General features: G+C 30.4%; 59 protein-coding genes and 1 pseudogene (2 of these 60 running past the window's edge). 10 read left to right on the top strand and 50 right to left on the bottom strand.

Features of this window, described 5'->3' with window-relative positions; genetic code table 11:
* The 24 genes and pseudogenes from QMG30_RS15440 to wecB form a co-directional block, all read right to left on the bottom strand.
* Window positions 1-745 carry the 5' portion of an aldehyde dehydrogenase family protein gene (locus tag QMG30_RS15440; protein ID WP_330680756.1) on the bottom strand. It extends 677 nt beyond the left edge of the window, so the window shows 745 of its 1422 coding nt (coding positions 1-745); the start codon lies at window positions 743-745; its stop codon lies beyond the left edge, outside the window.
* Window positions 746-808: 63 nt separating this feature from the next.
* On the bottom strand, window positions 809-1642 hold the full coding sequence (locus QMG30_RS15445) for a carbohydrate ABC transporter permease (protein ID WP_281816903.1): 834 nt from the start codon (window positions 1640-1642) through the stop codon (window positions 809-811).
* The gene (locus QMG30_RS15450) at window positions 1632-2543 is read right to left on the bottom strand and encodes a carbohydrate ABC transporter permease (RefSeq protein ID WP_330680757.1); all 912 of its coding nucleotides are present in this window, start codon (window positions 2541-2543) and stop codon (window positions 1632-1634) included. Before QMG30_RS15450 ends, QMG30_RS15445 begins: the two co-directional genes overlap by 11 nt.
* A gap of 49 nt (window positions 2544-2592) precedes the next feature.
* Window positions 2593-3909 carry an ABC transporter substrate-binding protein gene (locus QMG30_RS15455; protein ID WP_281816905.1) on the bottom strand — a complete coding sequence of 439 codons (1317 nt, stop codon included), beginning with the start codon at window positions 3907-3909 and terminating at the stop codon, window positions 2593-2595.
* Between the two features lie 71 nt (window positions 3910-3980).
* Entirely contained in the window at window positions 3981-5138 is a 1158-nt protein-coding gene (dgoD, locus tag QMG30_RS15460; protein WP_281816906.1) for a galactonate dehydratase, read from the bottom strand.
* Between the two features lie 135 nt (window positions 5139-5273).
* A complete protein-coding gene (locus QMG30_RS15465; protein WP_281816907.1) occupies window positions 5274-6038 on the bottom strand; it encodes an HpcH/HpaI aldolase family protein in 765 nt (254 codons plus the stop codon).
* 28 nt (window positions 6039-6066) lie between these two features.
* Complete coding sequence (locus tag QMG30_RS15470) at window positions 6067-7197, bottom strand: mandelate racemase/muconate lactonizing enzyme family protein (protein ID WP_281816908.1); 1131 nt, start codon at window positions 7195-7197, stop codon at window positions 6067-6069.
* 303 nt (window positions 7198-7500) lie between these two features.
* A complete protein-coding gene (locus tag QMG30_RS15475; RefSeq protein ID WP_281816909.1) occupies window positions 7501-8181 on the bottom strand; it encodes a FadR/GntR family transcriptional regulator in 681 nt (226 codons plus the stop codon).
* A 245-nt stretch (window positions 8182-8426) separates the two neighbouring features.
* A complete protein-coding gene (locus QMG30_RS15480; RefSeq protein ID WP_281816910.1) occupies window positions 8427-9386 on the bottom strand; it encodes a copper amine oxidase N-terminal domain-containing protein in 960 nt (319 codons plus the stop codon).
* 65 nt (window positions 9387-9451) lie between these two features.
* Complete coding sequence (locus QMG30_RS15485) at window positions 9452-10396, bottom strand: copper amine oxidase N-terminal domain-containing protein (RefSeq protein WP_281816911.1); 945 nt, start codon at window positions 10394-10396, stop codon at window positions 9452-9454.
* 377 nt (window positions 10397-10773) lie between these two features.
* On the bottom strand, window positions 10774-11955 hold the full coding sequence (locus QMG30_RS15490; RefSeq protein ID WP_281816912.1) for a stalk domain-containing protein: 1182 nt from the start codon (window positions 11953-11955) through the stop codon (window positions 10774-10776).
* 252 nt (window positions 11956-12207) lie between these two features.
* Window positions 12208-12630, bottom strand: coding sequence for an ATP synthase F1 subunit epsilon (gene atpC, locus QMG30_RS15495; RefSeq protein WP_281816914.1), 423 nt, complete (start codon window positions 12628-12630; stop codon window positions 12208-12210).
* 11 nt (window positions 12631-12641) lie between these two features.
* Complete coding sequence (gene atpD / locus QMG30_RS15500) at window positions 12642-14024, bottom strand: F0F1 ATP synthase subunit beta (protein WP_281816915.1); 1383 nt, start codon at window positions 14022-14024, stop codon at window positions 12642-12644.
* 16 nt (window positions 14025-14040) lie between these two features.
* Window positions 14041-14895, bottom strand: coding sequence for an ATP synthase F1 subunit gamma (gene atpG, locus QMG30_RS15505; RefSeq protein WP_281816916.1), 855 nt, complete (start codon window positions 14893-14895; stop codon window positions 14041-14043).
* Between the two features lie 4 nt (window positions 14896-14899).
* Window positions 14900-16423: a F0F1 ATP synthase subunit alpha gene (gene atpA / locus QMG30_RS15510; protein WP_281816917.1), complete on the bottom strand. Its 1524-nt coding sequence runs from the start codon at window positions 16421-16423 to the stop codon at window positions 14900-14902.
* A gap of 43 nt (window positions 16424-16466) precedes the next feature.
* Window positions 16467-17012: an ATP synthase F1 subunit delta gene (gene atpH / locus QMG30_RS15515; RefSeq protein WP_281816918.1), complete on the bottom strand. Its 546-nt coding sequence runs from the start codon at window positions 17010-17012 to the stop codon at window positions 16467-16469.
* Window positions 17000-17539, bottom strand: a complete 540-nt coding sequence (atpF, locus tag QMG30_RS15520) for a F0F1 ATP synthase subunit B (RefSeq protein WP_281816919.1) — start codon at window positions 17537-17539, stop codon at window positions 17000-17002. The genes atpH and atpF overlap by 13 nt, the downstream gene beginning before the upstream one ends.
* A 61-nt stretch (window positions 17540-17600) precedes the next feature.
* Window positions 17601-17882, bottom strand: coding sequence for an ATP synthase F0 subunit C (atpE, locus tag QMG30_RS15525; RefSeq protein ID WP_113673125.1), 282 nt, complete (start codon window positions 17880-17882; stop codon window positions 17601-17603).
* Between the two features lie 50 nt (window positions 17883-17932).
* Window positions 17933-18208 carry an ATP synthase F0 subunit C gene (gene atpE / locus QMG30_RS25160; protein ID WP_281817025.1) on the bottom strand — a complete coding sequence of 92 codons (276 nt, stop codon included), beginning with the start codon at window positions 18206-18208 and terminating at the stop codon, window positions 17933-17935.
* Window positions 18185-18439: pseudogene (locus QMG30_RS25165) on the bottom strand (ATP synthase Fo subunit C); the annotation flags it as partial. The gene atpE (QMG30_RS25160) and the pseudogene QMG30_RS25165, both read right to left, overlap by 24 nt.
* Window positions 18440-18521: 82 nt before the next feature.
* The gene (atpB, locus tag QMG30_RS15540) at window positions 18522-19238 is read right to left on the bottom strand and encodes a F0F1 ATP synthase subunit A (RefSeq protein WP_281816920.1); all 717 of its coding nucleotides are present in this window, start codon (window positions 19236-19238) and stop codon (window positions 18522-18524) included.
* A gap of 30 nt (window positions 19239-19268) precedes the next feature.
* A complete protein-coding gene (locus tag QMG30_RS15545; RefSeq protein ID WP_281816923.1) occupies window positions 19269-19700 on the bottom strand; it encodes an ATP synthase subunit I in 432 nt (143 codons plus the stop codon).
* A 1-nt stretch (window position 19701) separates the two neighbouring features.
* Entirely contained in the window at window positions 19702-19932 is a 231-nt protein-coding gene (locus QMG30_RS15550; protein ID WP_281816925.1) for an AtpZ/AtpI family protein, read from the bottom strand.
* Window positions 19933-20067: 135 nt separating this feature from the next.
* Complete coding sequence (wecB, locus tag QMG30_RS15555) at window positions 20068-21186, bottom strand: non-hydrolyzing UDP-N-acetylglucosamine 2-epimerase (RefSeq protein ID WP_281816926.1); 1119 nt, start codon at window positions 21184-21186, stop codon at window positions 20068-20070.
* Window positions 21187-21514: 328 nt separating this feature from the next.
* Here wecB and QMG30_RS15560 point away from each other — a divergent pair, with 328 nt between their 5' ends.
* Window positions 21515-21979 carry an ACT domain-containing protein gene (locus QMG30_RS15560; RefSeq protein ID WP_281816928.1) on the top strand — a complete coding sequence of 155 codons (465 nt, stop codon included), beginning with the start codon at window positions 21515-21517 and terminating at the stop codon, window positions 21977-21979.
* Between the two features lie 136 nt (window positions 21980-22115).
* On the opposite strand, the gene QMG30_RS15565 is transcribed toward QMG30_RS15560, so the two are convergent.
* From QMG30_RS15565 to QMG30_RS15670, 23 genes are all read right to left on the bottom strand, one after another.
* Window positions 22116-23180: a glycosyltransferase family 4 protein gene (locus tag QMG30_RS15565; protein WP_281816930.1), complete on the bottom strand. Its 1065-nt coding sequence runs from the start codon at window positions 23178-23180 to the stop codon at window positions 22116-22118.
* 26 nt (window positions 23181-23206) lie between these two features.
* Entirely contained in the window at window positions 23207-23647 is a 441-nt protein-coding gene (locus tag QMG30_RS15570; protein WP_281816932.1) for a deoxycytidylate deaminase, read from the bottom strand.
* A 17-nt stretch (window positions 23648-23664) separates the two neighbouring features.
* On the bottom strand, window positions 23665-24096 hold the full coding sequence (gene rpiB / locus QMG30_RS15575) for a ribose 5-phosphate isomerase B (RefSeq protein ID WP_281816935.1): 432 nt from the start codon (window positions 24094-24096) through the stop codon (window positions 23665-23667).
* Window positions 24093-24554, bottom strand: a complete 462-nt coding sequence (locus QMG30_RS15580; RefSeq protein ID WP_281816938.1) for a low molecular weight protein arginine phosphatase — start codon at window positions 24552-24554, stop codon at window positions 24093-24095. Before QMG30_RS15580 ends, rpiB begins: the two co-directional genes overlap by 4 nt.
* A 26-nt stretch (window positions 24555-24580) precedes the next feature.
* Window positions 24581-25633 carry an L-threonylcarbamoyladenylate synthase gene (locus QMG30_RS15585; protein ID WP_281816940.1) on the bottom strand — a complete coding sequence of 351 codons (1053 nt, stop codon included), beginning with the start codon at window positions 25631-25633 and terminating at the stop codon, window positions 24581-24583.
* 105 nt (window positions 25634-25738) lie between these two features.
* Complete coding sequence (locus QMG30_RS15590) at window positions 25739-26566, bottom strand: CPBP family intramembrane glutamic endopeptidase (RefSeq protein ID WP_281816942.1); 828 nt, start codon at window positions 26564-26566, stop codon at window positions 25739-25741.
* Between the two features lie 96 nt (window positions 26567-26662).
* A complete protein-coding gene (gene cwlD, locus QMG30_RS15595; RefSeq protein ID WP_281816943.1) occupies window positions 26663-27367 on the bottom strand; it encodes an N-acetylmuramoyl-L-alanine amidase CwlD in 705 nt (234 codons plus the stop codon).
* A gap of 73 nt (window positions 27368-27440) precedes the next feature.
* Window positions 27441-29150, bottom strand: a complete 1710-nt coding sequence (locus QMG30_RS15600) for a glycosyl hydrolase family 18 protein (protein WP_281816945.1) — start codon at window positions 29148-29150, stop codon at window positions 27441-27443.
* A 338-nt stretch (window positions 29151-29488) separates the two neighbouring features.
* Window positions 29489-30001: a DUF5317 domain-containing protein gene (locus tag QMG30_RS15605; protein ID WP_281816947.1), complete on the bottom strand. Its 513-nt coding sequence runs from the start codon at window positions 29999-30001 to the stop codon at window positions 29489-29491.
* Window positions 30002-30166: 165 nt separating this feature from the next.
* The gene (locus QMG30_RS15610) at window positions 30167-31420 is read right to left on the bottom strand and encodes an HD-GYP domain-containing protein (protein WP_281816949.1); all 1254 of its coding nucleotides are present in this window, start codon (window positions 31418-31420) and stop codon (window positions 30167-30169) included.
* A gap of 250 nt (window positions 31421-31670) precedes the next feature.
* Window positions 31671-32297: a hypothetical protein gene (locus QMG30_RS15615; RefSeq protein WP_281816952.1), complete on the bottom strand. Its 627-nt coding sequence runs from the start codon at window positions 32295-32297 to the stop codon at window positions 31671-31673.
* Between the two features lie 127 nt (window positions 32298-32424).
* A complete protein-coding gene (locus tag QMG30_RS15620) occupies window positions 32425-33288 on the bottom strand; it encodes a hypothetical protein (protein ID WP_281816955.1) in 864 nt (287 codons plus the stop codon).
* Window positions 33289-33341: 53 nt separating this feature from the next.
* Complete coding sequence (locus QMG30_RS15625) at window positions 33342-34982, bottom strand: DUF6382 and FHA domain-containing protein (protein ID WP_281816958.1); 1641 nt, start codon at window positions 34980-34982, stop codon at window positions 33342-33344.
* Between the two features lie 40 nt (window positions 34983-35022).
* Window positions 35023-35199 (bottom strand): Flp1 family type IVb pilin, encoded by a 177-nt coding sequence (locus QMG30_RS15630; protein WP_281816960.1) that lies wholly within the window; start codon window positions 35197-35199, stop codon window positions 35023-35025.
* A 46-nt stretch (window positions 35200-35245) separates the two neighbouring features.
* Window positions 35246-36742 carry a type II secretion system F family protein gene (locus QMG30_RS15635; protein ID WP_281816963.1) on the bottom strand — a complete coding sequence of 499 codons (1497 nt, stop codon included), beginning with the start codon at window positions 36740-36742 and terminating at the stop codon, window positions 35246-35248.
* Between the two features lie 3 nt (window positions 36743-36745).
* A complete protein-coding gene (locus QMG30_RS15640) occupies window positions 36746-37513 on the bottom strand; it encodes a type II secretion system F family protein (RefSeq protein WP_281816965.1) in 768 nt (255 codons plus the stop codon).
* The gene (locus QMG30_RS15645) at window positions 37510-38739 is read right to left on the bottom strand and encodes a TadA family conjugal transfer-associated ATPase (protein WP_281816967.1); all 1230 of its coding nucleotides are present in this window, start codon (window positions 38737-38739) and stop codon (window positions 37510-37512) included. The genes QMG30_RS15640 and QMG30_RS15645 overlap by 4 nt, the downstream gene beginning before the upstream one ends.
* Window positions 38740-39852 (bottom strand): AAA family ATPase, encoded by a 1113-nt coding sequence (locus QMG30_RS15650; protein ID WP_281816970.1) that lies wholly within the window; start codon window positions 39850-39852, stop codon window positions 38740-38742.
* 27 nt (window positions 39853-39879) lie between these two features.
* Window positions 39880-40413, bottom strand: coding sequence for an A24 family peptidase (locus tag QMG30_RS15655; protein WP_281816972.1), 534 nt, complete (start codon window positions 40411-40413; stop codon window positions 39880-39882).
* A gap of 504 nt (window positions 40414-40917) precedes the next feature.
* Window positions 40918-41169, bottom strand: a complete 252-nt coding sequence (locus tag QMG30_RS25250; protein ID WP_353511680.1) for a pro-sigmaK processing inhibitor BofA family protein — start codon at window positions 41167-41169, stop codon at window positions 40918-40920.
* Window positions 41170-41318: 149 nt separating this feature from the next.
* The gene (locus QMG30_RS15660; protein WP_281816975.1) at window positions 41319-41570 is read right to left on the bottom strand and encodes a YaaL family protein; all 252 of its coding nucleotides are present in this window, start codon (window positions 41568-41570) and stop codon (window positions 41319-41321) included.
* A 165-nt stretch (window positions 41571-41735) separates the two neighbouring features.
* Window positions 41736-42419, bottom strand: a complete 684-nt coding sequence (locus QMG30_RS15665; protein ID WP_281816977.1) for a response regulator transcription factor — start codon at window positions 42417-42419, stop codon at window positions 41736-41738.
* A 106-nt stretch (window positions 42420-42525) separates the two neighbouring features.
* Window positions 42526-43932 (bottom strand): sensor histidine kinase, encoded by a 1407-nt coding sequence (locus QMG30_RS15670; RefSeq protein ID WP_281816979.1) that lies wholly within the window; start codon window positions 43930-43932, stop codon window positions 42526-42528.
* A 338-nt stretch (window positions 43933-44270) separates the two neighbouring features.
* Here QMG30_RS15670 and QMG30_RS15675 point away from each other — a divergent pair, with 338 nt between their 5' ends.
* The 9 genes from QMG30_RS15675 (at window position 44271) to QMG30_RS15715 (ending at window position 55109) form a co-directional block, all read left to right on the top strand.
* Window positions 44271-45722 carry an ABC transporter substrate-binding protein gene (locus QMG30_RS15675; protein WP_281816982.1) on the top strand — a complete coding sequence of 484 codons (1452 nt, stop codon included), beginning with the start codon at window positions 44271-44273 and terminating at the stop codon, window positions 45720-45722.
* Between the two features lie 67 nt (window positions 45723-45789).
* Window positions 45790-46734 (top strand): carbohydrate ABC transporter permease, encoded by a 945-nt coding sequence (locus tag QMG30_RS15680; protein ID WP_281816985.1) that lies wholly within the window; start codon window positions 45790-45792, stop codon window positions 46732-46734.
* Window positions 46735-46746: 12 nt separating this feature from the next.
* The gene (locus QMG30_RS15685; protein ID WP_353511678.1) at window positions 46747-47595 is read left to right on the top strand and encodes a carbohydrate ABC transporter permease; all 849 of its coding nucleotides are present in this window, start codon (window positions 46747-46749) and stop codon (window positions 47593-47595) included.
* A gap of 345 nt (window positions 47596-47940) precedes the next feature.
* Window positions 47941-48651, top strand: coding sequence for a Crp/Fnr family transcriptional regulator (locus QMG30_RS15690; RefSeq protein ID WP_281816991.1), 711 nt, complete (start codon window positions 47941-47943; stop codon window positions 48649-48651).
* 129 nt (window positions 48652-48780) lie between these two features.
* A complete protein-coding gene (locus QMG30_RS15695) occupies window positions 48781-49779 on the top strand; it encodes a BMP family lipoprotein (RefSeq protein ID WP_281816994.1) in 999 nt (332 codons plus the stop codon).
* Window positions 49780-50011: 232 nt separating this feature from the next.
* Window positions 50012-51550, top strand: a complete 1539-nt coding sequence (locus QMG30_RS15700) for an ABC transporter ATP-binding protein (protein WP_281816996.1) — start codon at window positions 50012-50014, stop codon at window positions 51548-51550.
* Complete coding sequence (locus QMG30_RS15705; protein ID WP_281816997.1) at window positions 51543-52616, top strand: ABC transporter permease; 1074 nt, start codon at window positions 51543-51545, stop codon at window positions 52614-52616. Before QMG30_RS15700 ends, QMG30_RS15705 begins: the two co-directional genes overlap by 8 nt.
* Window positions 52610-53524, top strand: coding sequence for an ABC transporter permease (locus QMG30_RS15710; RefSeq protein ID WP_281816998.1), 915 nt, complete (start codon window positions 52610-52612; stop codon window positions 53522-53524). The genes QMG30_RS15705 and QMG30_RS15710 overlap by 7 nt, the downstream gene beginning before the upstream one ends.
* The gene (locus QMG30_RS15715; RefSeq protein WP_281816999.1) at window positions 53517-55109 is read left to right on the top strand and encodes a sulfatase family protein; all 1593 of its coding nucleotides are present in this window, start codon (window positions 53517-53519) and stop codon (window positions 55107-55109) included. The genes QMG30_RS15710 and QMG30_RS15715 overlap by 8 nt, the downstream gene beginning before the upstream one ends.
* Window positions 55110-55356: 247 nt before the next feature.
* On the opposite strand, the gene dnaB is transcribed toward QMG30_RS15715, so the two are convergent.
* The 3 genes from dnaB to QMG30_RS15730 form a co-directional block, all read right to left on the bottom strand.
* Complete coding sequence (gene dnaB / locus QMG30_RS15720) at window positions 55357-56694, bottom strand: replicative DNA helicase (protein WP_281817000.1); 1338 nt, start codon at window positions 56692-56694, stop codon at window positions 55357-55359.
* A gap of 191 nt (window positions 56695-56885) precedes the next feature.
* The gene (rplI, locus tag QMG30_RS15725; RefSeq protein WP_281817003.1) at window positions 56886-57332 is read right to left on the bottom strand and encodes a 50S ribosomal protein L9; all 447 of its coding nucleotides are present in this window, start codon (window positions 57330-57332) and stop codon (window positions 56886-56888) included.
* Window positions 57332-57671, bottom strand: partial view of a DHH family phosphoesterase gene (locus tag QMG30_RS15730; protein ID WP_281817006.1) — the final stretch only. The gene runs 1703 nt beyond the window's last position; only the last 340 of its 2043 coding nucleotides appear in the window; the start codon falls outside the window, past its right edge; its stop codon occupies window positions 57332-57334. The genes rplI and QMG30_RS15730 overlap by 1 nt, the downstream gene beginning before the upstream one ends.

Genomic DNA, 57671 nt, shown 5'->3' on the forward strand with positions numbered 1-57671 from the left:
TTCCACCTAATTCCAATGAAAAATGTTTAATTGAAGTTGATGACTGTTCTACTATCTTAAGTCCTGTTTCAGTAGAACCTATCAAAGTAATTAGACTTGGAATCTTACTTCCATTTATTGTAGCAGCAACTTCAGAAGATAAACCAGATATAATGTTAATGACACCTTCTGGAAAATCTATTGACTCTGCAACTTTACCTATATATAAAGTCGTTAGTGGAGTCTCCTTAGACGGTTTTAATATACAAGTACATCCAGAGGCTAATGAAGGTCCTAATTTATAACCAACATTAAGAAGTGGAAAATTCCATGCTAAATGTGCAGCTATAACACCTCTCGGTTTTTTAACAATTATATTTTTAAAATTATCATCATAATCTGGTATTGTCTCTCCATATACTCTTTTTGCTTCTTCTTGATAATATGATAGACAAAGTATAAGCATCCCGAAATCATATTCTGCATCTTCAGTTGTTTTTCCAGTCTCGCTTATCAAAATATTTACCATATTATTTTTTTCTTCTAATAGTTTGATTCTCAACTTTTCTATCCAAGTATTTCTTTCATTTATTGAAAGTTTCGACCAAGTTTTAAATGCTTTATAAGCAGCTGTCAAAGCTGTTTCTGTCTGAACTGATGATGCACCTTTAAACTCAGTAACAATTTCCTCAGTTGCTGGATTGACAACTTTAATTATTGATCCATCACCTTCAATACATGAACCATTAATATATTGTTTATACAAAATTATCACCTATCTTTCCCTATTTTTATAAATGTATTCTATCATACCATTAATTTCATCAAACTAATTTTTAACCGCTCCAGCAGTCATTCCACTTATGAAGTACTTTTGTAAGAAAACAAATAATACAACTAGAGGTACACTTGCAACCAAAGATGCTGCCATCATATCATTCCATAGTATCTTATATTGCCCACTTAATTCTGCAATTCCAACTGTTATTGTCTTCATTTCTTCTGTTGTCACAAAAGTTGATGCAAACATGTATTCATTCCATCCATTTATAAAACAATAAATACATATTGAAACTAATCCAGGAATAGTTAACGGTAATACTATCTTCCAGAAAACTTGGAACCTTGTACAACCATCAATTATAGCAGCTTCATCAAGTGAAATTGGTATTGATTTAAAGAAACTGGTTATCATCCATGTTGCAAAAGCTATTGACATAGATACATATACAACAATTAGTCCCCAATACGTATTAATCAAATTCAACTTATTCAATATTGTATAGAATGGTACCAAAACCATGATTGATGGAAACATTTGTGTTACCAATAAAAAGGACATGAATTGTTTTCTACCTTTGAATTTGAATCTAGTTACTCCATATCCTGAAAAACATGCAAAAATAACTGTAATTATTGTTGAACCGACCACAACTATGAAACTATTCTTCAATTGAGTAAAGAAAGGGTATGCAGTTCTTATATTTCTAAATGAATCTAATGTCGGATTTTCTGGAATCCATCTAGGTGGAATAGTAAATGTCTCAACTTCTGGTTTGAAAGCTGTAGAAACCATCCATAAAACCGGTATCAAAACCATTAAAGAAAATAGAGCTAAAATTATATAATATCCAATATTTCTAGTAACTTTTTTAGTCTTCATTAGCTTTAAACACCCTTTCATATATTTTCCCTATAGCAAAACAGATAAAGAATACAAGTATTGCAGTAGCAGAACCTTTACCGAATTTAAAATACTCAAAATTGGTTTTATATATGTCGATACTTATCAATGATGTAGCACTTCCAGGTCCTCCCTGGGTTAATACCCAAACAATAGTGTAATGCTTAAACCACCATACAGTATCTAATATCAATGCTGTAGCAAGTATGTGTTTTATACTTGGAATTGTTATATAGATAAATTTCTGCCAATTGGAAGCTCCATCTATCTGACCAGCTTCATATAGTGTTTTAGGAATACTTTGTAAACCAGCTAGAATCATCATCATAATCATAGGGAAACCCTTCCAAATACAAACCATTACTGCAATAAAGAATGCATATTTTCCATCTCCCAGCCATGATAAAGGTTCTGAAATGATTGATAATTTCATTAATAAATGATTGACTAAACCATATACAGGATTGAATAGCCATTTAAAAACCATTGCCAGTACAGATTCAGGAATAAGCCATGGCATTATAAGTATAGCTCTAAATAATGTGATTCCTTTTATGTTTTTATTTAATATATGTGAAAGTATAAACCCAATGATGAAATGTCCTAATACAACAAAGAATGTAAACTTCAATGTTATCCAAACAGATGAATAAAACTCACTATTGAATAAGACATCGGTATAATTGTTAAACCCAACAAACTTCCACTTATTAATTAGATTTGTGTTAAACAGACTTATATACAAACCTCTAAATACAGGATATGTAATCAGAATAAGCATTACTATTAAATTAGGTAAAATAAAAGAATATCCCATCCTATTAACGTTTGTTGTTCTGTATTTAAATAATCGCATTGATTCACCCTTTTCTATGTCCATGTATTGATATACGCCTTGATATATTACCAAGGCGTATATCTGCAGTCATTTATTGATTATTAACTTCGTCAAGAACTTCTGTCATTTTTTCTTCAATGTTTTTCATTACATCATCCATATCAACCTTGTTAGCCATAATAACTGTATACGCTTCTCCAATGATATCTAGAACTTCTGTGTATCTTGGGAACTGAGCTTGGCTATATGGTTTGTCAAGAGCTTGAATAAATCCTCTGAATGTTGCCTGTTGAAAGAATTCATCAGATGATGATTCTGTTCTGATTGGTAATCTTCCAGTAGCTTTAGAGAAAGTCAATGAATTTTTCTTGTCTACCATGAATTTTAGATAATCAACAACAACATCTTTGTTCTCTGAGGTATCTGTAATACTATATCCTTCTGAAATTATATAATTTACTTGTCTCTCTCCAGCTGGTACCATAAAACTACCAATCTTATCTGCTAACTCTGGATTTTGAGATGTAATAAGTCCTATGGCATTGGAACCAGTCAACATCATTCCAGTTTTTCCTGTTGCAAAATAGTTAGCCGCTTCAGGATATCCTGTTTCTGTTGGTCCTGGAGGTACAACTCCATATTCATTATGTAAATCTGTAAAATATTTTAGAGCATTCTTCAAATTATCTGTTGTCAATCCTGTTTCCCATTTATCACCATTAAGGTAAACATCATCTACACCGAAATTTCTAGCGATAGTCATGAACCTAGCTTCTCCAGAACCATTTCTGGTTCCAACCATACTGAAGCCCCATCTATCTATGTTTCCATCACCATCACTGTCTTTTGTCATTGCTTTGGCTACATCCAAAAATTCTTCCCAATTAGTTGGTTCTTCTTTACCTGTTTCCTCTAACCAATCAGTTCTATAAACAATAGCTGAAGGAATCGAATACCAAGGGAATACAGCAAGATCTCCATTAATAGTATTATCTTTTACGGAACTTTCAGTAAATCCATTCATATATTCTTCGTCCACCAATTCATTGATAGGAGCTAAGATATCCATTTCATATGAAACAGGAATAAATTGTGGTGGATTGAAGAAAGCATCTGGTAAACTGTTGTTAGTTGCTAAAGTAGTTATTTTCTTAGGAATTTCATTAACAGGTACCCCTTCATACTTGATAGTAACATTAGGATGAAGTTTCATATATTCATCAGCTATATCTTGTTCAATATCACCTTCAGGTGATTCTGTAATTGTTGATGACATAATCCTAATAGTCACTTTTTTATCCCCACCATCAGCTTGTTGATCTTTATTTTCATCTTTCTTAGATGCACACCCCGTAAATACTGATGTTAATAACAATACCACTAATGCAATTGCAGTTAATTTTTTCATTTTGTAGCCTCCTTAAGTTTTTTATAAGTATAGTTTTGTTACAAAATAAGATTTTTGAACTACATATGAATCTACCAATCAGCTAAAGAGTTGTCGTCTGGATCAAAGAACAATGGAGAGTCCCATTCTCCATCATAACTCATCTCTTTTAAGCTCTCTTCATTCACTTCAATACCAAGACCATAGCCTGTTGGTACATCAATATATCCATTCTTAACTTCAAAAGGTTTATTAAGATATTCTTTTCCTATATCCCATCCATTATAGTATCCTGGATATTCTTGAATAACGAAGTTTGGTATACAAGCATCGATTTGTAGACATGCCGCTAGAGAAATAGGTCCGAGTGGATTATGTGGCGCTACCCCGCAATAATAAGCTTCTGCCATAGCCGCTATCTTCTTGATCTCTAGAATTCCCCCAGCGTGACAACAATCTGGTTGAATAATTGCTGCTGCCTGTTTTTCTATGACTTCTCTGAATCCCCATTTAGTGAAGACTCTTTCACCTGTTGCAATAGGTATAGTTGTAGACTCTTTTACTTTAACTAGAGCATCAACATTCTCTGGTAAAACTGGCTCTTCTATAAATGCTGGATGAACTGACTCAAGTTCCTTGCAGAATCTGATGGCCAAGGCAGGTGAAACCCGTCCATGGAAATCAAGTGCTAAGTCCATATCATCTCCTACTGCTTCTCTTAATTTACGTATTTTTCCAACATATTCATTAATTGATTCTGTACTTTCCAGATATTTCATTGGACCACCCATAGGTATCTTAATGAAATTGAATCCTTCTTTCTTTCTATTCAAAGCATATTTGACCCATGCCTCTATACTATCATCACCAGGGTCTGGATAATTACCGTTCAAGTGAGGATAAACTCTGATCTTATTCCTAACTTTGCCCCCAAGCATCTCATATACAGGCATTTTATAGTATTTACCTTTTATATCCCATAAAGCTTGTTCTATACCACTGATGGCACTGACTATTACTGCGCCCCCTCTATAGAAAGAACCTCTATACATGAGTTGCCATAGATATTCAATATCACATGGATTCTTACCAATTAACATTTTGCCGAATGAATGAACTAAAGTTTCTACCGTCTTGCTTTTCCCTTCTACAACTGGTTCTCCATAACCACAAATTCCTTCGTCTGTAGATATCTTTAGAAAAAGCCATCTTGGTTTTACATGAAATGTTTCTAATTTAGTTATCTTCATTTCTTCATCTCCCTAGAAATTATGTATAAAAATTATGTTTGAAATATATATTATTTATGCTAATTCAATAGTAATAATATGTTTTATTTTACAAGAATTTTACTGCTTTATAAAGCTTTTTTATATGGAAATAACTTATCTAAAGTCATTTACAATATTTTTACATTGCTCATAAAACATTCCCACATCAACAGAATATGAAATATATTGAATTCCCTGTTCTCTCCACATTTTAGCTGCTTTTAAATCATCTACGAAAATACCTACCGCAATATTTTTTGATTTTGCTTTATTAACTATGAATTTCATTTTATTAATAACTTCAGGATGATCAACTTGTCCTGGATATCCCAATGATTGTGATAAATCATAAGGACCTATGAATATAATATCAATCCCTTCAACTTCTAAAATATCATCTATATTATTAATTGCATCATTTCCTTCAAGCTGTAAAATAACTATATTATCATTTGCATTTTTAAAATATTCATATCTATCAGTCGCAGTATATTTAGCTGCTCTAACATATCTACAGACTCCTCTATCTCCTTGTGGTGCAAATTTAGCAACCCTAATAGCTTCTTTCGCTGTATCACTATTAGTTACCTGTGGTACTTGAATCCCTAATGCTCCTACATCTAATGCTTTGCCGATTGAGCTTTCTGAATAATCAGGTACTCTTACTATTGGCATTATATTGGAACACTGAGCAGCTCTAATCAGATTCTGTAATTGGAGTACATTCATTGGTCCATGTTCCATATCTAAAATGGCAAAATCAAAACCTCCGAAACCAGCACATTCAACAAATGCAGGATCTCCAGTTTTCATGAACGGACCTATAAGACCTTCTCCATTACTAAGTTTTTTTCTGAAATTATTTAATATTTTGTCCATATGTCTAACCTCCTAATCATCCATACTCTTATTTGATTTTATATTTCTCCAAAACTTTTCTATTAACTTCTATACCTAATCCTGCACCTGTTGGAACTTTAACATATCCGTTAGTATGAAATATGGTATTGTCTATTAATTTCAATCTGTAAGGATGCTCTGTTTGATCAAATTCCAACATAGGTGATACTGGATTCATTGATAGTGGATTATATGGTAAATTAGCTAGTAGATGTAAGTTTGCTGCTAATCCGATACCTGTACCCCAGCTGTGAGGATTATATCTCACGCCAAAAGCATTAGCCATTACCGCAATTTTTTTACATTCGGATAAACCTCCAGCAGAACATGTATCTGGTTGAATTATATCAATCACCCTATTTGCTAGAATATCTTTGAATCCGAACCTAGTAAATTCACATTCACCACCAGCAATTGGTATATTTAGTGCATTTTTACACTCTTCATATCCTCTCAGATCTTCAGGAGGTACTGGTTCTTCAAACCAACCAATATTCATATCCTCCAGTTTTCTTCCTAATTTAATCGCTTCCACTGAATCATAAGCATGATTGGCGTCAATCATAAGCTCGATATCCATTCCTATTACTTGTCGAATGGCTTTAACTAATTCATAATCTTTATTAACACCAAATCCGACTTTCATTTTCATAGCTTTAAAACCAGCATTCATATAGTCTTCTGCTTCTTTTTGTAATATTTTTATAGGATCCTCTGCTTTTTCAGGATAAAAACCAGTTGCATAAGCTTGTATTTCTTTTCTGTTAGCTCCACCAAGTAATTTATAAACTGGTAATCCAACGCTCTTTCCGAATATATCCCATAGAGCAATATCAATACCACTTATAGCTTCTACGATTAGTCCTTTCTGTCCATAGTCACGATATCTGTTATATAGATATTCCCAATGTCTATCTATTTCCCTTGGGTCTTCTCCAATTAAATATTCTTTATAAACATTAATAATTTCTTGTATTACAGTTGATGGACCATAACATTCACCCCATCCAGTAATACCATCCTCAGTAATTATTTCAACTATACATGTTGTTCTTGTATCGTACCACCATTGAGAAAAACAGAATGGTTGTTTAAGTTTTGCATGTAAAACATGTGTTTTGATGTCTTTTATCTTCATAGCATTATCTCCAAAATTTAGTTTTAATCATTATTGTTGTCAGTTGTTATGTTCTGTACATAATTTATAAAGTTTTGTAACAATCGTTTATATATCATATTTTCATTATATATGCTTATATGTTATAACTTATGATACAAGTTAATTTATGATTTTATACAAACATATATAGCTTACATATATTTTTCTTGGCTATTTATTATAATTATCTTTGTTTCATGTAACTTATGATACAAGTTATATTATACTTGGTTTTTATTTTTTCCTTATCATTTTATCAAGTAAATATTTTATCTTTTACAACTATTTATTTTTGTTTTTAACCTGTTCAAAATTATAATCCATATGCATTGTCATAGCTTTTTTTGCTTCTTCTGGATCTTTGTTTTTAATTGCTTCAAATATTTTTTCATGGAAGTACATGGTATCTTTGTCTTCAGCCATTTTGTTCAATTTACTAACATTATTAATAAGGGTTTTCTTTAATAGTGTCATTACCTCAACAATTAAGTCATTCTTTGTAGCTCTAGCTATTTCAATGTGAAATTCTAAGTCTAGTATTGAAAATTCTTTACTATTTATATCCAGTTTACCCATATTAGCTAATCGTTGCTCTAGATTAGCAATATTTTCTGAAGTAGCATTCTTAGCAGCAATTGCAGCAGATTCTACTTCAATTATTTTTCTGAACTCCACGACCTTAATCATTTCATTATCATCTAATAATATTGTAGGTAAATCAGTATTAATTATATCTTTTAATGTTTTCTCTTTTACATAAGTTCTTTTACCTTGTTGTGTTTCCAACCAGCCTAATGAAACTAATCGTTGAATTGCATTCCTAACTGATATACGGCTGACATTATACATTTCTGTCAAATCACCTTCTGAAGGAATGTTCTCTCCCTGTTTCCAAACACCGCTTTCAATGTTTTTTTTGAATTCATTAAAAACTTGATCAGAAATATTTTGTTTAATAATCATAAATTTTTCCTCTCATCAAACACTTTCTTGTAACATATGATATAAGTATGATATCAAAAGTTTTATTGTGTGTCAAGAAGTTTTATGTTATTTATATATTTTTTACTTATTTTTGAATTATTAGTATAATAATATTATTATATAAATAGACTTGGTTAATACGATATAATTTAGAAATCATAAAAAGAGTGGAAAAAAATTCAATCCACTCTTTATAGTATGACTTTATCAGCTTTTTAGATTATTTAATATAATTTAAAATAGGCAAGATCGTCATAGTCTTCTCCATTTTTTATGCTTAAAAGATTTTTTGAATTCTTATACACACCAACTATCACATTACCTTCAGCACTATAACTTTTACTTTCATTTTCATGCACCACCATCATCTTATTTTCTGATGATCTTGTTGCTTTATCAATTGCATTACTTAAACAACCATTAAACCCAAAATCCATATCACTAACCATACCATTTCCTTCGGTAGTTTTAATATTGAAAATCCTAGGCTCGTACATACTCAAAAAGTAATAGTCTTCATCTCCTTGATATGTTGCATTAGTAACATCTACTTTTATAGTAATCATAGCATAGTCTATTATAGCATTTTCATCTGGTCTTACAAAACCTAAATCTTGTATATCATCTCTAGTTATAGGTTCAACATTTTTAATAGTTACTGTATAATCTGCATTTGCAATATTATTTCCATATCCTGTATTATAATTATATGAATATGCAGTTCCTAGATTAATTGGATCTTCAAATGTTCCTGTATTACTAGTTGCTGTAAATTGATTAGATGATGAAGTATTATTTTGTGATTTACTTGTTTCTTGTTTATTTGCATTGGAACTGCTACTATTACCAGTTGAAGGTAAATCAGTAGGTACAGCACCGTCTACATCTTTTTTAGCTCCATTTCCTGTAATATAAATTGTTTTCGTATTTCCTTCCCATGTAATATCTGCACCTAACATATCTGCTATTGCTCTAACTGGAAGATATGTGGAACCATTGATGATTACTGGATATACTGGGTTCCCATTACCGTCTTTTAAATTTTGAACTTGATTATTGTACTTTACGGTTATTCCTTTATTTTCTTTTCCTGTTATATCTCTAATTAATGAACTTGCTGATAGAGATGTTGACAATGCGAAAATAAGAACTAATGATACTATTGCTTTTATACTTTTTCTCATCTTATTCACTCCTATTTTGTCTTTTCTTTGTACATATTATATTTTATTTAAATACTTATAATATCTTAATATAATTTGAAATAAGCAAGATCACGTGAATTATCTCCATCTTCTATGGATAAAAGATTTTTTGAATTTTTAATTACTGTAACTATAACATTACCTTCAGCACTGTAACTTTTGCTTTCATTTGGATGAACCTTCATCATGTCATACTTACCTGAAGTTGTTACATTTTCAACTGCATCTTTTAAACATCCTTTGAAACCAAAATGCCAATGACCTACAACCCAATTTCCTTCGTTAGTCTCGACATTATTAATCTGTGGTAAATAATTACTTAGATAGTAAGAATTTTCTCCTTCATATGTTGCATTATTAACGTCTACCTTTATAGTAACCATAACATACTCATATAAAGCATTTTCTTCAGGTTTTTGAAACCCTAGATCTTCTATATCATCTCTAGTAAGAGGATCAACATCTGTAATAGTCACTGTATAATCTGCATTTGTAACATTATTTTCCCATCCATCAGTGTAATTGTATGTATATGATGTTCTCATTTCAATTGGATCATCTTTTGTTCCTGCATTACTTGTTGCTGGATATTGACTAGATGAAGTATTTTCTTGTGGTTTGCTTGTTTCTTTCTTACTTGAATTAGAACTATTATTATTAGTAGTAGATGGTAAATCAGTAGGTACAGCACTATCTACATCTTTGTTTCCTGTAATATAGATTGTTTTTGTTTCTCCTTCCCAAGTAATATCTGCACCTAACATATCTGCTATCGCTCTAACTGGAAGATATGTAGAACCATTAATAATTACTGGATATACTGGACTTCCGTTACCGTCTTTCAGATTTTGAACTTGATTATTGTACTTTACTGTTATCCCTTTGTTTTCTTTTCCAGTTATATCTCTAATTAATGAACTTGCTGATAACGTTGTTGATAGTGTAAAAATAAGAACTAATGATAATACTACTTTAATACTCTTCCTCATAAATTTGCTCCTTTACTTGTTTTTTTATTTTTAGCTTCAAAAAATGTAAGTTAGTGTTGAAAAATGATTATTTGAAGCATATATGGCTAATTTTACCATATTATATTTACTACATCAACTATTTTTATCAATAAGCATCCTATATTTAGCAGTATCAATAACATAATATAATATATAATTAAGCAAATGAAATAACTATATAACAAATATATGATTGGTGTTTTATCTGTAGTTATAAACTCATAGAAAAATATTTAGTTTTCTTTTGATTCCTTAATTTGATATGAACGATAATAAAGTGCTGCATACTTCCATCGTCATGTGGCAGTGAGCAACACTCTTTTTTAAAAAAATATCTATATGTATTATTTGAGTACCTATAATGATTTTTTTTCTATTATCAATTCAATGCTTTTATCCCCTTTAAAGAATTTAGCCCATGCTTTGCCATTTTTAAAACCTTCTAACATCATTGTTCGTGAAATGTCTCTTATATTTGCCTTCTCGGTTTCCAAAGTTTGAGTACCGCTACCATCCTTTGCTTTTAGAATTATCCAAATTTTATCTACATCTTCGTCAGTTGTTGCTGTACAGCTACATTGGTTTTCATCGAATTCAGCTTCAAGATAACAATTTATGATTTCTCCATTAACTATCATTGAACCTTTTTTGCATTTATCTAAATCTTTTTTAATACCATTTTCTGTAATAAAAATAGTTTTTGATTCAGTATCCCATGTAATATCTGCACCTGACATCTCTGATATCGCTTTAACTGGAAAATATGTAGAGTCATTGATAACTACTGGATATACAGGATTTCCATTAGCATCTTTTAAATCTTGTACTTTGTTATTGTAATTTACTGTTATCTCTTTGTTTTCTTTTCCTGTTATATCTCTTATCAACTCATTTGCTGATAACGTTGTTGATAATAATGGATATTTATCTATAGATAATTCAATGCTCTTATCCCCTTTAGTGAATTTCGCCCATGCTTTGGCATTATCATAATCTTCAAATGTTAATGTATTTGATCCGCTTCTAGTATCGGCATAATCACTTTCATTTGAGAGCATAGTATCACCTGATTCATCCCTAGTTGCTTTTACAATTACGCAAATATCTACATCTTTGTCGGTTGTAGCCGTACAGCTACATTTGTTATCTTCAAATTTAGCCTCAAGGTAACAATTTATTGTTTCTCCATTAAATGTTAACATACCTTTTTTTGTTTTAGATAGATTGCATTTGTCTAGATCTTTTTTATTACTGTTTTCTGTAATAAAAATAGTTTTTGTTTTTCCGTCCCATGTAATATTTGCATTTAATATCTCTGATATCGCTCTAACTGGAAGATACGGAGAGTCATTGATGACTACTGGATATACGAAATTTCCATTATCGTCTTTCAAATCTTGAAATTGATTATTATACTTTACTATAATCCCTTTGTCTTCTTTCCCTGCTATTTCTCTTATTAATGAACTTGCAGATACCGTTGCAGATAGTGTCATAATAAGAACTAATGATAACAATACTTTAATACTCTTCCTCATAAAAATACTTCCTTTACATTTTTTTATAGCTTCAGATTGTCATTTCTTATATAATAACAATTTTTAAGCATATATGGTTTATTATGCCATATTAAATTTATTACATCAACCATTTTTGCTAATATATACATTCTATATTCAGCAATATCAACAACATAATACAATTTATAATTATTTAAATTAAATAACTATAGAACAAACACGCAACAAGTGTTTTATCTATAGTTATAAATTCTAAATTATGAAAAACATTTACTTTTCTTCTGGTTCTTCATATTTACTAACTTCAAGTCTAGCAGTGGATCTTGCAAGGGCCGCTTTAGTCCTCAATTCATTAATTTCAGCTTTATCAGCTTTCAATCTTCTCTCTGCTCTTAATTTAGATTCTTCAGCTCTTTTTACGTCAATTTCATGTGGCCATTCTGCCGCATCTGTTAGAATTGTTACTTTTTCTGGAGTAACTTCTGCAAATCCTTTATGGATTGCTGCTTTTTCTTCTTTCGAATCATTCTTTATTACCATCATACCACTTACCACTGGTGTAGTTAACGGTATATGGTTAGCATATACTCCAATATCTCCTTCACTGGTCTTGAATTCTACACGATCAACATTATCTTCGTAGAATACTCTTTCTGGTGTAACAACTTGTAATAAAAATTTATTATCAGCCATTTTATCACCTACTATACTCTGGCAAGAACATCATCAATATTCCCTGCCATCAAGAATGCATTTTCTGGTATATCATCATGTTTACCTTCTAGGATTTCTCTAAATCCTTGAATGGTATCTTTTAATGGTACATATTTTCCTTCTTTACCAGTAAAGTTTTCTGCTACAAAAAATGGTTGTGATAGGAAATATTGTATTTTCCTAGCTCTTGCAACAATAAGTTTATCATTCTCTGATAACTCATCCATACCAAGAATCGCTATAATATCTTGTAATTCTTTGTATCTTTGAAGTATCTGCTGTACACGTCTCGCAACACTATAATGTTCTTCCCCTACAACCATAGGTGAAAGGATTCTTGATGAAGAATCAAGAGGATCTACAGCTGGATAAATACCACGTTCAACAATGGCACGTGATAATACTGTTTTTGCGTCAAGATGGGCAAATGTTGTCGCTGGAGCTGGGTCAGTCAAGTCATCAGCAGGCACATATACCGCTTGAACTGATGTGATTGAACCACTTTTGGTTGATGTAATACGCTCTTGCAACGCACCCATTTCTGTAGCAAGTGTTGGTTGATAACCAACAGCACTAGGCACACGTCCTAGCAAAGCCGATACCTCAGAACCTGCTTGTGTGAAACGGAAAATATTATCAATGAATAATAATACGTCACGTCCACCTTCATCACGGAAGTATTCAGCCATTGTAAGTCCAGTTAAACCTACACGCATTCTTGCTCCTGGTGGCTCATTCATTTGTCCGAATACCATGGTAGTTTTATCAAGAACACCAGATTCAGCCATTTCATTATATAGGTCATTTCCTTCTCTTGTTCTTTCACCAACACCAGTAAATACTGAGTATCCACCATGCTCTGTTGCTATATTACGAATTAGTTCTTGAATAAGAACTGTTTTTCCTACACCTGCACCACCAAAAAGACCAACTTTACCACCTTTTTGATATGGACATAATAAGTCAACAACTTTTATCCCTGTTTCTAATATCTCTGTTTCTGTAACTTGTTCTTCAAATTTTGGCGCTTCTCTATGAATAGGCCAACTGTGTTTTGTTTTTGGAGCTGGCTTATTATCAATAGCCTGTCCAGTAACATTAAAAATACGACCTAATGTTTTTTCACCAACTGGTACAGTTATTGGTTTTCCTGTATCAATTGCTTCCATACCTCTTGATAAACCATCAGTTGCACCCATGGCTATACATTTTACTATATCATCTCCAAGATGCTGTGCAACTTCTACTATTACATCTGTTCCATCATCTTTTTTGATTACAATAGCGTTATAAAGAGCTGGAAGATGTCCTGTAAATTTTATATCCAAAACGGCACCAATAATTTGGGATATTTTTCCTGCCTTGTCTGCCATTTATTATTTCACTCCTTTACTTAATCGCTTCTGCACCACCAACGATTTCTGAAAGCTCTTGAGTAATAGAAGCTTGTCTAGCTCTATTATACTCAAGGGATAAATCTTCAATCATTTCGTCTGCATTATTTGTAGCTGAATCCATAGCAGTCATTCTTGCACCATGTTCACTTGCTACTGATTCTCTAAGAGCCCCAAATATAATACTATTAATATACTTTGGAATAACTTGTTCAAGTACCTCTTCAGGTGAAGGTTCATATGTCATCATATCACTACTTTTCTCCCCTGTCTTTTCAAATTCTTCTGTATTGACAGGAAGAATTTTCAGAAGCTTAGGTTCCTGTGTAAGTGCTGAAATAAAAGAAGTATATGCTACATAGACTTCATCAATTATACCTTCTTTGTACATTGTTAATAGTTTCTCTCCAAGAAGTACTGCATCTTTATAAATAGGTTGCTCTATAACATCATTGTACTGTTTAATGATTTCATAACCGTTCCTTTTGAAGTTTTCGGCACCTTTTCTACCTACTGCTACAATTTTAGCATTCTCTTTGTTGCAATCTTTCATTACAAGTTTTGCTATATTAGAATTATATCCACCTGCAAGACCCTTATTGGATGTAATAACAATATATCCTTTATTTTTAACCTCTCTTTTAGTTAAAAACGGATGATTAACACTATTACTTCGTTCTAGAATGGAACCTATAGTCTCTTGCATCTTTTCAAAAAAAGGTCTTGATTCAGAAGCTCTTACTTTAGCTTTTTGAAGTTTGGAAGTAGCAACTAATTTCATGGCTTTTGTAATTTTTTGAGTACTTTGTATACTATTTCTTCTTAGCTTAATATCTCTCATTGAAGCCATAAAGCTACACCTCTTTACTTAGGTTTTTATATCCACTCTTAAATTCTTCAATAACTGAAGCAACTTTTTTGTCTAGTTTTTCATCCATTCCAGCTTTACCTTTTATTTCTTTTTCAAGTTCAGGATATTTAGTATCAACAAATTCAATAAGTTTTGCTTCGAAATTCAAGATTTCAGATACAGGTATATCCATTAAATATTTTTTAGTAGCAGCGTATAATATAAGTACTTGATGCGCTACTGACATAGGTTTATATTGAGGTTGCTTAAGAACTTCAATAATTCTTTCACCTTGGTCAAGTCTTTCTTTTGTTTCTTTATCTAAATCAGAACCGAATTGTGCGAATGCAGCCAGTTCTCTATATTGAGCTAACTCAACACGAATTGGTCCTGCAATTTTTTTCATAGCTTTTATCTGTGCAGCACCACCAACTCTTGATACAGATAACCCTGGGTTGATAGCAGGACGAACACCTGCATTAAATAATTCTGTTTCAAGGAAAATCTGACCATCTGTAATTGAAATAACATTTGTTGGTATATATGCAGAGATATCTCCTGCTTGTGTCTCAATTATAGGTAAGGCTGTAATTGAACCGCCACCATACTCTTCTGAAAGTTTTGCCGCTCTTTCTAGGAGTCTTGAATGAAGGTAGAATACATCACCTGGATATGCTTCACGTCCTGGTGGTCTTCTAAGTAGTAATGACAGTGCACGATATGCAACTGCATGTTTGGATAAGTCGTCATATATGATAAGTACATCCTTACCGTTTTCCATCCATTCTTCACCTATTGCTACACCTGCATATGGAGCAATATATTGTAATGGAGCAAGTTCAGATGCTGTTGCTGCAACAACAGTTGAATAATCCATAGCACCATTTTCTTCCAATGTCTTAACTAGTCCTGCTACAGTTGATGCTTTTTGTCCGATTGCTACATATATACATAATACGTCTTGTCCTTTTTGATTGATTATAGTATCAAGAGCTATAGCAGTCTTACCTGTTTGTCTATCTCCTATAATCAACTCACGTTGTCCTCTTCCAATTGGAACCATTGAGTCTACTGCTTTGATACCTGTTTGTAAAGGTGTATCAACTGATTTTCTTGTTATAACACCAGGTGCAACCCTTTCTATTTTACGGTATGTATCCGTATTGATTGGACCTTTTCCGTCGATTGGTTGTCCTAATGCATTAACAACACGTCCGATAAGTGCGTCCCCTACAGGAACTTCTGCCACTCTACCTGTTGCTTTAACAATATCGCCTTCACTAATATTTTTATCAGAACCCATCAAAACTGCACCAACATTGTCTTGTTCTAAGTTAAGTACCATTCCATATACTTCACCTGGAAATTCTAGAAGCTCTCCGGACATTGCTCTTTCAAGGCCATGAATACGTGCAATACCGTCAGCAACTTGAATAACAGTTCCAACGTCACTTACTTCCAAATCTGTTTTATATCTTTTAATTTGTTCTTTAATTACTGAACTAATTTCCTCAGGTCTTAAATTCATGGTAAGGTTCCACCGCCTTTCTGTAAATAAAGTATATTCACTTTTAACCTAATTGAATAGCATATAATTCTTTTGAAATAGCTTCAATTTTACCCTTTATACTATTATCAATAATCCTATCACCAATTCTGATTACTAATCCACCTATTAAACTCTCATCTACATTTGAATGAAGTAATATTTTCTTCTTAGTTGTTTCTTCTAGTTTACTTTTAATACTTTCTAACTGTTCATCAGTTAGTTCTGATGCAGATGTTACATAGGCTTTTGCGTTTCCATTTAGCTTGTCAATTTCATCAAGGCAATATTGAATAATATCTAATAGGTCATCAGCTCTTCCTTTTCTTATAGCTATAACCAAAAGACCTAATATATCTTTTATGATTTTCCCATCAAAAATATTTTCTACCATAGCGATCTTGTTTTCAACAACTACTTTTGGATGATTCAAAATTCTAATAAACTCTTTTTCCGTTAGTAGAATTTCTTTCAGGGATTTCAATTGATCTTCTACAACATCAATTTTATTTGTTTCTACGGCAAGCTCAAACAAAGCTGTTCCATATCGTTTAGCTACTAATTCAGCCATGTTTCTTCACCTATTGAATCTAAAGTCTCTTGAAGTAACTTATCACTTGCTTTTTTATCAATAGACGATGCCACAAATTTGCTTGCCAAAATCTTAGCAACTTCTATCATTTCACCTTTAATTTCATCTTTAACTTTATCTTTTTCTCGTTCTATTTCTTTATTAGCTCGTGCCATAAGTCTAGCTGCTTCATCATCTGCATTTTTAATAATTTCACGTTCTTTTAATTGAGCTTTTTTTCTAGCTTCTTCTAAGATCATATCAGCTTCTTTATTGATATTAGCTAATTTTGCTTTATATTCTTTCTCAAGCTCAGTAGCTTTTTGCTTTTCGTCTTTTATGAAATTATATTCTTTAGCTATACCGTCTTTTCTTTTCTTTAAAGCTTCTCTTACTGGATTAATCAGTAATTTGCTTAGTATAAAAAATAATATAAGTATACTAATAGCATGTAGAAGAATAGAAGCTACCATTTGAGCATCAAAGTTTATTATAAAACTTTCTATAATACCTTCTGCTAAGTACATAAGCTTATCTTTCCTCCTTTCATTAAGGAGTGAAAGGGACTATAACTCCCTTTCACATATATTAGCCAATTAAACTCATATATTTTGAAATTAGTGGGTTAGCAAATAATAATATAATCGCCACAATTAATCCGTAAATACCTGTTGTTTCGGCTACTGCTGCACCTAATAACATAGTTCTTAAAATATCTGATTGAGCTCCTGGTTGTCTTCCTACAGCTTCTGCACCTTTACCAGCTGCAAAACCTTGTCCTATTCCAGGACCTATACCTGCTATCATCGCTAAACCTGCTCCAATTGCTGAACATGCTAATATCAACGCTTTTCCATCAATTTGTTCCATTTTAACATCCTCCTGTTATATAAATTTTATATTTTGTTTAACATTTATTTTTATTTTAAAACATTAACAAATAATAATACTAACGCAATTATTAGTGCATAGATACCAGTTGTTTGGGCTACCGCCTGACCTAATAACATTGTTCTTACGATAGGACTCTGCAACTTAGGTCTTTTACCAACTGCTTCAGCACTCTTACCAGCAGCAAATCCCTGTCCTATTCCAGGACCTATTCCTGCTACCATAGCAAGCCCTGCACCTAATGCACTAGCTGCTAATACGATTCCAATACCTTCACGTGTTACTAAAGGATTGGCAAACAACATAATAATTGCTATAACCAAGGAAAATATCCCTGATGTTTCGGCTACTGCTGAACCTAATAACATAACGATTGTCGCTGGTCTTCCACCTTCTGGATTATTTCCAACCGCTTCAGCAGCTTTACCAGCAGCAAATCCTTGTCCTATTCCAGGACCTATTCCTGCTATCATAGCTATACCAGCACCAATTGCTGAAAAGGCTAGAATCAATGCTCTTTTGTCAACATGTGCCATCCAACCTATTAGCAAATCAAGTATGCCGTTCATGACCTCACCTCGCTTATTTTTTAGACTTAATATTAATAATTTGTATTGTTTATTCCATAGCACTAGATACAAAAGTCATACTTAGCATAACAAATATGAATGCCTGCAATACACCCGCAAACAAATCAAAATATCCATGTAATGCTGCTGGTATACCAACTAATGCAAACCAAGGTAAATTATAATATAAAGTCATGATTATGGTACCACCTAATATATTACCGAACAAACGGAAACTAAGTGATACAGGATTAGCAAGTTCTCCAATAACATTAAGTGGTGTCATTGGCCATAATGGTTCTGTTAATCCTTTTGCCCATTTTCCAACACCTTTAACTTTAATTCCGAATCCTTGTACCATAAAAAATGTAATCAAGGACAATGCAAATGTGACTGATGCATCAGCAGTAGGAGGTCTTAGAAAATTAATATCGAATCTTCCATTATTGAAAGTAGGTCCTATTAATAATCCAGATAAATTACATACCAAAATGAATATGAACATACATCCATAAAAAGATGAAAATTTCTTTCCTTTTTCACCCATTGTAGATATTGTAAATTTATCTAATAGTTCAACAATCCATTCAATAACATTTTGCACACCTGCTGGAATTTTTTTAGGCTTTAAAATTTTTCTTCTTATGATTAATGCTGCAATTATAAGAACTAGTCCTATTAACCATACATTTACCATTGATTCAGTTATCCATAAATCAAAACCAAATATTTTTACGGTTTTAACAACATGAATACCAATATCCATCATTTAACCCTCCTTTCCTTATAGGAAACGTTAAAAATCCGACTCTTCTTCATCATCTTCCCATTCAACGAATTCTACAGAGCCATCTTTTGGTGTAGGTTTTTCTATGTATCCTTGCCAATATGCGGCTAATTTCACAGATACAAGTGAAATAATAACACCTACTAAATTAATTGTTGGTTCTAACGCTCCAACAACCAATACTAGAATAGTCAATAAATACCTTAAAAAGTAATGAAAATTTGCATATCTTTGGGCTGCCCTCGGAGGTTTGCTTAAAGCTTTTTTGAATGTTACTTCCATTAGTTTTAACTTAAGAATGGAAAATATTCCTCCAAGTAAAAGACCTTTACCATAAGCCATGATATTATCAACAAAAAATAAGCCTATAATAAATGAAAGGACTACTATGATAGTGATTTTAATTGTAAGTGGAATAATTATTGATTTTTCTGAATTCATATCAAGAGTCCTTCTTTCTCTTTTTACTACTATTCATAGCTATGACGTATAAATTTCGAAAGGCAGTCAACGCACCTAAAATTGTGAATATAATAAGAAATATTATACCTGTATCAAATCTTTCGTCAAGATAACTTCCTAGAAGAATACAGCCAATGATAGGTATCGCCATCAAAAAACCTATTTGTGTTAATAAAGATAAGCTTTTCATTATATTTGGATTAAACTTCATGAGTTTCTCCCTCTTAATAAAGTATTATACGCATGATTTCGTCGTATGTCTACAGCAATATCTATTTTTTTACAATTTACCTACAAATTATAATATGAAATAGAAAAAGCAAAAAACATAAACATATATGTGCATCTATTTTAATCTATTTATGATAATATCAACAATTCGATCAGACGCATTTCCATCACCATAAGGATTGACAGCATTTGCCATCTTCTTATACTCGTCAGCATCTTCGATTAATGATTTAGCTAAGTCATAAATAGTATCTTCTTCTGTTCCTGCAAGTTTTAATGTACCTGCCTCAACCCCTTCAGGTCTTTCTGTAACATTTCTTAGTACTAAAACAGGTTTACCCATAGAAGGAACTTCTTCCTGTAATCCACCTGAATCAGTCAAAACCAAATAGGAATTGTTCAATAGATTATGCATATCCTGCATTTCTAGAGGGTCTAATAAATGTATTCTTTCATTATTACCCAATATCCTATTAGCCACATCTCTAACCGCTGGATTGAGATGTACTGCATATACAACCTCTACATCTTCATAATCTTCAACTATCCTTAAGACAGCCTTGCAAATATTTTCTAGAGGCTCTCCTAGATTTTCTCTTCGATGAGCAGTCATAGCAATAATTTTTTTATTCTTATAATCCAAATGATTAAGTACATCATTTTTGAATTTATAATTATCTTTAATAGTGGTTTTCAAAGCATCTATAACTGTATTACCTGTTACATGAATTATATCTTCTGCAACTCCCTCTTTCAATAAATGCTCTCTTGCTGTGTTGGTAGGAGCGAAATGGAAATCAGTCAAACATCCTGTTAATTTCCTGTTCATTTCTTCTGGAAATGGTTCGTATTTGTTATATGTCCTAAGTCCTGCTTCTACATGTCCTACATTGACTTTATTATAAAATGCGGCTAAAGAACCGACAAAAGTAGTTGTTGTATCTCCATGAACAAGTACTATGTCAGGTTTAACTTCACTAATTATATTATTAAGTCCTTCTAATGCTCTAGTAGTAATCTGAGCAAGTGTTTGTCTTTCTTTCATGATGTTAAGATCATAATCTGGTGTTAAATTAAAAACTTCAAGTACTTGATCCAACATTTCTCTATGTTGAGCTGTTACACATACGATGCTCTCAGTATCTTCACATTTTTCTAGAGCTTTTACAACAGGACACATTTTAATAGCTTCAGGTCTTGTTCCAAAAATACTCATAACTTTTATTTTTGACATTAATACTTCCTCCTATATATCTAAGTTTTCCTATAATACTGTAACAATATTCCATTCCTTTTAACAATTCATTTTATATTATACAACCAATTTACATTGTATGCAAAATATTTTAGATAAATATTACAGTTATATTAAGAATATTGTTTACATTCTACAATTTTTTAAGTATATACTACATAATATTTTATTTATATTAATAGTTCACTGTTTATGTAGGTATTAAAAACTGATTTTTATAAAAAATACTATTTGTTACCCTGTTGAGTATGTGTTATAATCATTCTTATATTTAAAATTGTTAATTTCAATTGATAGGAGTGATTATATGGATAAAATTATTAGTAAACTTAACATTACACAAAATGTTACACTTATTACATTAGCTAATATACCTATTAATGATAAAAGTATTGCAGAAATATTCACTTCTTTAGCAAATGCTAATATTAATGTAGATATGATTAGCCAAACATCTCCATTAAAAGGAAAAATCAGTATATCTTTCACTCTACAAGACGATGTATTATTCAACGCTATACAAACGCTTAAATTTTACAAAAAAGATATTCCAAGTCTGCGTATTGATGTTAATTCCAACAATACTAAAATATCTTTATACGATGAAGAAATGAAATACCAACCTGGAATAGCCGCAAAAACTATGTCCATCCTATATGATGCTGATATAGACATCAAGATGATTACAACATCTGAAGTTGATATTTCCTACCTAATATATGCATCTGATCAAGAAAAAGCAATATCCCTCATTAATGACATAGTTAAATAACAAACATATTATAATAATTTTGAAGCTATCTCCTTAGTTTTTTTGAGATAGCTTTTTTAGATTTATCAATATTCAATTTCCCATGAACCATATAAATAATGGCGTTTATTTATGATATATTACAAACATAGCATTTTTATTTTTCTTTTGCTTTGATTTTTCTAACTATAGTATCAAGTAACCACACTGCAATTATTATAGCTATAATTATAATAGCAAAAGCAATATCATTCATAGCAATAAGGATTCCTGCTATACCAAATCCTCCACTAATACCATACAATGTAAGTACCGCTCTCTTATGGCTGTAACCTCTATCCACAAGTCTATGATGGAGATGACCCCGATCCGCCTGCATAACAGGTTTTCCATTAGCTAATCTTCTAAGTATAGCGAAAAATGTATCAAAAATAGGTAATCCTAATATTAAAACAGCTATGATGATTGTTATTGCAGTATAACTTTTAATAAGTCCTTGAATAGAAATCACTGACAAAGTAAATCCTAAAAAGGTTGAACCAGTATCACCCATATATATAGTTGCAGGACTAAAGTTATGAGGTAAGAAGCCTAAACATGAACCTGCAAGGGCAGCTGTTAAAAGTATAGCAGTTGTTTCACCATGTAATATAGATATAAACATCAAACATAACGCTGCAATAGAAGATATTCCTGTAGCTAGACCATCTAGCCCATCTATCAGATTAACTGCATTAGTTACACCTATAATCCAAATAATTGTTATAACATTACTAAAAGAACCAAGTAAAATAACACCATGAGGTGCCCATGGCCAGCTTACTGCTTGGATCGTAGTTCCTGTAAATATTACAATCAAAGCAGCTAATATTTGGAAAAACAATTTCAACTTAGCTGGTAAATCATAAATATCATCCAACAATCCAACGATTGTAATTACAGCTCCACCTAATATCAATCCAATTAAATGTTTTAATTCTAAATCATCAATTGAAGGAGCAATGATAGCTACTGTTATTATAAATCCAAGTACAATAGAAATTCCTCCTGCTAAAGGCATTGGTTTTGTATGCATACCTCTAGCTTTTGGCATATCGATTGCACCAACTTTATAAGCAAATTTTTTGCTAAGTGGTGTAGTTAAACACGCTATGGCAAAGGCAATTACAAAAGCGATGATATAAATTAAGTTGCTATCTATGCCTTTTAGAGAATCAAACATTTTCTTCCATCTCCCCTTTAAAAAGCTTATTCATATTTATCTACAATAATGCCTGCTTCTTTTAAAAGCTCCATGGAGAGTTCGTCTGGATACGATCCTTTAAAAACTACTCTTTTCAAACCAGCATTAATAATTAACTTGGAACATATTACACATGGTTGGTCTGTAACATATATAGTACCACCATCAATTGAAACTCCATGCATAGCAGCTTGTACTATTGCATTCTGTTCAGCATGAGAAGCTCTACAGAGTTCATGTCTCTGACCAGAAGGAATACCTAATTCTTCTCGTAAACATCCCACTTCTTCACAATGCTTACAACCAGATGGTGCACCATTATAACCTGTTGTAAGAATTCGTCTGTCTTTTACTATGACAGCTCCTACTTTTCTTCTTAGACAAGTTGATCTCCCTTTAATAATTTCAACAATATCCATAAAATATTCATCCCAAGATGGTCTCATATGTTTTCCCCCATAAATTAATTTGATTCAATTTTATTTATTCTTCTAATATGTCTTTCATCATTAGAAAACTCTGTATTCAAAAATATATCAACAATCATTTTTGCTAATTCACTACCAACAATTCTTCCACCAAGAGCTAATATATTAGCATTATTATGCTCTCTAGTTGCTTTTGCAGAAAAGCAATCATGGCACAATGCTGCTCTGATGCCTTTTATTTTGTTAGCTGTTATTGAAATACCGATACCTGTTCCACATATTAGTATTCCCTTTTCGCATTCTTTATTTACAATAGCATTACAAACTTTTTTTGCAAAATCAGGATAATCACATGATTTTTCATCATAACATCCATAATCTTTATATTCAACCTTATTAGCTTCTAAATATTCAATAATTTCTTGTTTTAATTGAAATCCACCGTGGTCACTACCAATTGCTATCATGATAATTCCTCCATATCTTTAATTTTAAAAACTAATTTGCTAATTAATAAGTTAATATCTTCTGCACATTTAACATAAACATCTTTTGAATTGCCATATGGATCCGTTATATCACCTATATCACCTAAGTATTCTTTTAACGTTATCACATGTTTCTTGATTCTTGGATATTTCATATGCAGATAATCTTTATGTCTGTCTGTCATAGTAAGAACTAATGTTCCATCATCAACTTCATCTTCTGTAAAAATAGTAGCCGTATGCTTAACGATTTCTGGATAATCCTTTTCTACTACTTCAACAACATATTCACTGGCTGGTGAAGGAAAGGTTACAAGTATTCCTCTTGACATAACTTTTATATCAATATTATTATCAATAAAGCTCTTATAGGCTAATGCTTCAGCCATTGGGCTTCTACAAGTATTACCTGTACACACAAAAATAATTTTTTTCATAGTATCACCTTATATGATTGAAGATTCTAATCAATATCTATAACTTTATTACCAGCTGCTTTCATTAACCTGTTCATAGTAGCTGTACCGATGTCTTTTATTGAAAAAGCTTCACAATAGATTACATCTACATTCATATCATCAAAGTCTCTAAGCACTTTAAATAAATTAGCTGCTATCTCTTTAGGATTTTTTTTATCTCCTATATTTATTATATTAACACATTCAAAATCATTTTGGGTTTGTTTAGTAGCTATAATACCTACTTTAGTTCCTTTCTCTTCTTCCATACTAACCAAATTATTTATATGAGAAATCACATTATGAGTTTCCCCTTTAAATATAGTTAAATCTGCATTGGGCGCATAATGCCTGTATTTCATACCAGGTGCTTTTGGAACTATATCCTTATTGTTTGATTTAATAGCCGGATCCACTTTAACTAAACCTATAACATCTTCTAACATTTCTTTTGTTACTCCACCTGGTCTTAGGATTGTTGGAACACTTTCAGACACATCAACTACCGTAGATTCAAGACCAATCTTACAAAAGCCACCATCAACAATCATATCCACTTTTCCAGATAGATCATTTATTACATGTTCAGCCTTTGTGGGACTTGGTTTTCCAGATACATTAGCACTTGGAGCGGCTATAGGTAGCCCTGAAGATCGTATTATATTTCTTGCAATTACATGAGAAGGCATTCTAATAGCTACCGTTGAAAGCCCTCCTGTTATTTTATCAGGAATGATATCTTTTTTTTCAAAAATTAGAGTTAAAGGTCCTGGCCAAAATTCGTCCATTAATTTTTGGGCTGTAGAATTAATATTCAATACATATCTTTTAACATCTTCCTTATCAGCAACATGTACAATTAACGGATTATCAGAAGGTCTTCCTTTTGCTTTATATATTTTTTCTACTGCGTTAATATCCAAAGCATTAGCCCCTATTCCATATACTGTTTCAGTGGGGAATGCAACTAGTTGTCCTTTTTTTAATATTTCTGCTGCCTCTACAATTATATTATTATCAATATTATTAACGTCTACTCTGCGAATTATTGTCTCCATAGTAATGTCTCCATAAATGATTTTATATTTTCTTAACCATTATACCATATATTTATTAAATTAAAAGTGCAACCTAATTAATAATATTCTTTTCACTTTATACCATTAATCCATGAACTCCGTAACTTTATTCTCTTCATTTTGTCTCATGGCATATATTATTCTTAACCCTATTATTGTCAATAATACTCCAGTAACTATAATTGTTATAAGGTAGTTAAAATCCATATTCTGAATCTGTACATTAGTGATAACCGCACTAAGAACATTAATTGTTATATGAAGAATGATTGAGCTATATAAACTTCCAGTCCATATGACCACATAACCAAATATGATACCAATCAGAAATGCATATGTACCTTGAACTAAATTCATATGACCTATACCAAAAAATATAGCTTGTATCATTACGGCTCCAAAAACACTGAATCCCGTTCTTAATTTGTTTAATATAATTCCCCTATATAATAATTCTTCAAAAATAGGAGAAAGTATTCCTACACATATTATAGTCGCATAAAACTCATTATTGGATATACTAGTCATCAGTTGTTCATATTTTGGTACTAAGTCGTAGATATTTATTAATGTTAGTATACCATCAATTGATATATTAATACCTATTCCACAGATTATGCATATGATTACCATTTTAATCGAAAGTCCTTTATCTAATTTGGTTTCATATGCCATATTCTTCTTACTGACTAGATAGATTATTAGAAAAACACTAAATGTGACTACCCATGCAATTAAGGTAATCAATAAAGAATTCGATTCAAAAAAACTGTTCAGATCTTGTTTATTATCTCTAACCATAGGAAATCTTACTGTAAAATAAATACCCGCAATAAAAACAGCTAGTATTTGTATCAGCTTAGAAATGATGACAAATACTATGCTATTGAAAAAAGCTCTAAATCTGTTCATCCAACGCACCTCCTTAATTTAAATTAAGACTGTCTTAAAATACATATTTCTAGCATTCAACCTACCATTTAAATGTGTTTTAAGACAGCCTTAAATTTAATTTTCATCTAAAAATTTTATGATACCAATGTAAATAGCCCATGCAATTTTATCCTGATAAACATCTGTATTCAATAATTCAGCTTCTTGATAATTAGATAAAAATCCACATTCTACTATAACACCTGGAATGTTTGTTTGCTTCAATATAAAATATGAATCACTGTCTTTTACTTGACGATTATTTTTGTTATCCACAAAAGTCTTGATTTCTTGTTGTATACATTGTGCCAATGTTTTCCCTTCATCTGAAGAATTGAAATAAAAAACTTGTGCACCTTTATATTTCTGTTGAGAAAAACTATTTTGATGTATGCTAACTAATATATCTCCTCCACTTGAATTAATTATTTCTTTTCTTTTATTCATATCTTCTCTTTTTTTATTGCTACTCGATTCATTATATAACCCATTATCATCTTCACGCGTCATAATAACATGTGCACCACTATATTCTAAGTAATCTTTCAGTTTTATAGCAATAGATAGGTTAATATCTTTTTCCAATTCTCCATTAACACCAACTTTTCCAGGATCGAAACCTCCATGCCCTGCATCCACCACAATAATATTTTTATCCTCAACACTAGAAAATACATTAATTACTTTGTTGGCATACAATATAGTTGCTATTAAAAATATCAACACTATTAATGAAACTACCCACATCAATACGTGAGTTTTTTTAATGATTATTATCATATATCCACCAAGAGTTTTTTATAAATATATTAATTAAGACATACCATTTATGCATATATCCTATATTTTACCTTCATTTCTTTAGATAATCCACTAGGACATCCCATACTTTATCTTTCGCTAAACCAATTGTCCAACCAGAAACTCCTGCAATCTCATTATCTATCGCAAGCTTGACCTTCTCTTCAATTGAACGTTCATCTTCTAACCACATTTTATATACGATATTATCTTCTTTATAATCTCCATAATATTGTTTGACATCATCATTCCATACTAGCTCCACATCGTTGTCGTCCATTTTTTTTCTAGCTCTATCCATGCTATAAGCCTTTGAAGTCACATTTACTATACCATCTGTTTCTTCTTCTCTCCAGAGACGTGTATAATAAGGCAATCCTAAAATGACTTTTTCTTTCTGTACTTCCTTTAAGGTATCTAATAAACCATTCTCAACAAATCCTATAGACGCCACAGAACCACTTTCCTCCGATGTAGACCAATGTTCATCATATGCCATAATTATTACATAGTCAACCACTTTACCAATTTCCGTTCTATTATAATGGGCAGTCCAAGCAGATGGTACATATGTGTCTACAGAAACAACTAACCCTTGTTCTTTCAAGTAAGGAGTTATCTCTCTAATAAATTGCACAAAATATACTCCATCTTCTTTGGCTACATTCTCAAAATCTATGTTAATACCATCTAGATTATAGATTGAGGCCAATGCTAATATTTGTTTTATGACTTTTTCACGTTTTTCAGTACTGCTTAGCACATCATGCGTAATCTTCTTATTGAATTCGTTTTTAAAAAGTGCCCACACCTGATATCCTTGAGATTTTACATATTTTACATATTCATTACTACCAATGTTACTTATGTCCCCTTCAGAATTCTTTATAGAAAACCAAGTCGGAGATATAACATCTAATCCTTTTACACCTTCTAATCTATCTTTTATATAATTGTTAGCGTCAATATGTCCTATGTTATCCCATGCAATATTAATTAAACCTTCAACATTCTTATTATTATTGTATTCTGGTTCTTCTTGAAGTTTTTCTAAATTAGGATAAATATCTTTTATTGCACCTAGATCATTTCTTTTCATATAACCTATCAACCCACTTTTACTTCTTACTTTTACCCAACCGTCTGGTATTTGTTCATAAACTCTTAATTGATCATTTGTAGATAATTTTTCTACAACCTTGCTTTTTTCACTTGTATCTATTCTTATATATGCTTTTTCTTTAGCAACATTGGATGTTTGATATTTGTTATCAACATAATCAATTGTAAGAATATTCAAGTCCTTATTATATTCAGATTGTATATGAGAAAACTGCATTATAAAATCTACCGGCACATAAGCCATATCCGTTTTGAATGTCTTGATAGGCATGTCCAACTGTAAAGGTTCATTATTTACAAAATATGTGAGATCATCATTTTTCATTCTTATAACTTTGTTTTTTGTAGTGTAAGTCAACGTAACTTCTTTTTCGTCCCAATAGTAATATGGATCTATATATTCATTTATTAAATTCACAGGTAAATATAGTACTTCATCAACAAATTCTGGCGAATAGTCTGTTTCAATATTCCTATCTTCTACAATAACTGATATACGTCCTTTTTGATATTTGGGTAGAATTTCTTCTATGTTAGCTTGTTCAAAATTTGGTAACATATCAATTATGTAATGATAAGCGAAAAATCCTATTAATGCTATAAGCATGAGTACCATTACAACTTTGACTGATTTTCTCATCAATTATCACTCCTTGAAGGTATTATACCACAAACTTCTTGTAGGTTTAACAGTAGTCGACAAATTAAATTGTTAACAAATTGTAACTTAATTGTATAAAAAGGTGATAATTTGTCGTTAAATCTATTTAAAGATTTTAATTTTATGATTAACGGTAGGCTACGTTCGTATTATATAACCCTTTATTTACCTGCATTAATTTAAAGTTGGGAAAGTTTAATTATTGACTTTATCTTAAGAAAATAAGATAAAAGAATGAAGGATCGGTCTGCATAAAACGTAATTATATACATATGAGTGGATTAAACTAATTATATACTAAAATTGATTACTTAACATTAATCTTTTTTAAACATTGCATATTGGATAATTAAGAATATGCCTACTAATAGAAATATATCTCCAATGCTGATAATCTTTGGTAATGGATACGGTTTGAGGATAGGGATTATATCAGATAGTATGTATGCTTTGGTAGTGGTAGTAGCTAATACATGTCCCTTGTCAAATGTAGCGTTTAGACCTTGAGGCAAGGCAACAGGCATTTGTCCATTATTTAATGCTATTGGTATTAAATTAAGGATGGTGCCTATAGTTAATAATCTCATTGATATTAATTTGTGGTTGATTATCAGTGGAATAAGTAATATTATATACGAAGATATATGTAAGAGATAAAAAATTGTATTATTTGTTTTTAGATAGTTTGTATACCTGACTGCTAGTGTTTGAAGTAATAAACTTATAATAATTAAATACCAAGCTTTGATTTGTATGTTTTCTAGATTTTTAAGTCTTCCTTTTCTTATATATCCAATTATAATTGATAGTATTATACCTTCTATTATCATGTTATCACCTTTTTAATATTCACTAAAATTTTTATTTCATTATATACTGATAGCTAATCAAAAGCTTTGTAGATAAAAGAGAGAAATGTTTTATTTTTTCTTTCTTAGTTACTCTACAAAGCCTTTAAAACAAAATTCTTTAATTGTTACATTTACATTATTAAATTATTCGTACATTACTTTTATAAATTTATCTACCAACCCTGGATTGAATTGAGTACCTTTATTAATCTTTAATTCCTCCAGGGCTTCAAATGAAGGCATAGCATTCTTGTATGGTCTATCTGTTGTCATTGCATCAAAGCTATCTGCTATTGCTAGAATAGCTGATTCTATAGGAATATCAACACCTTTTAATGAATCGGGATATCCCGTTCCATCATATTTTTCATGGTGATGCCTAATGATATCTGATATATCTTTTAGTGAATCAACATTGTTAAGTATTCTTGCTCCCATAACAGGGTGTTCTTTTATGATATCATATTCTTCTTTAGTCAATTTACCTTTTTTATTAAGTATGGTATCAGGTATTCCGATTTTCCCTATATCATGTAATAGTGCAGCTGTCCTTATCATCTCTACGTCTTTTCTTTTCATTCCACTTGCTTTTGCAAGTTTTACTGCATAATCTTGAACTCGATTGGCATGTCCTCCTGTATATGCATCTTTTACTTCTAATGCATCATTAAGTGCATGTATCGTTTCCATAGCCATTGTTTGGGAATCAAAGTAAAGTTTGAAAGAATATCGAGCAACTAGAAGAGGAGCAAAGAACAATACAATTACACCTTTACCATATTTAATATCTGCAAGAGCCATTATTATTCCTAGAGCGCTAATACCTAATAGATTTGGAACAATACCTTTTATATTGTTTTTGAAGGTTTCGATGATATTTCTACCATGAATAAAATAAATCATTATTGCTACTAAAAGTGAATTCATAATTTCACAAGTTAAAATTATTATTAGTACCGCTGGAATAAGATCCGACAGAGTTGTTAGCGTACCTTTTGAATAACCCAGTACACCATAGAGTATTTCCCCGGCAATACCAATAACAACAATAACTTGTGATACATTAAATATTGTTCTTGAAATCTTAGTATTGAATATATGTCTTCTTTCCCCTTCTATTATAGGCATTCTAAATATAAATCCTATACCTGTAGAGATAGCACTTACTAATGGTCCACATATAATCATAGTTGTAACAGTTACTGCAAGTCCAACAGAGACAGCTACCCCAGAAGGAAAAGATACTAGCAACGTTTCTGTTACAGTTGCAAGAAGTCCCCAGAATATTATATCTTCAACTGCTTCAATCTCATAATTATCATAAAGGAAATATAAAACAATAATTGCTAATATGCTCATTAATATAATATATATTAGCATACCTTTTTTATCTTTCATTATTATACCCCCATATATAAAAAGCCGACTAATCATTTATATGTATCCTACCAAACGCTTATCCAAGCACCTGCTGATAAAACTAATGATAATAAGCTTACTAAAGCTACAATAATTTTTTTCATTGAATATAGCCTCCCTTATCTTTATCTCTGCTAATCCGCTATATAGCAGGCTATATTCCACTCCGCTAGTCTATTCAATTGAAAAATTTTGATACCTCTCATTTAAATTAGTCGACCTCTCATAACTAATATATCAGCTGTAAAATATGCCTATTTATTGAATCCATTGTTGCTCTTGCAAGAGCTTCTTTAGAATCATTCCCAATTTTAGCTGAACCTGTATATATTTCTTCTCTACCCTTTAATTGAGATGAGATACTAACTACCATAACTTCTACATTGGATAAATTGACTCTTCTTGCATCTTCGAATACAAAAACATCATCTATCTCTAAGAATTTTTCAACAGCTTTTAAAACAGTATTTCCAAGAATTCTATTAATATTACTTGATGTATTTATACCAGACATACTACTCTCAAATACTTGTCCACATCTTTCCAAAACAACTCGAACTTCAACATTGGTACCATTATTATTGTATTCTATACTTTTAATTTTAAGTCTTGGGTCTGAATCCTGTCTTACTGTATCTCCTTTTATTTGGGCAATACTAACTTTTTTATAATCAATAGAAATGTCAAATTCAGATATAAGAATTGCTTCTATGTCTCTTAAGATTTGCTTAGGATTTCTTCTCAGATCAGATACTATGTGAATTTCATCAATACAATCATTCTCGTCAATAACTACTTTACATCCTTGAACTGATCTGATTTTTTTAAGATAGTTTTCCATTTTTTCAACATTCATTATGATATTAGCCCCCTCTCCAATCACTTAATGAATCTCCTTAAATTATATAGTAAAAAGGCAATAATTTCAATAAATATAAAATTTTATAGGATAAATATACCAGTTATAAGTATAATCATTAACACTATTCTTCAAATAACATATTCCATATAAGTTCTAACACATCATTTTCTTTAATATCTTTTATATTAGAGTAATTATCAGACAAATCTTCAATTTGTATGTCATTAACTTTATTGTAATTATCCAAATAACATGTTAACATTAATTCCAAATCATTATTTTCAAATATTATCTCTTCTTTTTTAATGTAATCTCTATTGTCTATATAAGAATTAAAAGTAATATGAAAATCATTTATATTAAGCTTATCCAATTTTCGGTTGAAGTCATAATCTCCATTAATAGTAATAATATCCATAATTGTAACCATATCATCTTTATTCAATATAGTAGAGATTTTATTTGTCATGATTTCTATAAATTTATCATTTGTTAATATAGAACTTCTGGATTTGATTATTTTTTCACTATCTATATAATTTACTATTTCTTTCACTTTCTCAAAATTAATGTTATCCATATTATGGTTATTTCCTATGTCTAAGTAATAATTTTTTTCTATAGTTGGAAATTGAAAATACAATTTATCATCAATCCTATAAATATTCCCTATAATCTTATTCTCTTGTAGATCATCAACACTAAGTGTTAAATCTAATTTTAATTTATTGTCAGAATTTCTAATAACCCCTTTATACAGAAGAGACATATTTTCTAATAATAACACATCTTCATTTTTATCACTTACTCTTATTGTTCCGTATACACTATAATTATTATTGGTTAATGACCTTAAACATGCCTTTAGCCTTTCATAATTTGATTTACCTATAGTATTAATAGGATAATTAATAAATACAATCAGTAAAATAAATATACCACTAATAACTATTAGTGGCATTTTTACTTTTAATTTTCTCTTCATATTATATAACTTGTATAGCAAAAATCTTACTTATACATTTTCCTTTCTAGAAATTACATATCTTTTCTAAAAATATACTCACAGTTAGATATAGTAATGGTCATACCATTATCCAGCTTATACTTTTTATTACCGCCCAATCTCTCTTGATTTAAGAATGTACCATTTTTTGAGTTTAGGTCAATTATATAATAATCATTTTGATCTTTAATGATTTTACAATGGATACGACTGACCGAACTATTTGAAATTATATAATCAACATGGCTTTCTAATTTTCCTATCAGAAATGGATTATTATCTATAATTATTTTATCCTGGGTATCCTCATTAATTAGATAAGGCTCAATCTCCAAATCAGTGTGAATAAAATCTTTTAGACAAATAGTTTCATCTTCATCTGAATTATCATCTTCATGTGCAGATGCATCTTCTAATTCCATCGTATCCGTTTCTATAACAGTCTTATCTTTCGTGAAAACCTCTTTGTCACTTACAACTAAAGGCTCATTAAATAAATGGCATCTGTTTTTGTGACTATCTTTGAAAGGATTATCAAATTGCTTAACATCCTCTGTTTTCTTCTTTACATTTTTATCTTTAGATTCTTTACTATTATTGTCTTGAGCCTTCATATAATCAAATGCTTTCTTAGAACTATATAAATCAATAGCTATCAACATACAAATACTTGCTAATAAAGATTCTATTTTTATCTTACCAGTTACATCTGAATATAAAATATTTGATTTCATTATTATTAAAAATAAAACTATGGTAATAATCTGTATAGTCGCTAATACTATATATGATAAATAATTACTTACTTTATTAAGCTCCATAGACTTTTTGTTTTTTTCTTTTATATTCTCTTTTTGTTTCTTTACCCTATTGCTTTTATTAATATATTTACTTATGCTTGATAGCTTTTTATTGATATTGGAATCTGCTTTTTTGTTTATAACTTCATTATCTTCTTTAACAATATTATTATTAACTTTATTTGCTTTTTCCCTTTTTTTATTCTGTTCAATCAACTTAGAAATAATTTCATTGTCTTCCTTGTTGTTTTCATTATTATCTTTATGTATAATCTTATTATCTATATTATGAGATTTTGTTTTTATTACCGTTTTTGTCTTTTTTTCATTAACTATAGATTGAATTTTATTAATATTAAAATCAGGTTGCTTACACGAAGTCATAATCTTATGCATTATCATGACAGCATTTACATCTTCTTGATCTATCTTATCAAACAAGAAATTAGTAAGATTAATTATATCATCAATTATTATCTTATCATTATTATCAAAAGGTACATAAACAAAACTTGGTTTAAAACCGTTTAAATCAATATATATCATATTAGGTTGTAATAATATTTTGTTACTGTCTAGAAAATACTTTTCACAGTTCTTAACAATATTAACTAAAGTATTGAAAAATTGAACTAACTCATTACTGTTTAGCTTCTTTCTTTCTAATATCTCATCTAGCTGCTGTTTAGATGTAATATTGTAATATAACTCTTTTTCTGCATTGAATGTCCTTATACTGATATCAAGAAAAGAATCAAGGGAATTCCTTTCTAACATTTCAACTTCATAATTTTCAATATTAGTAGCATCCTCTTTTTTCATAACTAAATAACTATTGATAGCATCTCTTTGGTATGTAATATTATGATTCATCAATTCACATCCTTCCTTGACCATTGTTCTAAGTTTTTTATTATTTGTAAACTTCCTCTGCATCATCAGTAATTTGACCAAGAATACCTTTAACTAACTTAGTTATTTGTTCTTTGAACAATAATGCTAATCCTACTAATACAATGATAATCAGAGCTATTTCTACTACCCCCATACCATCTTCTTCTTTCCAAAAATCTTTTAAAAGTTCTAACATGATTTATCCTCCTCTAAAATAATTATCTAAAAAATTCAGCACCAACTTACACACCAAGAGACATGAACGCAGGCATCATAACAATAATTATGATGATAACAAACATAATTCCCATTGGTATAAGTAACTTAGAGCTTGCTTTTTCTCCAGATTTTTTGGCTACATTTTTTCTTACATCCCATGCTTCATTTGCTTGATTTTGTAGTGCTACCACTAATGTATCATTACCCTTTTTGATGTTCTGAATAATCACCGTAGTAAATCTCATCATTTCAGGTATCTTACATCTTTTACCGAACTGTTCATATGCTTTCACTTCTGATACTCCATTAGTGAGGTCTTGAAGTGTTTCTAGCATTTCTTCATATAAATAATTTTTCTTAGTACGATCTTTAGTAACTTCATCATAATAATCTTTTGATATTCTTTTCCATGCACGACTTAATGTCATTCCAGCATTCAATAATAAAGTTAATTTAATAATAAATTCTGGAAAACTCATCCTTATCTCTGAACTTCTTTCATCCATTTTTTTTGTGACTTCATAATCTTTTAATAACATAAGTAAAATGACAACTATTAATCCCAGAATTAAAAATATAAGGGTATTATTACCACTAGACTTCAATATCCAATTAATTTTCCCATCTTGACCATCTATCTTAGTAGGAAGAACAACAACATCGTTTAACTCATCTAAAAGATTTTCTGTTGATAATTGATCTTCTATTGCCATTTTAACTAATTCCAATTTCTCTTCTCTTGTAAGTGTTTTCGGATACACTTTTATACCAATAATCTTATCAATACTTTCTCCTGCATAAGTAAGTGTTGCAATAATCTCCGCTTCATTACCTGTTTTGGAAATATTATCGTAATTTAACTCACCATCATCTTCCAAATAAGGACTATCAATATTCCAGACAATCCTAATATTCGAATCAGCGAACTCAGTTATTAGCTCTAGCTTTTTATCCACTACTTTTAGATTATCATTATTCCCTAATATATAATTAGGTAACTCATCAGCTACTTTTTTTAGAATTTCTTTAGCTTTATCTTTAGCTGGATTTACTTCTGGAATCAATACATTAATATCTCTAAGACTTTTTTCTCCATCAATTTCAATTTCTGCTTGTAAATCATATGATACATTTCCTTCTCCTAATGAAGGTCTCTTAATGGTATTATCTTTAATACTAATATTATCTCCACTCTGTAAACTTAAAATTAGCGTTATGAACAATACTCCCATGAACCCCATTATCCCCAAGGAAATTTTTTCAGCTTGATGCATTCTAAGGCGAAATTCATACTCTCTTTTTCCATATATAAGTAATATATTTTCCGTTACCTTATTATTTGGTTTCAATCTTTTATCAATAATCTTATCTAATACATAAAGAGATGTTGGCATGAGTTCCTTTAATTTGTATTCTTTCTTATCTACATATTTCATTTGTTCCTTGTACATACTTTTTGTCAGAAAAAAAACCACAAATAAAGCAATGAGCCCTATAAAACTTATAATTGTAAGTATCATTATCTACACCTCGATATCAGTAATTTTTTTGCCTATTTTATAACTTACCACAAAAAGCATTAGACATACTGTCATTAATATTCTTCCTCCTATCGTCGTATACATAACATCCAGATACCCTGGCGATGCTATTTGTAAATAAACTATCATTGCAGGAACTAATAGACTTAATATTTTCTGCTCGAACTGCTTACTTGATACCAGTACCTCTATTTCATTTTGTATTTCAATCTTTTCACTTATTACATTAGATGTATATCTAATGATACTAATTATGTTACCTCCCGTTCTTTTTGCAGTAACAAATACATTAGCAAAATTGGTGATATCGTCTATAGAAGCTCTATATGCGAACTCATCAATTGCATCCTCTATTGTCTCATTCATCTCTATCTTTCTAACAATGTACTCGAATTCCAAAATAATATATGTATCAGGGTCAGGATATAAAATTCTCAGATCATTAAGAACAGATTTAAAAGCACTTTCAATAGATTGTCCTGCTCCCAATGAAGAAGATAATGCATATATGGCTTCTTTAAACTGAAGTCTTAATTCCTTCTTTCTTTTTTTTATCAAATCGTTTTTTTTATATTTAGGATATAATAAACCTATACTAGATAATATTATTGCTATAATAAGATTGTCATAAAATAAAATACAAAGTAAATATACGACTGCAATAGCCATAACCGAATATTTGATTTTCTCTTTTATTTCCATATGATATACATTATAATTTATAAGCTCTTTACTAATATGATTTTTCATATTTCTTCTCCAATATCAATTCCTGCCATATTAAATTTATTTCTATGAATCAACTTATTACCAGTTTGAATAAGTTCACCCTGTACTTTATCATGATCCGTATTATCAGATTCTTGAAATTCATATAATGGGTTAAGTATTATATTTCCCTTTTCATATTTATCAATCTCAACAATCTCAAGCACTCTTCTAGATTTATCTCTAAGTCTTCCTAAATGGACCATTATATCAACAGCAGACGCAATCTGTTGCCTTATGGCTTCAAGAGGCATATTAGCCCCAGTTAAAATCATTGTCTCAAGTCTACTCAACATATCTTTGGTAGAATTGGCATGCCCTGTAGATAATGAACCATCATGTCCAGTATTCATGGCTTGAAGCATATCCAATGCTTCTGCTCCTCTAACCTCTCCTACAACTATCCTATCAGGACGCATTCTTAACGAAGATTTAATTAGGTCTCTTATACTAATTTGACCTTTCCCCTCAACATTCTCATTTCTTGTTTCAAGGCTAACCAAATTATCTACAGATCTGATTTGTAGCTCTGCAGAATCTTCAATAGTAATAATTCTTTCATCTCTAGGAATAAAATTTGATAGAACATTTAAGAAAGTAGTTTTTCCCGATCCTGTTCCTCCGCAAATAAAAATATTATATTTGGCTCTAACCATCTTTTCTAATATCTCTGCAATTTCATCTGTTAAACTATTCCATTTAACTAATTGCTCTATAGTAATTGGTTTATCCGGGAACTTTCTAATCGTAACTATGGGACCATTCAATGCAATAGGAGGTAATACGATATTAATTCTTGAACCATCTTCAAGTCTTGCATCAACAATAGGAGAAGCTTCATTAACAATTCTATTGACTTTAGCGACAACTTGCTGGATGACATCTTCCAATTTTGTTATACTTTCAAAAGAACTATCAATTTTCACTATTCTACCATTTTGTTCAATAAATATATTATCCTTACCATTTATCATGATTTCCGTGATTGTTTTATCCTCCAGAAGAGGTTGTAGAACATCTAGTCTTCTTATGGAATTAAATAGTTTATCTCCTAATTCATACCTTTTTGTAACACTGATATATTTTTTATTAGAATATTCTTTAATCACTTTATCAATTATATCTTTAATATATTCGTCTGTAGGATCTCTAGTCAAATCTATTCTATCACGTACTATATTCTTTAAATTATTTATATCTTCAACCAACTAAATGACCTCACCTTTTATTTCTTTATTCACATATCCTTTTAAAGTTCTTCCAAAACATCCTTCTAAATTCATATGATTTTTATTATCTTCGTATATATATAATTTATTATCATACGGAACATACAAATCAATTTTCTTATTGATTATCGTTACTCCTTGTAAAATTTGTTTCTGCATAATATTATTGTTAAAAATCATTTTTACATTACTATTTAGATCTTCAATACCTAGTTTTTTAAGATTATCATACAAACCCTGTAATTTCGTTATACTTATTCTATCTATATTAGTCAATAATAATACTTTATCGCATGTTTTCATGAGTTCTATATTTTTATCACTTAGGTTTGAATCAAAATCTAGTATTACTCTCTCATAATTAGAATTACATTTTATGAATTCTATTAATCTAACCAACTCATCTTCTGAAATTTCATAGATATCCCTATAACATGCAAGTGGAGAAAAATAATTCAATCCTGTATCTACGTCAACATTCTTAAGTCCTTCTATCTTCATCATCAGATTCTTGTTTTTTTGCTTTATGTAATATAATAAATCAGAAAAATTATTATTGTTATTACAATCAAGTATCCCTTTATAAGAAGCCATTTCTTCTAAACTTATAAATAAAGTGCTAATGCGGCTAGTAGCATAAGATTTAGCTATGCCTAATGATACTGTCGTTTTACCAATACCACCTACGGGTGAATAAACACCTATTACTTCACAGCTAACACTATTTTTTTTAATTATTATTTCATCCTTGCTGTTCTTAGAAAAAATACTCAATAATTCTCTAGCTATAGAATCTCCAGATTGATATTTATCTATAAAAGGATATTTAAGCATATTTTCAGGTATTCTGTCCGGTGTATTCATTATTGTGACTTGTACATTTTTTAGGTTAATATCTTCATTCATTAAACTAGGAGAAATCAATAATATATCTACTTTATTGATTTTCAAGTAATCCTCTAATAAATCTTTGTCATTAAAAGAGATAACATTAAAATCTGTTTCGTCCCATGACGCTAAATATTTTGATACTGCATTTAAATAACCTTTATCATTATCTGCTATAATTATCTTTAATTTAACCATACCCATCTTAAATAAACATTTCTCCTTTCTCTATTATCCAAAAACCTTTAAATCAATAAATATTTGATATATTGTTCCTGCTCCTATAGCATAGGATAATCTCATGACATGACTTCTATCCGTTTTATTAAGTTCATCATATATTCCTATCTGTCTATTGATGATATTATTATGTAGATAATTGAAAAAATGTTTGAATCTGATAATCAGATTTCTATTGATAATCATCTTAATAAGAGCTATACCACCAGCTATTATAAGCATATATAAAGATGCTCTAATCAAAAAATCCAAGCCTAATAAACCACCTATAACAGCAATCAACTTAATATCACCAGCACCTAACATCCTAAGTGCAAATAAAATAAATAAAACTATTATTGGTACTGTTATACCTGTAGTCCAATTAATAACGCCTGTAAAACCTAACTGAATACAATTTAGAGTAAATCCAGCAATCGCAAAAAATAGTATGATTGAATTTTTTATTACATAACTTTTGGTATCCGTATATAATACAACTACAAGTAATATCAATACGAGAACATACTTAATTATAAGAATCATACTTTCTATTCCTTCCTACTCCCAACCTTAATTTCAATATTTAATTTTAATACTACTACATCGTGGAAATTGATAAATTCAAGCAAGATCAGTATACATTATACAGATTTTATTGATTTATATATATAATTTATTATTAAATTAATTATCAATAAAAATTTTATTATATAATAGATATGTTAATATTTAACTAATTAAAATTAACTTTATTTTCCCCTTTAAAAATAACCTTCTTAATTATTATATGAAATTTATAGGTAAAAGTAAAGTTATTTTTCTTATTTTAATATATTTTATCGGATTATGTTATATTTTTATCTATTATAAATCAATTTGTCTAATCTCATATTTAAATTAATGAGAATAATTGAAAACATACTGAACTAAGATAAGACCAAAGAGACTACGTCTCATAAAAGATTTCAAGGAAAATAGAAAGTAAAACTTTTTAAATTTAATAAAAAAGCCACAAATGGTAATTTTCAACCATAGTGACTATAATTATTATAAAAACATATCAACCAATGCTAGGGAATATAATAACAAAAATCCAGGGATTCCTAAAATGCCTACTACAAAACCATTCACTATATTCAACCCAACAAATAGTCCTAAGCCCTTAAGTATAAAATTCAAGCCATAGATTGCTCCCAAACCAATACAACCTCTTAACAGAACCAATAATAACTTTTTAACTGGTTTCATAAGCATTGAAAACAATATAATAATTAAACATAAAACAAAAATCCATATAATTAATTGATTGTTTTCCTTCTACCCCCTTTACCAATGAATATCTACTTGTCGGTGGTACTTTAAATATACTTTATGCGAACAAGTTATTTATTATATTATATGTTGTCTATAACTATATATTCTTATTTTCAACTAGTTCTTTATATCATTTATTGTATTTTAGCTATAATATTCATTTGCTTCGCTTGGTTTATAAGATATTCATATTTCAGCTGCATTGCTTTTACCTCATATATACAACTATCAATTAATTCCGGGTCAGTAACAATATCAAAATTACTATATGCTGTATCTAATGCTCTTTTTGCAATTTCAATATTTTTAAGTAAAAATTCTTCTTCACTAAGTTGATTAGAATTATCATCATAAGCAGCAAAATTAAAATTATTTTTTAAACTCATATTTTTTACCCCTTAAAAATTATTTTATTATATAGTATAGTCATTAAATAACTAATTATTCTATAATTGGTAAAAACAGTAAATTAAAGTTCAAAAAATATATGTTTTTACTTTAATCTCTAAGAATAAAAACAAATTATGCTTTCCTTTTTATTACTCAACAAATCATATATTACTTAACATTGTAAATATATTTAATTTATTAATGATTTCTATAACTTCCTTAGTATCCTTCGACTTGAATTTCCTTAATATACTTCTTATTTGAGATTTAACAGTGGACTCCTCCACAAATCTTATTTCACATATATCCTGTCTTGATTTACCTTCACATAAGAGTTTCAGAGTTTCTAATTCAGTACTTGTAAGTGTAGATACAATATTAATATAAAACAATAAACTTTCTTCATTACCTTTTATTCTTTTAAATTCCCCACGTAGTTTCTTAGCAATATTAGGTCTTATTGGAGATGAATCCCGATAAGCATCTTTAACCGCAGAAATAATAACATCAGCTTTTGCATCCTTCAAAACATAATCAACCACTCCCGCTTGAAATGCACTGAATATCAATTCATCTTCTTCATATACAGTAAGCATGATGATTTTGATATTAGGAAAATGCAATAATATTTCTTGAGTAGCTTTTATACCAGCAGTATGTGTTTCCATATGGACATCCATCAAAATAACATCTGGTTTATATATGGTTGTCTGCAAAATCGCTTCATAACCATTATTTGCTGTATATATATGACCTATTTCTGCATCTTTCTTTAAAATATTATTAATCCGTTTACAAACCGAAGGAATATCATCTACTATTAATATTGTTATACCTTGCTCCATTTGTTATCCTCCTCTAAAATAATATTATTAGAATTGCTATTCAAATGATTATAAAATAATTGTAAAACATATGAATAAATAATTTGGGTTGAAAATTTTTCAACCTTTACATTATTATAGGTAACATCATCTTTATTGTAGTACCTTTATGTTGAGAACTCTCAACGACTACATTTCCATTGTGGATATCAATAATTTGTTTTACATACGAAAGTCCTATTCCCCAATTATTATCTCCAGTTTTTGTTGTATAGAAAGCTTCAAAAATCTTACCCTGTATTTCTTTTTCCATGCCGACACCATTATCACTGATAGATATGATTACCCAATCATTAATGACTTCTGTAGATATATTAATCATTCCTGCTTCTTCATTATTAGCTTCTATAGCTTCAACAGCATTTTTGACCATTACACTTAGACATTCACCAATATGTTCTTCATCAATAAAGGCTCTTGGATTTAAATTGGTCAACTTATAATCTAATGAGATACCTTTTGGTATACCTGTAATTAATTTCTCGATCACTCCACTAATGAAATCATTAATACAATTAGGTTCAAGTATGATGCTCTGACTTTGAATCCTTTTATGCATCTCATTCAATCTTTCTATTGTCTGTCTAGAAATATTATTAATAGTATTTGCGGTTTCCAACAGTTCATCATTGTCTTTTAATTCATCTATAAGGATATCACTTTCAAATTGTATCGCTAACAATTGGTTCTTAAGTGAATGGCTTAATGCTCTTATCCCAAAATTATTCTTCTTCAATATCTTATGTTTACTATGATGTTCTGAATTATACACTTTCTTTAGTGATTTATATTTAAGTGTTGCAAAAAGCATAATCGTAAAACAAAATACACTCAAATACGGATAAATATAGTAAATAATCGTAGACGGTATCATTTTGGGTTGTTCATATATCAAATATGTTGTTCTCTGATATATGCTCACCAATACTGCCGGAGCCCAAGAAAACATAATCATATGAAAAGCAATGATACATAGTAATCCTACTAGATTAAAGAAATAGTAATCTCTTATTATAGGTAGGTTTTTTCTATGATAGAACTCTATTATCAAAAGGACCAAAGGTATAATCAACATTATAAAATTATATATTTTTGTCAACGAGTATAGGGATTTATACATAGAGTGAAACGTATCATATCCTATATTAAGAAAATTCATATTCATAGCAATTTTATAAAGTTCTCTATAGATTTCAGGATCATATAATATGAATTGAACTATTAGAAAAACACATGGAACATATGAAATAAATCTTGGTTTTCTATATCCATATATGAAATAAATCATATATAAGTACATACAACCTATAAATAGTAGAGTTCCAAAATTAATGAATCTAATAACATTTATTATGTTGACTTTGGAATACACTAAATCATTCCAAAAACCAAAGGGAACATAAAAGAAATACTTAACAATAACATAAGATAAATTCAATTTTGCTAAATATTGCAGTAAACCTAATAAAGACATACACCACCCTATAATACTACCGATCAAAAAATATGATGTAATATTAGATGGATTTTTGACAAACACGAAAAAAGCAAAAATCAAAAAGAGTATAGTTATATATAACATATTTTCACCTACAATTTTATTGGAAATAATTGATAAGGGCTGATAAAACATCAACTTTACATTTGATATAAAATATATCATTATATTACTACAAGGTGCCCTTGCTTGTAAAGATGATAATTTTGTAATTTATACTCATCAAATAACATTTACATAATAACACATTTAGTTATAAATCATCTTGAAAAGCATCAAACTAAAAATATATACATTAATTGGGAGGAACAAAAATGAAAAAGTTAATTTCAATTTTATTAGTAACATTAATGATTTTCACATTAGCTGGTTGTGGTTCCAAAGATTCAGATAATAATGATAAACCTGCTAACAAAGAAGATGGTACTACCAAAAAAATAACTTTAAAAGTTATGGATTGGAGTGATAGTTCCAAAACACAAAAAGAAGCATTTTTTGAAGAATATATGAAAAATAATCCAAATATTAATATTGAATACACTTGTTTAACAATGGACCAATACAAAAATACTGTATTATCCGCAATTAATTCTGGAGATGCTCCTGACTTATTTCCTTTACCATCAGGTATGGATTTAGGCACTGTCGTAAAAGAAGGTTGGTTCACTCCACTAGATGGTCTTGTAAGTGATGGCTTCAAAGATATATTTATAGATGGAGTATTCAAAGAAGGAGTCAATGTAATTGATGGAAAAGCATATTCTGTACCAGAAGTACTTCAATTACCTAATTCAATAATATTCTACAATAAAGATCTATTTGAAAAAGCTGGTTTAGACCCAGAACAACCACCAAAAACTTATTCAGAATTAAGAGACTACGCTAAAAAAATAACTGAAGCAGGTAATGGTGATTTCTACGGAATCATAGAAGGTGGACAACAAGTAAATAGATGGAAAACTGCAGCTCATGATTTCTCTGCTTTAGGTGGAAGCGGTATGTCAGAATTCTCACCTGTAAGTTTATTAACAGGAGAATCCAGTTACGCTGATAAAGCAATGGTAGAAACATTCGAATTATTCAAAGGTATGGCTGAAGACGGAAGTTATCATCCAAGTACAATGAGTATAAGAGCGCCTGAAGCTAGAGCATTATTCGGTGCTGGTGAAGCAGCTTTTATAATTCAAGGTGTTTGGTGTATAGGGGTATGGAATACCAACAACCCTGATTTAGACCTTGGTATAGCATCACAAGTTGCATCAGATAATGGCAGAACAGGTTCTGTAGCAATGGCAACAGCTAATGCATGGATGGGTGTATCAGCATCATCCGAACATCCTGAAGAAGCAGCTAAATTACTAGAAGCTTTATATTCTACAGATTATAATTATCAAAAAGATTGTGTATCTGATGGAGTATTCTTCTCACTTGTAAAAGGTGTAAACGATGAATACCTAACTAATCCATTACTAAAAGAATTTTATGATGCCGCAACAGCAACAGCAAGTATTGCTCCTAATCCAAAAACTGAAAATCAGGCAACCTCACAATTATTCTTAGAATATAATGATGTAAGCCCAGCAGTTGGAGATTTATTACAAGGTACCGTAGCAGGAGCTATTAATGATATAGAAGGAAGTCTAAAAGGATTATCAGACAAAATTAATCAAGAATTTGATAGAGCATTAAAAGCAGCTAATGAAAAAGGAGCCAACATTAGTAAAGATGATTTTAAATTTGATTGGGATCCAATGACTAATTATTAATTAATGCTTATAAAATGCTGTGACTATATAGTTACAGCATTTATATTATCAAAAAGGAGAGAACATGATGCAACAAGTAAATAGTAAAAAAAATATATTTGCTAAAAAAAATAAGAGTAATATCAGATGGTGTTGGATATTTATGATTCCGACTTTACTATTATACTTAGTATTTACTGCATGGCCAATATTTTCAAGTTTCTATTATGCGACATTGAAATGGTCAGGATTAAGTGTAACTAAAGAATTTGTTGGATTGAGTAATTTTATTGAAGTAGCCAAAGATCCTTATTTCTGGTCGGCTTTTTGGAATAGCTTTAAATTCATGTTTGGTGTTGTTCCAATACACTTAATAATTGGTTTACTGTTAGCGGTTGTACTTAATAATAAGCTATTAAAGTTAGCAAAAGTATACCGTACACTATTCTTTCTTCCAGTTGTAACAACAGCATCTATAGTTGGTATCATAATGATATTTATCTTAGGCGCTGACGGTCCTGTTAACACAATATTATTATCATTAGGTATAACAGATAATCCTATTAACTGGTTAGGTGACCCTAAATATGCCATGATTTCAGTTATACTAATATCAGGTTGGAAAAATCTTGGTATCAATATGATATATTGGTTAGCAGCATTACAAAGTATTCCATCAGAATTATATGAAGCTGCTAAAGTAGACGGATGTAATTCCAGACAAATGTTCAGATACATTACTTTTCCATTAATAATTCCTATAGGTGCTGTAATAGCATTACTTAACATAGTAGGTTCATTAAAAGTATTTGATATTGTCAAAACAATGACTAATGGTGGTCCTTTCTTTTCTACTGATGTTGTAGCGACTTATATTTATAGATACGCATTCTCAAGTGAAATGGGACTTCCAAGGATAGGTTATGCATCAGCTGCTGGTATTTTCTTTGGAATAACAATAATCATCGTTGGTTTTACTGCCAACCATTTCAAAAAGAAAATCAAAGCAAAGAGCATAGTATCACAAAACTAATATAATCTGGTGGTGAATAATTTGAAACGATTTAGAATAAAAAACAAAAAAATATGTTTAACTCATATATTATTAATTATAGTTTCATTGGTATGGATTTATCCTTTTATCTGGATGGTAAGTGCATCTTTTAAAACAGATGATGAAATATTTGCAAAAGGGCTGAATCTGATACCAAAAAACTTCAACTTCGATAACTTCATAAGAGCATGGAACAATGCTAACTTTGAAGCATACTTCTTTAACTCTATCGTAGTTACGGTTTGTACTGTTTTACTAGTGCTGATTCTTAGTGCAATGATGGGCTATGTAATGGGACGATATGAATTCAAAGGTAAAAAAGTTGTACTAGGTATATTTCTAGCTAGTATGGTTATTCCTTTAGGTTTTACTATTATTCCAATATATCAAGCAATCAAAGCTTTAGGACTTATGAATACAAGAATAGGATTAATCTTAGCTGAATCCGGAGGCTCTCATATTATATTCATTCTTTTATTTGCGGGATTCTTCAAAGAAATACCAAAATCACTTGAAGAGGCAGCTATTATGGATGGTTGTGGTTTCTTGAGAATATTCATTAACATTATGTTGCCACTATCAAAACCTATTATTGGTAGCGTTGTAATAATGCAGTTCATTTGGACATGGAACTCATTCTTATTACCTCTTGTACTTACTTTAAGTAATGAAGGGCTTCGTACTTTAGCAGTAGGACTATATGCATTCAAAGGTGAATATGTAGTTGACTGGACCGGAATCGCTGCTGGAGGAACTATTTCTCTAATACCAATCATTATAGTATTCGTAGTACTTCAGAAATATTTTGTAGAAGGAATTGCTGGGTCAATCAAAGGATAAAATTAATAACTTAAAACAAATAATATCATATATGAATCTATATTCAATACAAAAAAGATATAATATAATTCTTATAAATAATCACACTCTGTTTTATATAGGGTGTGATTATTTTTTATATGGAGATGTTTGCAGAATAAAAAATAGATATATATTGAATACTATCTCCCAATTATTATAACCATGTAATATTATGTAAAAATAAAATATCATCTACACCTGATATAGATTTCATGATAAAATTAAACTATTATTTTCTTAATTAATACTTTCATCTATAATTCTATTAATTCCGTTTATATGAAAGGCAAATAAATTAATCATATTAAAATCAAGGAGAATACAATGACTATACAAAAATACATTAATGAAAACCCCTTTTTACAACAACTATTTACTGAATTTACACATTCAGACCTAGAACTAATAGATGTAATTTATTACGCAAGCGATATGACAATCATCAAAAGAAACTCCTGCTCCAATTATGTATATCTAATAGTGAACGGTATATGCGGTATGTTCAAAAGGCTGGAGAATGGTGAAATATATTGCTACTACAAAATATCTAATTACAATGTAATAGGTCTTTCAGAAATTCTTTCAGATAACGATGTACGAAATGCTGATGTAGATACTCTTACAGATGTGATAGCTCTAAAAATCAGTAAACGAAATCTAAAAGAATGGATGGTCAAGTACCCTGATTTCTATAATAAAATTATATATAACACTATAAATAGGCTACATTCAACATTAAGTAAATATATAGAATGCAAAAAGTACTCGGTAAAGGTTAATGTGGTAGCTTACTTAATTTACTGTTATGACCTTTACAAAAAAATATATGATACCAACTATAAAGGTTTAGTCAAAATAAATGAAACCCGAAATATGATTAGTAATTTCATAGGTATCTCAATAAGATCAACTAACAGCACTGTAGAAATATTGAAAAACAAGAATCTAGTTACCATAAAACTTGGTAAGATCTATATAAATAATGAACAATATAATAACTTATTAAAATACAAAAAAGAATTGCTATTGGATTAATGAACATTTTATCTAATATATAAAAAAACATTCATTTTTTAAAAGAAAAGTGCAAAATTTCCTATTTAATAGATTTAAAATATGATATCTTTTATACATCATAAACTTAATAATAGGAGGACGTACACAATGAAAAAAATATCCGCTTTATTATCTTTTATTCTAATTATCTCTATGATATTTACAGGATGTAGTTCTGAAAATAACGATTCAACTGATAAAACCATTAAAGTAGCTTTAATAACATCTTCAGGTGGCTTAGGAGACAGATCATTCAACGACTCTGCACATGAAGGATTCAAAAAAGCAGAAGAAGAATTAGGCGTTGAAATAAAAGTTATCGAACCTCAATCAACAGCAGATTACTTACAATCTCTAAAACTTGCATCTAGTGCAGACTATGACTTTATCATGGCTGTGGGTAATGACTGGGGAGATGCTATAAACTCAGTAATTCCTAACTACCCAGACAAGAAGTTTGCAGGAGTTAATGTTGACTGTACAGGAGACAATTTAGCTGTAGCTCGTTTTGCAGATCATGAAGGAAGTTTCCTAGTAGGTGCATTAGCTTCACTTATGAGTAAAAGTGGAACTGTTGGATTCATAGGTGGTATGGATATCCCAGGAATTAATAGATTTGCAGTAGGATATGAAGAAGGAGCTAAATACGTTAACCCTGATATAAAAGTTCTACCTACTTATGTTGGTTCTTTTGCTGATCCTAGCAAAGGAAAAGAATTCGCTGTCCAATTGATAGATGAAGATGCTGACGTTATATATCATGCCGCCAGCAAATCAGGTGAAGGTCTTTTTGAAGCTCTTAAAGAAAAAGAAGGCGTTTATGGTATTGGTGTAGACCAAGATCAAGACTACATAGTAGAAGGTAAAATCCTTACAAGTATGGTTAAAAACGTTGGTAATGCTGCATATGATTTCATCAAACAAGTGAAAGAAGATACCTTCACATCAGGTGAAAAAATCTATGGTCTAGCTGAAAACGGTGTTGGAATAACAGAATTGAAATATACAAAAGATATAATTCCTCAAGAAGTCTTAGATCAATTAGATACTATAAAACAAGATATAATTGATGGTAAAATAACAGTTACAGACGTATTCAATAAATAATTGAAATAGAATTAAAATTATGTTTTGATAAAATATCTTAAGCAAAACTATTATAAACAAATAATCAATAGGATAAAAAACAGATACCTTCTATTTTTTATCCTAAAATATTACTATTAAATGGATATTAATAACTATGAGGTTATACCTTGTACAATTTCAAGGAAAATAGAAAGTAGAACTTACTTATTTTATAAAATGATTCAGTAAAAAATTAAAGGAGAAGTTACTAATGAATTATGCTGTAGAAATGTTAAACATTAGCAAACAGTATCCTGGTACTCTTGCGAACGATGATGTATCAATAAAAATTAAAAAAGGATCCGTCGTTTGTCTAGTAGGCGAAAATGGTGCTGGAAAATCTACTCTGATGAATATATTATATGGATTGCAAAAACCCACCACAGGTGAAATAAGAATCAATGATAAACCTGTAACTTTTAATTCAAGTCTTGATGCACTAAAAAATAATATTGGAATGGTTCATCAGCATTTTATGCTAGTAGAAGAATTATCTGTATTAGAAAATGTAATATTAGGCATGGAACCTACTAAATCTCTATATATAGATTACGATAAAGCAAAAAAAGAAATTAAAAAGTTGATGAGATCCAACGGTATAAATATACCCGTAAATGAGTTGATCGGTAATCTTCCTGTAGGTGTACAACAAAAAGTAGAAATCATAAAAACACTTTATAGAGGTGTAGACATTCTAATACTTGATGAACCAACTGCTGTATTAACTCCCCAAGAAACAAATGATCTCTTCAAAAACATAAGAGAATTATCCAGTCAAGGAAAAACTATAATATTCATTACTCATAAACTTGATGAGGTAATGGAAGTATCAGATCACATAATAGTAATGCGAAAAGGGAAAGTTGTAGGCGAAATGAATACCTGCGATACTGATAAATACCAATTAGCAGAATACATGGTAGGGAAAAAGCTCCCACCTGTCATGGATCGAAAAGAAATCCAAGGTTCTCCTGTTATAGAACTAGAAAATGTAAGTATAAAACAAAACAATGGTCTATATTCATTAAAAAACATAAATCTAACCATTAATGAAGGTGAAGTTTTAGGAATAGCTGGTATATCTGGTAATGGACAAGGTGAATTAGCAAGGGTAATAGCAGGTATGACTAAACCCACTAAAGGTAAAATATTGCTTGAAAACAAAGACATAACTAATAAAAACAGAAAAGAGCGTCTACTACAGGGTATTAGTTATATCCCGGCAGATAGAAAAAAGGAAGGCCTCTGTATGCAATGGTCTATTGCACAAAACAGTATTGCTGGTTATCATGTAATGCCAAAATTCCTTAAGAAAATTCTAGGGTTTAAATTTTTAGATGAAAACAAAATCAATGATAAAGCCAAAGAAATGATCAATCAATTTGATATAAGAACTCCTAGTCATAATACAAATGTAAATGACCTATCAGGTGGTAATCAGCAAAAAGTTGTTATCGCAAGAGAAACAAAAGTTAATAATCCAAAATTATTAATTGCAGCTGAACCAACAAGAGGTGTAGATATTGGTGCTATAAGTTTTATCCATAACTATATAATTGAACTTAGAAACAGTAAAACAGCTGCACTAATTATATCCTCTGACCTTGATGAAATATTTACACTAAGTGATACCATAGCAGTTCTATATGAAGGCGAAATTGTGTGTAAACTAAAAGCTAACGAAGTAACAAGAGAAGAACTAGGACTTTATATGGCAGGTTCAAAAAGACAGGAGGATATAGATGAATAGAAATAAGATACTAAAAGAATTAGGCAAACCTTTATTTGCAATAATCATATCCTTACTAATAGGAGCTTTACTTATAATACCTACAGGAACATCACCTATTGAAGCTTATTCATTACTCTTCAAAGGTGCCTTCGGAACTTGGCAAGGATTCTGTAGTAGTTTAGCAAAAGCAACTCCTTTATTATTTACAGGATTAGCTGCTGCATACGCATTCAGAGCTGGCGTATTCAATATCGGTGTAGAAGGTCAATTATACTTCGGAGCTATCACTGCCGCCTTAGTAGGAGTTTATTTACCTGCCTTACCTGCATATATATCTGTACCTATTTGTTTGATTGCTGCTATGATCGTAGGTATGATATGGGCTTTTATACCTGCAATACTAAACATTAAATTAGACATAAGTATATTTATAACCTGTATCATGTTAAATAGTATAGCACAGCTATTCTCCAATTACTTAGCAACCTACCCATTCAAAGGAGAATTACCTATTGGTGCAACATATAAGATAGGTGAAAATTCAATACTTCCAAAATTAGCAGGACCTATGAATGATTTGAATCTAGGTTTTGTTTTAGCTATACTCGTTGCAATAATACTACATATATTATTATTTAAAACCAAATTCGGTTATGAAAGTAGGGCATCAGGAATTAGTTCATCATTTTCAAAATACATTGGAATCAATGCAGCGAAAAGAACTGTTATTATAGTGATGATAAGTGGTGCTATCGCAGGACTTGCTGGAGCGGAACAAGTAATGGGTGTAAACTACAGATATATATCTGATATATCTAACGGATTAGGATATACAGGTATTACCGTAGCATTATTAGCTAAAAACAATCCTTTAGGATGTATAATAACAGCAATATTTTTTGGAGCACTTAATAATGGTGCTATACAGATGGAAGTTATGAGTAATATATCCAGAGACTTAATCTCCTCTGTCCAAGCAGTAATGATTGTATTTATAGCTGCAGATTTTGCAATAAATTCTATAAAAAGCAGAAAAAAAAACAATTTAAAAACTAAAAATAAAAAGGGGGATAACATATGCTAGATTTAATTACTTCTGTTCTTGAAACAACATTAAGACTTCTACCCCCTATACTTCTAGCAGGTTTTGGTGGTCTTATTACTCAAAGAATAAAATTAGTTAACTTAGGTTTAGAAGGATTTATGCTTATAGGAGCTTTCGTTGCTGTTGTCATGAGTTATTTTACAGGATCAGCTCTGATTGCATTACTTGTCACATGTTTCATATGTGGATTGATGGGTCTATTATTTGCTATTTTCAACATAAAATATAAAGCTGATAACATTGTCGTATCGGTTGCTATTAACATGTTTGCATTAGGTATAACTAAATATTTTCTAAATATTCTATTTGGTGTTAGAGGAGCGTTTTCTTCTCCTAAAATAATAGGATTTTCAACAATTGATTTACCTTTTTTAGAAAATATTCCTATTTTATCAGCTTTCGCACATCAATCAATAATATTATATTTATCAATATTAATATTGATTGTGTTACAAATTACATTGTTCAAAACTAAAATTGGTTTACGAATAAGAGCTACAGGGCCTAATTCAATGGCTGTACAAACTGCTGGAGTCAATGTATTTAAATTAAAATGCATGGTATTGACTGCTAGTGGTATCCTATGTGGAATTGGCGGTGCTTACCTTTCATTAGGACAATTAACCATGTTTACAGATAATATGACTAATGGAAGAGGATACGTTGCTATGGCAGCATCTAATTTCGGTAATGCAATGCCTGTGGGAACATCACTAGGTGCATTATTATTTGGATTTACTGATGCAGTTACTATGAAAGCTCAATTATATGGCTTCCCACCACAGCTTATACAGATACTGCCTTATCTTGTAACAGTATTAACACTTATTGGCGTAGGAGTCTATAAGAAAAGGAAAAGTAAAAGGAGGCTTATAGCCAATGAGTAAACCTAATATTTTATTAATAACAACAGACCAACAGAGATATGATACCATATGTGCTGGTGGTTATGATTATATGGAAACCCCTAATTTAGACAGATTAGCCAAAGAGGGATGTATGTTCACCAATGCATACTCCCCTAACCCTGCATGTATACCAGCAAGACATAATATCGTATCAGGACTACCATCCAAATACCATAGTTTTGATGATAATTACTTTGATAACAGTAGACAAATGCCTTATGATATACCAACATTCCCTGAACTATTATCCAATCATGGTTATAATACAGTTGCTATCGGTAAAATGCATTTTCAACCTTGTAGAAGACATAATGGCTTCAATAGAATGCATATTATGGAGGAAATACCTGAATATATTATGGATGATGATTATGCTCAATATCTCAGAAATCAGGGATTAGATTATTACAGTAGCATGCATGGGGTTAGACATCTATTATACATGCTTCCCCAACAGTCGTTTATTCCTACAAAACATCATGGAAGTACATGGGTAGCAGATAAAACTATTGATGTAATAAAAGAAAATAATAATAAGAGACCTTTTATGATATGGAGCAGTTTTATACAACCTCATCCTCCATTTGATGTGCCTAATGAGTGGGCAAATATTTATAATGATAAAAAACTCCCTGAATACTATGAAAGCATTACCCCTATATCCGCCCTTGCTGAAGAGAACAAACATATAGCTGATTATCCTAATGATGAATATCTTGAAAGAGCTAAACAATTATATTACTCTTCAATATCCTTTGTCGACTATAATATAGGTAGAATCTTAGATTATCTAGAAAAAACTAATCAACTAGATAATACCTTAATCATATTTACTTCTGACCATGGAGAAATGTTAGGTGACAACGGAACTTTCCAAAAATTCTTACCTTATGATGGTTCTTGTAAAATACCATTTATAGCTAGATACAAAGAAGGTCTTAAGGAAGGAACCATAGACAATAGATTTGTTGACCTCAATGATTTATTTCCAACTTTTCTAGATATTGCTGAAATAGAATATCCAGCTAACTATAAATTACCTGGTGAAAGTATATTCGCAACTAACGGCATAAAAGATAGAGATTATCAATATGTAGAACATAACAAAGGCAATAAAAGATGGGTAAGCCTAAGAAATAAACAATACAAATATAATTATTATTATGGTGGCGGAAAAGAAGAATTGTTCAATCTTGAAACTGACCCAAAAGAAAGAATTAACTTACTGGTTAATAATAATACAGACATAACAGAAATAAAAGAATATCTAAGAAATAAATTAATCCAATATGAAAAAACTTGGTGGGAAAAAGGTTATATAGCTAATGATGATTTTATAAAATTAGACGAATATACACCAAAAATATATCGAGAAACTAATTTTCCCAAACATGTGAAAAATCTGACTGACACAGATAAATCAAAATTAATAGGTATGAATCATGAAATAAAAGAAGCCATCAAGAACGAGCATATTGTAGATCTAAAAGAATTAGATATTGCTACATTTAAGGAATTCGGTAGATTTACTGATACAGATATAGAAAATCTATTAAGTAAATAACTTATACATAAAGAATATACAATGTGATTTCCTAAATTATTGTTAAAAATAGTATAAAAAAGTCATTACATAAAGTTATATTATTAAAATTAATAGCTTACCTAATATCTGACTATCTTAAATGTTAGGGATACTGATAGTAAATAAAAATTAAACCTTGTAGAATCTTAACCGAACTGGATTATTCTACAAGGTAGTTAAATTCTTATAAATAAATATTTATATATAATTTTGTTGAATAAAATTATTAGTAATTCTTATTTTCCATACTTGCAAACTTAGTATACTGTCCCATCCAAACCAAATGAATTGTACCAGTAGGACCATTACGTTGTTTAGCAATTATTAGCTCACCTTGGTTTTTAGCCTCTGTTTCAGGATTATAATATTCATCCCTATACAAAAACATAACTACGTCCGCATCCTGTTCTATAGCTCCTGATTCTCTCAAATCTGATAACATCGGTCTATGATCAGCTCTTGATTCACAAGCACGACTCAACTGTGACAATGCTACAACAGGTGCTTCCATCTCTCTAGCTAGAGCCTTAAGTGAACGTGATATTTCGGATATTTCCTGCTGTCTTGATTCTGTCCTTCCATTTCCACTCATAAGCTGCAAATAGTCAATCAAAATTAAATCAAGACCTTTCTCAAGCTTTAATTTTCTACATTTAGCTTTCATTTCAGAAACTGTAATACCAGGTGTATCATCAATGTAAATAGAAGCACTAGATAGTACACTTGAACCACTAGCGATTTTAGCCCAATCTTCATCTTCTAAATCACCAGTTCTAACTTTCTGTGCATCAACCATAGCTTCTGAACATAGAAGACGATTTACTAATTGTTCCTTTGACATCTCCAAGCTAAATATAGCTGTTGCAGCATTTTCTTTAATAGCTGCATGCTGAGCAATATTAAGAGCAATAGCTGTTTTTCCCATTGATGGCCTAGCAGCAATTAGAATTAAGTCTGAAGGTTGTAATCCTGCTGTTTTATAATCAAGATCAATAAATCCAGTAGGAATACCAGTAACTTTTCCTTGATTCTTATGTATCATTTCTATTTTATTCAGAGTTGGTACAACTAAATCTTTGATAGAGGAAAATTCTTCTGTTCGCCTATCCTGCATAATATTGAAGATTTTCTCTTCAGCACTATTAAGGGTATCCTCTAACTTATTCTTACCATCATAACTTTCTGCAATTATTTCTTTGCTTGTTTTTATCAACTTCCTAAGAACTGACTTTTCCTTAACGATCTGAGCATAATTTTTAATATGTGCAGATGTGGGAACAGACATAGCTAACTTGGATAGATGATTAATTCCACCTATCTGGTCTAGAACTCCATCGTCTTTCAATTTATTTTCTAGGGTAACTAGATCTACTGCTTTATTCTTATTGAATAAATCAATAATAGCTTCAAATATAACTTTTAAATCTGGTTGATAAAAATCATCAGGCATCAAAGATTCCATACCTGTAGTTATCGCTTCCCTGTCCAATATCATGGAACCAATAACTGATTGTTCAGCCTCTAAGCTATATGGTGGTAACCCTTTTATTTCTGCATCCACCAAATCCCCTCCAAACTATTAGCCATTCTACATATATACGAGTCCATTTATGTATTTACATTTAATTATAACAGTCTAGCTACTATTAATAAACTTGTATTTATTAGTAACTCATATTTTCTCCTTTAGTTTAAGGAGTTACAGATTAAACTCTCTATGAAACATTAAGACCCTTTAAGGGTCTTATATTCTAATTAAAGTTCTTGTACTTTTACTTTAAGTTCTGTTTTGACTTTTGCATTCAATTTAATTGGTATAATATGAGTTCCAAGAGCTTTTATTGGTTCTTTTATCTGCATTTTTTTCTTATCAATGTCTAATCCCAATTGTTCTTTTGCAGCTTTTGTTATTTCTTTTGTTGATACAGAACCAAATATTTTACCACCATCACCCGCTTTTACCTTTATGGTAATGGAAGTACCCTTTATCTTCTCACCTAATTCTTTAGCCTCTTCAAGTAACTCCTGTTGTCTTCTCATATCTGATTGTTTTTTTAATTTCATATCGTTTATAGAAGCTTTAGTTGCCTCAACAGCTAATTTTTTTGGAAACAAAAAATTTCTAGCATACCCATCACTTGTATTAATTAACTCTCCTTTTTTACCTAACTTCTTAACATCTTCTAATAATATGACCTTCATTATTTTTCACCTTCCTCTAAGTATTCATCAATTGTATCTTTTAAGATTTCTATAGCACCATTTATGGTATTATCATGAAGCTGAGCACCTGCAACACTCAGATGTCCTCCGCCTCCTAATTTTTCCATAATCAATTGCACATTGATGTCATCGAATGATCTAGCACTTATATATATTGTACCATCAACATTAGTTAAAACAAATGATGCCTTAATACCAGATATATTAAGTAATTCATCAGCAGCCTGAGCCGTTACAAGAATCGGATTTTGGATGTCTGATGGACATATTGATATCGCCATCTTATCTCTATATAACTCAGAATCTCTAACAGCTGTT

The sequence above is a fragment of the Vallitalea longa genome (assembly GCF_027923465.1).
Lineage (GTDB): Bacteria > Bacillota > Clostridia > Lachnospirales > Vallitaleaceae > Vallitalea > Vallitalea longa.

What these genes read in the sequence shown, in the direction of transcription:
- QMG30_RS15445 (WP_281816903.1), bottom strand. Translation starts at nt 1,642, where the DNA reads ATGAAGACTAAAAAAGTTACTAGAAATATTGGATATTATATAATTTTA.
- QMG30_RS15450 (WP_330680757.1), bottom strand. Translation starts at nt 2,543, where the DNA reads ATGGACATAGAAAAGGGTGAATCAATGCGATTATTTAAATACAGAACA.
- QMG30_RS15455 (WP_281816905.1), bottom strand. Translation starts at nt 3,909, where the DNA reads ATGAAAAAATTAACTGCAATTGCATTAGTGGTATTGTTATTAACATCA.
- dgoD (WP_281816906.1), bottom strand. Translation starts at nt 5,138, where the DNA reads ATGAAGATAACTAAATTAGAAACATTTCATGTAAAACCAAGATGGCTT.
- QMG30_RS15465 (WP_281816907.1), bottom strand. Translation starts at nt 6,038, where the DNA reads ATGGACAAAATATTAAATAATTTCAGAAAAAAACTTAGTAATGGAGAA.
- QMG30_RS15470 (WP_281816908.1), bottom strand. Translation starts at nt 7,197, where the DNA reads ATGAAGATAAAAGACATCAAAACACATGTTTTACATGCAAAACTTAAA.
- QMG30_RS15475 (WP_281816909.1), bottom strand. Translation starts at nt 8,181, where the DNA reads ATGATTATTAAACAAAATATTTCTGATCAAGTTTTTAATGAATTCAAA.
- QMG30_RS15480 (WP_281816910.1), bottom strand. Translation starts at nt 9,386, where the DNA reads ATGAGAAAAAGTATAAAAGCAATAGTATCATTAGTTCTTATTTTCGCA.
- QMG30_RS15485 (WP_281816911.1), bottom strand. Translation starts at nt 10,396, where the DNA reads ATGAGGAAGAGTATTAAAGTAGTATTATCATTAGTTCTTATTTTTACA.
- QMG30_RS15490 (WP_281816912.1), bottom strand. Translation starts at nt 11,955, where the DNA reads ATGAGGAAGAGTATTAAAGTATTGTTATCATTAGTTCTTATTATGACA.
- atpC (WP_281816914.1), bottom strand. Translation starts at nt 12,630, where the DNA reads ATGGCTGATAATAAATTTTTATTACAAGTTGTTACACCAGAAAGAGTA.
- atpD (WP_281816915.1), bottom strand. Translation starts at nt 14,024, where the DNA reads ATGGCAGACAAGGCAGGAAAAATATCCCAAATTATTGGTGCCGTTTTG.
- atpG (WP_281816916.1), bottom strand. Translation starts at nt 14,895, where the DNA reads ATGGCTTCAATGAGAGATATTAAGCTAAGAAGAAATAGTATACAAAGT.
- atpA (WP_281816917.1), bottom strand. Translation starts at nt 16,423, where the DNA reads ATGAATTTAAGACCTGAGGAAATTAGTTCAGTAATTAAAGAACAAATT.
- atpH (WP_281816918.1), bottom strand. Translation starts at nt 17,012, where the DNA reads ATGGCTGAATTAGTAGCTAAACGATATGGAACAGCTTTGTTTGAGCTT.
- atpF (WP_281816919.1), bottom strand. Translation starts at nt 17,539, where the DNA reads ATGTACTTAGCAGAAGGTATTATAGAAAGTTTTATAATAAACTTTGAT.
- atpE (WP_113673125.1), bottom strand. Translation starts at nt 17,882, where the DNA reads ATGGAACAAATTGATGGAAAAGCGTTGATATTAGCATGTTCAGCAATT.
- atpE (WP_281817025.1), bottom strand. Translation starts at nt 18,208, where the DNA reads ATGTTGTTTGCCAATCCTTTAGTAACACGTGAAGGTATTGGAATCGTA.
- atpB (WP_281816920.1), bottom strand. Translation starts at nt 19,238, where the DNA reads ATGGATATTGGTATTCATGTTGTTAAAACCGTAAAAATATTTGGTTTT.
- QMG30_RS15545 (WP_281816923.1), bottom strand. Translation starts at nt 19,700, where the DNA reads ATGAATTCAGAAAAATCAATAATTATTCCACTTACAATTAAAATCACT.
- QMG30_RS15550 (WP_281816925.1), bottom strand. Translation starts at nt 19,932, where the DNA reads ATGAAGTTTAATCCAAATATAATGAAAAGCTTATCTTTATTAACACAA.
- wecB (WP_281816926.1), bottom strand. Translation starts at nt 21,186, where the DNA reads ATGTCAAAAATAAAAGTTATGAGTATTTTTGGAACAAGACCTGAAGCT.
- QMG30_RS15560 (WP_281816928.1), top strand. Translation starts at nt 21,515, where the DNA reads ATGGATAAAATTATTAGTAAACTTAACATTACACAAAATGTTACACTT.
- QMG30_RS15565 (WP_281816930.1), bottom strand. Translation starts at nt 23,180, where the DNA reads ATGTTTGATTCTCTAAAAGGCATAGATAGCAACTTAATTTATATCATC.
- QMG30_RS15570 (WP_281816932.1), bottom strand. Translation starts at nt 23,647, where the DNA reads ATGAGACCATCTTGGGATGAATATTTTATGGATATTGTTGAAATTATT.
- rpiB (WP_281816935.1), bottom strand. Translation starts at nt 24,096, where the DNA reads ATGATAGCAATTGGTAGTGACCACGGTGGATTTCAATTAAAACAAGAA.
- QMG30_RS15580 (WP_281816938.1), bottom strand. Translation starts at nt 24,554, where the DNA reads ATGAAAAAAATTATTTTTGTGTGTACAGGTAATACTTGTAGAAGCCCA.
- QMG30_RS15585 (WP_281816940.1), bottom strand. Translation starts at nt 25,633, where the DNA reads ATGGAGACAATAATTCGCAGAGTAGACGTTAATAATATTGATAATAAT.
- QMG30_RS15590 (WP_281816942.1), bottom strand. Translation starts at nt 26,566, where the DNA reads ATGAACAGATTTAGAGCTTTTTTCAATAGCATAGTATTTGTCATCATT.
- cwlD (WP_281816943.1), bottom strand. Translation starts at nt 27,367, where the DNA reads ATGATAATAATCATTAAAAAAACTCACGTATTGATGTGGGTAGTTTCA.
- QMG30_RS15600 (WP_281816945.1), bottom strand. Translation starts at nt 29,150, where the DNA reads ATGAGAAAATCAGTCAAAGTTGTAATGGTACTCATGCTTATAGCATTA.
- QMG30_RS15605 (WP_281816947.1), bottom strand. Translation starts at nt 30,001, where the DNA reads ATGATAATAGAAGGTATAATACTATCAATTATAATTGGATATATAAGA.
- QMG30_RS15610 (WP_281816949.1), bottom strand. Translation starts at nt 31,420, where the DNA reads ATGAAAGATAAAAAAGGTATGCTAATATATATTATATTAATGAGCATA.
- QMG30_RS15615 (WP_281816952.1), bottom strand. Translation starts at nt 32,297, where the DNA reads ATGAATGTTGAAAAAATGGAAAACTATCTTAAAAAAATCAGATCAGTT.
- QMG30_RS15620 (WP_281816955.1), bottom strand. Translation starts at nt 33,288, where the DNA reads ATGAAGAGAAAATTAAAAGTAAAAATGCCACTAATAGTTATTAGTGGT.
- QMG30_RS15625 (WP_281816958.1), bottom strand. Translation starts at nt 34,982, where the DNA reads ATGAATCATAATATTACATACCAAAGAGATGCTATCAATAGTTATTTA.
- QMG30_RS15630 (WP_281816960.1), bottom strand. Translation starts at nt 35,199, where the DNA reads ATGTTAGAACTTTTAAAAGATTTTTGGAAAGAAGAAGATGGTATGGGG.
- QMG30_RS15635 (WP_281816963.1), bottom strand. Translation starts at nt 36,742, where the DNA reads ATGATACTTACAATTATAAGTTTTATAGGGCTCATTGCTTTATTTGTG.
- QMG30_RS15640 (WP_281816965.1), bottom strand. Translation starts at nt 37,513, where the DNA reads ATGAAAAATCATATTAGTAAAGAGCTTATAAATTATAATGTATATCAT.
- QMG30_RS15650 (WP_281816970.1), bottom strand. Translation starts at nt 39,852, where the DNA reads ATGGGTATGGTTAAATTAAAGATAATTATAGCAGATAATGATAAAGGT.
- QMG30_RS15655 (WP_281816972.1), bottom strand. Translation starts at nt 40,413, where the DNA reads ATGATTCTTATAATTAAGTATGTTCTCGTATTGATATTACTTGTAGTT.
- QMG30_RS15660 (WP_281816975.1), bottom strand. Translation starts at nt 41,570, where the DNA reads ATGAGTTTAAAAAATAATTTTAATTTTGCTGCTTATGATGATAATTCT.
- QMG30_RS15665 (WP_281816977.1), bottom strand. Translation starts at nt 42,419, where the DNA reads ATGGAGCAAGGTATAACAATATTAATAGTAGATGATATTCCTTCGGTT.
- QMG30_RS15670 (WP_281816979.1), bottom strand. Translation starts at nt 43,932, where the DNA reads ATGTCTTTATTAGGTTTACTGCAATATTTAGCAAAATTGAATTTATCT.
- QMG30_RS15675 (WP_281816982.1), top strand. Translation starts at nt 44,271, where the DNA reads ATGAAAAAGTTAATTTCAATTTTATTAGTAACATTAATGATTTTCACA.
- QMG30_RS15680 (WP_281816985.1), top strand. Translation starts at nt 45,790, where the DNA reads ATGCAACAAGTAAATAGTAAAAAAAATATATTTGCTAAAAAAAATAAG.
- QMG30_RS15690 (WP_281816991.1), top strand. Translation starts at nt 47,941, where the DNA reads ATGACTATACAAAAATACATTAATGAAAACCCCTTTTTACAACAACTA.
- QMG30_RS15695 (WP_281816994.1), top strand. Translation starts at nt 48,781, where the DNA reads ATGAAAAAAATATCCGCTTTATTATCTTTTATTCTAATTATCTCTATG.
- QMG30_RS15700 (WP_281816996.1), top strand. Translation starts at nt 50,012, where the DNA reads ATGAATTATGCTGTAGAAATGTTAAACATTAGCAAACAGTATCCTGGT.
- QMG30_RS15705 (WP_281816997.1), top strand. Translation starts at nt 51,543, where the DNA reads ATGAATAGAAATAAGATACTAAAAGAATTAGGCAAACCTTTATTTGCA.
- QMG30_RS15710 (WP_281816998.1), top strand. Translation starts at nt 52,610, where the DNA reads ATGCTAGATTTAATTACTTCTGTTCTTGAAACAACATTAAGACTTCTA.
- QMG30_RS15715 (WP_281816999.1), top strand. Translation starts at nt 53,517, where the DNA reads ATGAGTAAACCTAATATTTTATTAATAACAACAGACCAACAGAGATAT.
- rplI (WP_281817003.1), bottom strand. Translation starts at nt 57,332, where the DNA reads ATGAAGGTCATATTATTAGAAGATGTTAAGAAGTTAGGTAAAAAAGGA.